This is a genomic window from Pseudomonas floridensis (genome assembly GCF_002087235.1).
GTDB lineage: Bacteria > Pseudomonadota > Gammaproteobacteria > Pseudomonadales > Pseudomonadaceae > Aquipseudomonas > Aquipseudomonas floridensis.
The window spans coordinates 1-55,930 of sequence record NZ_MUIO01000021.1; the positions used below are offsets into that span (position 1 = coordinate 1).

Consider the following 55,930-nt stretch of genomic DNA (forward strand, 5'->3'; position numbering starts at 1 on the left):
ACGGCAAGCTCAACGGGCTGGCCCGCCAGTCGGTCAAACTCGACCTGATCGCCGAGCACTGGGACGACCTGCTGCGCCTGGCCGGCTCGCTCAAACTCGGCCGGGTGCCGGCGACTGGCATCATGCGCACGCTGCAAACGGGAGATAGACCCACCCGGCTGGCCCAGGCGCTGGCCGAATTCGGGCGGATCGAAAAGACTCTGCACACGTTGACCTATATCGACGACGAGTCCAAGCGCCGCGCCACCCTGACCCAGTTGAACCGAGGCGAAGGCCGGCACAGCCTGGCCCGCGCCGTGTTCCACGGCAAACGCGGCGAGCTCCGCCAGCGCTACCGCGAAGGCCAGGAAGACCAGCTCGGTGCTCTGGGCCTGGTGGTGAACATCATCGTGCTGTGGAACACCCTCTACATGACGGCGGCCGTGGAACGGCTCAAGCAGCACGGCTATCCAGTGCTGGAAGAGGATTTGGCCCGGCTATCGCCGCTGATCTACGAGCACATCAACATGCTCGGGCGGTATTCCTTTGCGGTACCGGAAGAAGTTGCGCGCGGCGAGCTGCGGCCACTGCGTAATCCAGACGACGACCTGTGATCCCCCTAAACGCTATGAGCAACACCCAAGCTGCTGCTGGATCGGCGGGCACTTCACCGAGCCGAACGAACAGAAAACGCAGCAATCCCCTGGGTTGGGGCGCAGCAGCGCCTTGCAGTTGCTGCACTCGTAATAGAACTGGCAGGCGTCCGTGGGCATGGTTTCCGGCTTGGCGAAGCCGCAGCGCGGGCAAGTCAGCACGGACTCAAGGACAATGGCGCTCATCGTGACCTCACTTCTGCACTGTGGAGGGGTATCCCGCGTTCGCGGTCGCCTCAGTCAGTGCCTCGGGCTGGGCCTTATCGGGATCGTAGGTGACGGTCGCCGTCTTCTGGTCGAAATTGACCTGGACGTCACTCACGCCGGACACCTTCTCCAGCGACTTCTTGACCGTGATCGGACAGAGTCCGCACGTCATGTTCTGCACGTCGAGCGTGACGGTTTTCGGGGGAGCCGCCAGCGCCACGAAGGGCAAGGCGAAAAGCACGGCGATCAGCAGTTTGCGCATGGTTAATCTCCTTCAGTAGAACAGCGGGGCGAGCCACGGCACGGCCAATAGGCCGAGCAGCAGCACGCTGACGATCCAGAACACGAGTCGCTGTCGCACGAGCGTGCGCGGATCGGCGCAGGGTGTACCTGGCGTACAAACCTGTGGCACCAGGTAGAGCTTGCGGAATGCCAATCCCAGGAACAGTAGAGTCAACCCGATGAAGAGGGGGCGTAGTGGCTCCATCATGGTCAGAGCGCCCACCCACGTACCGCCGACACCGAGTGCCAACAGCACCAGTGGCCCGACACAGCACACCGACGCACCGATGGCGGTCAGCGAACTCGCGACCAGCGAGCCTTTCCCGGTGAGTTGCATCCCCATTCCCATCTCCTGAGCCTGATTGCCTAGGTGCTATTCTAAACTCCGTACCAAAGTACGGAATCAAGGAGAAAGTGATGGCCACAGAGCTGACCATTGGCAAGCTGGCAGACGCCGCCGGGGTGAACGTCGAGACGATCCGCTACTACCAGCGACGCGGGCTGCTGGATGAACCAGCCAAACCCTTGGGTGGCCATCGGCGCTATCCGGTGGACATGGTGAAGCGACTGCGTTTCATCAAGCGGGCTCAGGCGCTGGGTTTCACGCTCTCGGAAGTCGGTGGACTGCTGACGCTGGATGAGTCGTGCGCCTGTGCCGAAACGCGAGCACGGGCTGCACGCAAGCTCGCGTTGATCGAGCAGAAGATGGCCGACTTGGTCGTCATGCAGCAACTGTTAGGCGAACTGGTGCAGCAATGTGATGCGGGAGACGGCGGAACGATCTGCCCGATCATCGAGGCACTGATCAGAGAGTAATGCCTGGCGGGTGAGCTGGAGATCGGAAAGCCCCTTTACGGTGGGATTCAGAGCTTACGTTGGTTTTTGGTTCCATTGCTCCCCAAACCCCAACATCGGGAACGACCCGGCCCGCTTGCAGCAAGTTGCGGATCTGGACGCACTGATCTCCAACCTCGACAAGCGTATTGGTGACCTCACGGCGCTCCAGCAATCTGCTATGCAGAGCCTGCCGACGATTCGGATGATTCAAGCGAATAACCAGATGCTGGTGGACAAGTTCCACACAATCCGGGAAATCACTGTGCCGGCCTGGAAGCGCCAATTCATGCTGGCTTTGACACTGAACGAGCAGCGGAACGCCGTCCAGCTGGCCACCAAAATCGACGACACCACCAACGATCTCCTCAAACGCAACGCCGAGCTGCTTCACCGCAACTCCGTAGAGACGGCCAAGGCTAACCAGCGGTTGGTAATCGACGTGGACACCTTGCAGAAGGTCCAGGCCACGCTGATCCAGACCGTAGAAGACGTGATCAAAATCCAGCGCGAAGGCGTGGCTCAACGCAAGGCCGCAGAGAAAGAGATCCAGGGCATGCGCCTCGACCTTCATAAGCGCCTGGGCAGGACTGAGACAGTGAAGGAGCTTCACTGATGACAGATCAAGTCCAATTGTTCCGGCTGCGGGTCGACGGCAATGTTGCAGAGATAAACGTTCCTGCAAATGAGCTCGCGGATCGACTGAGTAAATACGGCGTCCAGCGAAAGGACACCTTAGATCGGCTGCTCGCCGGACAGACGCAGCGCGTCCTTGGCCAAAATCTGGAGCTTCTAGAAGTCCTAAGGTCGGGGGAGCAAGCTGAGCCTCTGCCTGTGGAGCCGGAGCGGGCCACATCGACGAAGGCCGAGGCTCAACCGAAGCCTCCAAAACGTGTTCAATCCCAATCCAAGCCAGCACCGCCGACGCCATTTGATGGGGCCCTGCAAGAACTGACCTCGCGGGCGAAGAAGCTGCGCAAAGGCACCCTAATCTACGGCGGTACCGCGTTGGGTTTGGCGATACTCGGAGGTGTATTTTATGCGCTGGGTCTCGCCGCCGAGCCATCCACGGCTATTGATCAGATCCTGGTTCCTGGTGCGATCGCCAAGGCTTTCCAAACAGCTGACCATGCCGGCGGCGGTATCGGCGGGCTTATGGGGGGCGAATCGGTTGTCGGCTCGATCCTCAATAGCACAGCGCTCAAAATGCTCAGCGCGGTTGCAATGATTGCGGGTGTAGGGGCTGCGATCTTTACCCAGCGCGTTTCTCACATCATTCCTGCCATGATGATCGGCACAATGCCTTATGCCATTGGCATGTTCATAGAGGTAGGTGATTCCGCGACGACAAGCAAGCCTAACGAGTTCTTCGCCGCGGTTGAATCGAAGAAAATGTCGACCCTTCAGCGCCTGCTCAGCTCCAGAGAGGATCTGGACGAGATGGCCAGGGCGTATGTGCTAGCCCAAGCATCTATCGTCGACGGCAGTTCGTCGCAATGGGTCGTGCTGACAGCGAAGAACCTACGAGAGGGCAAAATCAACGACAGCTTTGCCGTACCGGCCAGCGTTGCCTACGCCATCGAGGCAACTGCACTAGGCCCAGAAAGCCCATCGCTCTCTGATCGAGCAAAACAGCATCGCCTGAGCGCCCTGGCCGATGCAAGCGAATGGAAGCGCAACAGCTTCTGGACACTTCTCCTGGCAGGGTTTCTTTGCGCAATCGCCACGGGTCATGAATCGATCGCGCAAGTCATCTTTCGCAGAGTTCGTCGCATTGGTCAGTTGCTTACCCCAGCGCGGTAGTTAATGCGTGAAGCACACAAACCCAGGCTTTGCTTGGGTTTTTTTTAGCCCGAATAGCTGAAAACCACCTTTTAGGGAGCAACCGTGAAATCCATCCTCATGATGTGTACGGCCATGCTGATGGCCACGTCCCACTTCGCTTCTGCTTCAGCACCTTTGACCTTCGAGCAAGCGAAGGTTGAGCTGCGCCAGAAGGTCTATTACGACCGCAATACCAGCGAAACCGGCGACCTCTACTGCGGGTGCAGCTGGAAGTGGGTAGGGCAATCAGGGGGACGTGTCGACTTCGCCTCATGCGGGTACGAAGTGCGCGCTCAGGAAAACCGCGCCCAGCGTATCGAATGGGAGCACGTGTTGCCGGCATACGCCTTTGGTAGCCAACGGCAATGTTGGCAGAACGGCGGGCGCAAAAACTGCGTTGATACCGATGCGGTTTTTCGGGAAATGGAAGCTGACATGCACAACCTTGATGTGAGCGTCGGCGAGGTGAACGCTGATCGCAGCAACTTTCGCTATGGCGTTTTACCCTCAACGCCAAAGCAGTACGGCGCTTGCCCGACCAGAACAGATTTCCAGCAGCGGGTCACAGAGCCTCGCGACCAGGTAAAGGGGGCTGTTGCTCGCATCTATTTCTACATGCACGACCGTTACGGGCTGTCGATGTCCAAGGCACAGCAGCAGTTGCTGATTGCCTGGGATCGTCAATACCCGGTGACCGCGTGGGAACAGGAGCGTGACCGGCGGATTGCCCGAATAATGGGGCACAGCAATCCGTTCGTAACAGGTGAGCGTTCTTGGAGTCTCGGGATGCAAGTGACGGGAGCCGGAACTATGGCACAGACCATTCAGAGCGAGCCTGTTCAGCACCAGGTAGCTGGTGGATACGCCTCCAGCTCGATCTCGCCGGTGATTGGCAACCGCAATAGTAGTGTTTACCACCTACCAGTGGGCTGTCCGAGCTATGGAAAGGTCGGAACGCGCAACCGGGTAGAGTTTGCCAGCGCTGCGGACGCTGAAGCTGCGGGTTTTAAACGGGCCGGAAACTGCCGATAAGGGGCCGTGCGGAGCGGATACGCGGTTTTGTAGTCTGGGGCAAGCCTGAACCTTTCCCTGCCCCCAGGACGTTGTACGGCGGCTACAGCAAGCGTGAGGCGAGTATTCTGGTATCTCAGGCACGGCCGGGTGTATCAGATAGAATTCCCGGCCGACCTCAATGATCAATCAACTGTCTGGTGCTGTTTCGTATTTGCTGCCTGCTGGGGCGTTACCAGCTCAGGTTGGGCCGGCGTCGTGGCCAAGGTATGAGTAATCACCGAGCCGCTTTTGTTTGCCAGGTTCTTTGCCAGGGACTCCCGGACAACTTCCATAGTGAGTATCCGTGAGGTGGCAATCGCAGCTTTGAGGGGCTGGCCAGCTGCAACCAGTACCTCAACCATGTCCAGGGCCGTATTCACGCCGGCTTCGATTCGTTTCTCAACGCCATCAATCATCATCTCGTCCATCTCCATTTCAGGCCGCTTGCGGGATGCAGCGGACTCAGCGGAGCGTACTCGGGTCAAGAGGGGCTTGAACAGCTCAGATCAATGAAAGGGCATTCTTTGCATCCTAATTATTAGGTGGCTATTGGTTTAACATAATCCCTATTATGCGTATAACTTATTGATAAATCGGAGAAATTTATTTTCGGCCTTCGATGTCTTTGACCGACTCTCGGTACGTCGATAGCACCTCGGGTTTCTCTGGCTCGCCGGGCTCCTCAGCAACTGGGTCCGAAGTGGATGAGGCTACGAAAAAGCGCCCTCCAGGGAGCGCCGGCAACCGGTGCTTTATGTCAGTCCGTTTTGCTGATCTCGAGTCGCTATCGAAGTCCTTGAGGCCAACGACTTTTGCAGCTGGCTGCCCATCGAGTACGAAGAATGGGAGGTTGGCATGCAGCATTGCGTCATACCGGCTTCGCTCGGAAAACCAAAGCATGGCCCGTGGATGCGGAGCGATAGGCTTTGGGACATCTAAAAGGTCGGTTTCAGCCATGTTTGCGATGCTGCGTAGATCGATCCACTGGGGGCTATTCTCCACCGGCTCGCCGGTGGCCACGGATCTTTCATGTGCCTCGGCAAGCAGTACCTCCCGGACGTGGCCAACAGTGACACGCTCTTTACCTGAGGTGTGGCCGGCCCAGGTGAATGTGATCTGTCTTGGGGCCGCGTCAAAAACCTGAACTGCTCGTTTCAGCTGATTGAGAGAGAAGTTTTTCCCAAGGGCCTGGCGCATGATGTTAGAGCGGCGGCTGACGGCAACGTTGCGAAACATTCGCTCGGCCTCGATCGCATCCACAAGCTCGCTCTTGCAGCGATTCACCGCCCTACCCTCGTCAAGTATCGATCCGGAGAGGATAAAGTACCCCGGCAACCGAAGCACGGTACCCGGAGCCTGGCCAAGATCGCGCTCGAATTCGCGTAACGCTTCTACCGCGGCCAAGATCGCGTCAGTGCCTGTCAGTACCTGGACGTTGATTCGAGAAGGCGTCCTCTGTTCAGCGAGCAGCGGGATGCGCCAAATCATTCCGCCGACAACCAAGGCGGGCCACTTCTCATTGAAAGCCCCAACCGTTTCGACCAACCGTTTGTAAGCGGAGACGATTGCGTCAGTCATCTAGCATTCCTCATAATACCACCCCTTCACTACGGCTATGCCGCATGCCCTCCTCCCCCTCCGCTCCTGTTTAACATGGAGCGACGCGGAGGGTGCGAAAGCGATCTCTCGATTGAGGGGATGGTATTATCGAGTATCTCAAATTCCGCCCATAAAAAAACCCGTTGAGAACGGGCTTTTTTTTCGACGTGCCTGATCAACGACTTCGGACTGCCTCAAGAGACAGCAGATCCTCGATGTGATCCGCAGCGTCGGCTCGCAAACGGCTCTCCAACCTTTCTCGACTTATGTGTTCAGTTTCGCTCGGCTCTACGAGCAATACTACATACCCTTGATCCCGCAATTGCTGAAGCAAAGCTGACTGGTCGGTTGAAATGGGCATGAGAATATCTCCTGTGATTAGCGGGTTGGGTTCAAGAGTTGGAACAGCCTACTGAAGACGCCTTTGCGCTTCAGTTCCCATGTCTGCCAAACCCCGTTCATAGGGCCTGAAGCTGTCAAATCATCATGAAAGCGAAGTAGGAACCTGGTGATGCTCTTGCATTCTGCGCAGTAGCCACTCGCTTCTATCGTGAAACACCGCTGGGACGGCCGGGTGACAGTTCCCCTAAGATGCTCGTCAGGGATGGCTTGGTTGCAGCCGCTGCACTCACCGACTAACTCATGCCAGACTGTTTTGTTGTCAAACCGAACAGGTAGCTGGCTAGCAATGCTCGGCATCGCGAGCAGGTCCAGATCGCGCTGGGTTGGCTTTCTCCGACTCATCTTTGTTCCATCTGCACCCTAGTGATCAGATCCGATCCTAATGCGAGCCCCGGAGAACCCAAGCATATGATCGAGGAGCGCTATGCGGCATCCACCTGTTTCTTCCTGAACACCATCGGGGTATTTGGCTTGCGGCCGTCACGCCGGTCGACGAACTCTTTCATGATCGCCAACATCGTCGAGTTGACAGCCAGAACCTGCATAGCACGGGTACACGCGACGTAAAGGAGGTTCATTTCATCGATCCATGATTCCTTTTCGTTGTCCGGGTTGAAGGGGTCGAAGGTGAAGTCCTCAGCCAGTTGCACAGCATCCCATTCCAAGCCCTTCGAACGATGCGCAGTGCTGAGAGTGATGGTGGCTTCCAGCTCATCGGCGACAGCATTGCGCCGCAGTTTGGTAAACAACTCCGGGAGATCCGCGCTGTACTGCTCGATGATCTTGATCGAGCGGTTCATCTCAGGGTCTTGGCTTTCATCGGCGATCTGCTTGTAGAGATCATAATCCGGGTATTCCTGGAGGAGTTTTTTCCCCTTCACTCGGTCACGCCACCCCTTCGATAGCGCATGTAGGTCTTCAAGATCCTGCAGGTTGTAGCCCTCGATCCCCCCAACCCAGTAGATCTTTGCACCAGTCTCTACATTGGCCAGAGCCGTCTCGATCACTCCAACCACCGTCCGGCAGAGTACGGTGCGATGTTCAAGGTCAGCCCGTAGCGCTTTTGAAACACGAGTCTCGCCACCCAGTCCAGCCAGTTGGCGGGATTCACCCTTGAACGCGAGAACCATGTTGGCGACGTGCGCAACGGCAGACCCAAACCGAAACGACTGAGTGAGGTAATGGACTTCCGCTTTCTCCAGCCAGGTCGCATTGAGAGCGTCAACTGCCCCCCTGAAGCGGTAAAGCATTTGGTGGCCATCACCACAAACGACTACACCCATACCGTATGCCGCCTGCTGCGCAAGCACACCTGCAATCACTGGATTGATATCCTGTGCCTCATCCCCCAGCGCAATATCATAACGGTCCCGCAAGTTTGGCTTCGAGAGAGCCCAGAGCTTGAGATACCCATCGTGTGTCTGATTGGCAGCCTGGTTATGGATGTCGCACATTTGCAACCAAAGTTGCCTGGCACCTTCTACGATGCTGCCGGCGGCGCGCTTCATTCGGTCCGTTTTGAGCTTACTGGCGGGGCAATGACATACCTCGATGTCGTCATCAGCGCTGGCCAGATAATTGTTCAGCGTTTCTTGCACGCTGCGCACCATCTCCCAGTTCTGTGAGCCGATAACTCTCGCGATGTCGGTCAGGCGCAGATTGCTTGTGAGCTTGTGTTTGTACTTCGATCCGATCGACGCATAAGCCAAGCCGTGGGCTGTTTTGCACGTCACGTTCGGCGGAAACTTTTGCTTGGCAGCAATCTCGACGCTCTTGTTGTAGCAGAGGTAGAGCAAACGGCATTGAGGCCGGGCCTTGGCGTAGCCAACAAGCGTGGTTGTCTTCCCTGTTCCAGCAAAAGCCACCAGCTTGACGATACGGGCCAACGAGTTAATCGCCGGTTCCTGTTCGTGGGTGAATTTCATGCCTTGGATCTCCGTTCTGATATGCCTCCATGGTTGCATAGTCACGTACAAACCCAAGTGGGACTGATAGCTCTACTCTTCAGGACATTTGGGTATTCCTGGATAGCTGGCAATGTCTTCTCAAACCCGGAATCAGAGCAGCAACCATGACTTACGACGAGACCCTTTCCTCCTATCGGCATCTTCTTGAAGCCAATCCAGGGAAAGCTTTGAAAATCAGCGACGATTGCTACGCGGTTTTGATCGGCGGAACCTTGAGCGGGGCATACATCAACTTGGATGGGACTGTTGATCTCGGGACAATCTTTGAGTTTGATCGTGAAGGCTGGGATGCAGAGTGCGAGTGCTGGGAAGGTGATGTCTCTGGGGTGCAAACAGCATTTTGCATAGCCACGCCCTCCCTCGTTGAGATTCCTGTTCCTGGTGCGGGAAGTAGCACGCCCAACCAGAGGAAAAAATAATGCTAGGGTTACCCGGCAAATCGAAGCCAAACAGGGCCCTGGGAAGGCCATTTGGGATTTTAGACACTGCTGGCAGGATGAATACAGATAAAGGGAGCCGTAGCTTATGACAGCCATCCAACTTTTCCAGCAGCGCCAATCGGAGCCGGTCTGCACCGATTTGATTCAGATGATTCGCGACGGCATGATTCGACGGCTTAAGCGATTTGTTGTAGAGCCATATGATGACGGCATCACCTGGGGAATTCAGACAGTCGCAATAGCAACACCAGACGCTGATGACGGCGACCAGTTTCCTGTCGTGATTGTCGACCTTCACGAAGATGATCAGGCTGCAATGTCGTTTGCTTTAAGCGTCTTCGACGCGCTCAAAACCGCAGGCCGAGCATCAAGCGAGGATGTATGCCAATGGAGGCGAAGCCTCTTTACGCTTGTACCTAGTTACTGAGCATTTACCTGCCCAGACCAATCCAACCCGCCACCAAGGCGGGTTTTTGCTTTGGAGTCGGCACCAAAAGGACAACAAATGACGACTGGTGCGCCTGGATGATACTGAACGTCGCGGGGAACCCTGTTAGAAAAGGCACAAACGGTCGTCAGATGACGACGCATGCTATTCTGGGTGCTCTTCATCCTCAGCCGAAACAGTGAACAGCAGCCCAGCTTCCTGAGCTTCCGCCAACTCACCCAACGGCTGAGTAGCCAGCCATTCGCTATCTTCTGCGGGGTCAAACTCAGGGAGAGGGGGAAGATCTTCAGGCTCAAGTTCCAGATTAAGCGGGAGCTGTGCGACGTCACGGAAAGTGAACTTGATTGCGATTACCTTCCGCCCTTCCCTCTTCAACTCGTAGCTGACATCCAGGTTGCTCTTAGTCTTCAGCTCCGCAACCGCCGGATCTATAACTCTCTGGCGAAGGTTGTTGAATCGTTGATAGGCATCCGACAATCCGAGGGCGACCCGCAAGGATTCGACCTCAATGTAGGCCCATCCTGTCTTCCGAAACTGCATCAGCATCTCAAACAGACGGAACGAATGGCTGGAGTCCAGGCAGGCAACCCGCCGAAGATCATAGCTAGTCACTTTGCTGTACAGCATCGTGAGATAGGGCATGACATGGATGGTGAACGACAATTCAACGCGACCTTCACCATCCAAATACTTGGCCCGATCAACCCAACGCTTCCGCTCCATGCCTGACCCGTCAAAGGTCTTAATATCGCGCTCGTATAGCTCATCAGCAGCCACTTTCATCTGCTCATATGCATGCCTGAGCTGGACGCCGTAGATATCCGAATAGTCCACGGCCGAAACAGACACCTTTTTCGGCATGGGCCTTCTTGGATCGAGCTTGCTGATAGCCGCGAGGATCAACCGCTGCTCGTTGAGCGTCAGCCGGTACGACGCGGTAATTAGCGTATTGGATTTGGTAACCCGGAGCGGCTTTGGTTCCGGCTTGTCAGGTTTGGGTAAATTGGACATGTCTGGCCCCACGATTAGTAACGGAACCCTACAGATAGATTACGCTGTAGTCGATACCCAGAAGTCGGTTAGGCTCTCGGGCCTAGTAAAAATGGGCCTTACAGCCAACCACCTCATCAGATCGTAAAACAATGGATGGATCTGTAGTCGATAGACAGTAGCCGTAATCTGTAGTCGATTGGCATCCGTTAGCCATGTAGAACAGCCGTAATCTGTAGTCGAAAGAGTGGGTGACCTTCGATCCACAGCCGTAATCTGTAGTCGATACCGAAAATAAGGCTGCAAAACTACCTGGTGATCCCCTTCCACACAGAGCCGTAATCTGTAGTCGTATCGAGCTGGGGACTCTAAAAACAGCCGTAATCTGTAGTCGATAGGTCCAGGTATGGAGCTGAATGACTTTTTTTTTGGCGAATCCGCCAGGGAATAGGACAAAACATCTAAGATCGCCAAATAAACGGCGAACAAATGAAAATATCCATTAAAAACAATGGGTTACATAGGTTTATGGGTAAAAAAAGGGAACGCGGGCAAATTCAGAACACAAATTTGCTTGAAATCGAGCCATAGAAACTCAAACTCGTGCTACGTGCAGCATCCATCAGCCGGAATCTGTAGTCGTTAGACGCGTCCCAGGCCCTGCGTCAGGCCTGTGGATAACGGCCGGAATCTGTAGTCGTCATAGCCGGAATCTGTAGTCGCTTCAGCCGTAATCCATAGTCGCAAAGCCGGAATCTGTAGTCGCAATGCCGTAATTTGTAGTCGATGATCCTCTGGAGGCCACGTAATACAAGGGCTCCAGCTCTCTAAAAACAAGAGAACAACAAGAGAAAAACAGTTAAAAGGCTTTTAAAACTGAAAAGCCAATTTTTCTGAGGGTTGAAAAGCCAAAGCCAAACGCACGCTCAGAATCCGATGGCTGTTTTTCCGACGACAATTCGGTTCGAAAGCAGCACACCCACCAGGTCGGCGAGGAGAAAATGATCCCATCCGAATATGACCTGGAGGAACTCAATGAATACTGCCGCTTTCGCGGGCGTCGCAGCTTATCTGCTCAGCATGGCTGTCATAGCGCCGGAGCCGGTAAGCCTGACTGTAGGCGTCACAACGATCTTGGACGTCCAGCAGCAGTACACAATCATCGACAACATAGGTACCTCCTATACCGGTGGGCCGGTACTGAATCTTTCCGAGTGGGAGGTCAACCTCGATGGTGTCACTGACATTCAGCTGGCTTTCAACGCTGATGGGGTCTTGGATGTAGCTACGGTGAAAGCTGACAAACTCCATCTGGGCGAAGTACTGGAAGGCATGAGAAGCCAGCTTAAGATCAGCAGTGATGAATCCTCCCATGGCTTTGAAAACGTAACTTTCTTGTCCGGATCAACAGAAGTAGTTATCGAATCACACCCTATGGATGCCCAATTCACAGTCAACTACATCAGCGCGGATTTCAAACGCGCACGCAACGACGCCCAAAAACAGTACGCCTGATCGCTGACCTGGACTCTCGTTTAACCTAAAACGAGTTCGGGTTTAATCTACAAAATACCCAAGCTAAGCCGAACTGCGAGATGAGAAATGACGTTTCCAGTTCGGTTTCATAGGCCAAAATCCCACGTGTACCATGATTTTCCTTGAAAAAGCGCCTTAACGTATTATGATCCATCTGTATTCAACAATGCAGGGATCGTCATGCAGCAGCCAAGCGAGCAGTTTGAAGAGGAATCCGTCTATTTCACTGATTTCTCCACCCTCCTCTACCCCCCAAAATTTGCAGCCGATTGTTTTGGATTGACTACCCGTCGTCTTCAAGACATTGAGGATGAAAACGGGCTCGAAATTCGCCGTATTGCTCGCGGCACTGTCCCAACTCGGGCTTATACACTCAGTGATATTTTCGATATCGCAGCGATCCGCAGAGCGAAAGGTCAAGCAAAGGGGCTACCACGGCAGGTTGTGATTTCAACTTTCGTTCCCAAGGGCGGCACAGGAAAAACGACCGTAACAGTCAACCTGGCAATTTACCTTCAGATGCAAGGACTCCGGATTCTTATCATTGATAACGATCCCCAGGGCGACTCGTCGAGCGAGCTGGGGTATGACCCAGACTTGGCAAGGTCTGACCTTGAATCGATGGGAATTCCTCCAGAGCGCTATGTTGAGGGCAATCTAGGGAATCTTCTGAGCCCAGAGCTGAGAGGTCGACAATTCGAGCCATTGTCTTTTGATCAAGTCATCAAAAAACCATTCGGGGAGAACGGCCCCCATCTCATCCCAGCTGACGCGTACCTCGAGGATCTTGTTGTTGCTTTAGACGCCGAAAACAATATGGATTTCTGGTATGCAGACTGGCTGGAGCGAGCCAGAACCGGAGAGATTCCCGGTATTGATACGTCATCCTATGACGTGATCCTTTTCGACAATGCCCCTACCGCTTCTCGGCTCACAAAAAACTCCATCGTCGCTAGCGACTTTGTTATCTGCCCTGTTCGTATGGATAAATTCTCTTTCCGCGCCCTTATGCGGTTGAATGAATGGATGGTTCGATTTGCCAAGGCATACCGTCGCTCCCCTGTTGTTCTCGCAATCCCGACAATGTTCATCAGGAACCGTAAACGCATTTTGAATAACCTTGTTGTTCTGAACGATCTCTTCCCTGGTCGGGTCGCTGAAGAAAAGCTCTATTACTCAGAAGATTATGGTAAGGCGCTCGACCAGGGAATTCCTCTGATCGTATGGAAAGGCGCTACCAATAAAACGATCGACTCTATGCGCTCAGTTTTTAGTGAAGCACTCCAAAAGGTCCGGGAGTTTGCATCTCAGTGATTGGTGCTCGGAGCACCACTTGGCTGTTGAGCCTTTCTGGTGCTCGGAGCACCACTTGGCTGCTGAGCCTCACTGGTGCTCGGAGCACCACTTGAGAACATCAGCAGACCCAGAGTTTAGATGCGCTCCACGTTACAGCGGTTAATTGAAGGAGAAATCATGGCTAAGTCAGAGGATTTTCCAGGGAAGCCAAAAGATGCGCCTACCTGGATGTCAGGCGTCAAAAGGAAGCCGGCAGAATTGCCAGAACCCAATTTAAGAGTTTCGGTTAAGGAAATGCTTGCTCAACAACAGGTCAATGAGCCAGCTGCTGAACAAGCGGTAGCGGCCACCACGGTGGAGAATAATCAGGTCAAAGTGTCCGGAAATGTTCTTGAAACGGGAGCCCAGAACGGTGTCATAGCCGAGATCCGCACGACCAAAATACGGGTATCGCCATTCCAGCCACGTCTGGCATTCAGCGAGACAGCTATCGAAGACCTTGCAAATTCGATCGCTTCTGTTGGCCTGGCCAAGCCAGTCACTGTCAGGCCGATAGGTGGTGGCATTTATGAGCTGGTTGGCGGTGAGCGCAGATGGCGTGCTCACAAATTGCTGGGGCGGGAGACCATTACGTCATATGTCCGAGAAATGGACGACGCCTTGGCGCAGATCCTTGCCCTGACGGACAACGAAGGCCAAGAAGCGCTCACGGAGTACGAACGAGGTAAATCATACGCAAAGATCTTGGACTCTGGAGGAGAGCCATCGGTCAGAGCCCTGGGCCGCCGGTTAGGAGTCAATCACTCTATAGTGAGTAGATGCCTATTGCTGATGGACCTTCCAAATGAAGTGAAAGCCATTTTGGACACGAATCCAGGACTCATCGGTGGGAAACGGGCGAAGGATTTTATTGAGTTCAGCAGTAAAGAGCCCCAACTAATTCTGAAAGCCGTGACGGCTATGCGGGACGAGCAATGGACTCAGGAGCATGCTCTGAGGTGGGTTGCGAAGGAAATCGCCTCGCGCGATCAGCAGAAATCGCCGAGCAAGTTTACTGATAAAGAGATAAGTGGAATCGGCAAGGTGCGGGTAGACGGGAAAAAGGTAGAGCTCCGATGTGAGAAAACTGTCGACGCCAAGAGGTTGGCTGAGCAGTTTGAGGCCTTTTTGAAGACCATCGATCGCTCTCTGATCCTAAGCGAATGAGAATCAATAACTGTAACTAAATATTTCAGGCGCTAAACCGGTTAGAAAACGTGCACACGAAGGCGATGTGCCATGACAGAATATGGTTTTCAGACTACGAGATAAGGACATATGGCAACCGCAGTCGCGCAACCAGAACACAGAGTGGTGCAACCGCAGACACGATTCACCGCTCTCGCACAGCTGTCCAAGATTGAGCCTGAGCACCTACTCGGCCTGAGCCGTATTGAGCTGTTTTCGGTGATTTCAGAGCATTGGCTGAAGTGTTCTGCTCCCGCTCGGATTCACATGTTGAGCAGCGAAGATCGATTCATCCGCGGCGAAGCGCGGGCTCAAAACAAAGCATTAAGCGTTACGCAAATTTGCGTGGACCAAGCTCCAGGGATTATTTATGAGCAATTCAACCAAACACCGTATCTCACTGGCGTATGAGCACGAAGGTGAGGTGAGACAGGCCACAGCTGAGGTAAACCAATCGAAGGCGAGCATCACCTTCAACGGGCTTCCCAGCGTAAAGTTTCAAGTGTCACTGAGCGATCCAGAACATGTGACATTGCAGTTGCCAACTGACCGCGTTGGAAAAAAACCAACGGTTTCTTGCGACATATCCTCTATCCCTGAGTTGGAAGCGGCGATGGTCGAGGTGCGCAGGCAAGGTTGGCTCGGGCCAAAGGTGTCAGTGAGTGAGTGCGGATGAACCCGCGTCGGTGCCTTGCTCCGAGATCTGGGCGAGTGGAGTTGACCCCAAGGAATCGCACAAGTTCATCCTTTTGCACAAATCGCAATTGACCCTCAAGCTCTTTCGTTACTCTGCTGTCCTAGTGCGCGCAGAGAGTAGGCCAGGAGGCCGCAGGCCTAGCAGGGAAGCTCAAAGAAGGCTGTCCCGGAGCATCCCAGGCTCCGGTCGGGAAATGATCTACATAGATCCCCGCAGTAATCTATGCTTCCACCAGCCTGATCGCCTTTCTTCTGTAAAGGATCGAGCTTACGCCGGGCAGGAAACTCAAAGCATCAATTCAACGAAACTAATTACGCCTTAAATGGTCTGTGATGGCCTAATGTTTGCAGTAGACATGGCCCTAGCTTATGCTGTGCTATGAGACAATTTTTTATAGGATTTGCCGTTCTGCGACCAGTTTACGAGCTGAAAAATGACGAACTTTTGACGCCGTTTCTGTGTAGTTATGCGGAACTGTATATCTATACACTGATTAGCATGCAGCCTTTGCCTTGACAGAAAATACCGAGATTCAGCCATGATCACAAAGATGCCGCCCCATGTAGTCAGAAGCTTTCCCTACTGGGAAACGCCACCAGAGCCGGGCCAGGATTTGCATGAATTGAAATGGGGTGTCATGGAAGTCCTTTCAGACAAATCGCTTAGATTTGTTGACACTAAACCGGATCAAGCAGCACTCGAAGAACTAATAAGCCAACTTCAAGAGAAGATTTAATTTTGATTTAATTTGTTGTTTTGGCTTCTCTAGAACACTAACCCCTGCTTATACGGCAGGGTTTTTTTTGAGTGAACAGTGAGCCTAGAGTAGCGACAATGATCGCGAATTCAGACGTAAAAACGACCTGAAAAAGCGTCATTTGTGCACGTCTTCGACGTATCGTTCTTGGATAAACAGGAACGAGAAGATGCTCATGCAAAGCTATGATCTTGAGTTTCACGATTACGCTCAGCTATTTCCGCTAATCATCGGAGATGACTACGAAGCCCTGCTTGAGGATATTGATGTCAACGGACAGCGTGCCTCGATCGTTCTCTATGAAGGAAAGATCCTTGACGGTCGTAACCGATATCGCGTTTGCAAGGATCTGCTGATCGAGCCCCGGATAGAGGAATACACAGGGGATGATGCTCTGGGGTATGTCCTCTCTCTGAACCTCTATCGACGGCAGCTCACAGTGGCTCAACGGGCATTGATCGCTGCCGAGCTGTCCTCATTGCGTGGGAGCAGCGCTATCACGGTCGACCTGGAGAAGGCAGGCGGGCAGGAGCTTGAAGCGGCGAAGATGGCAATTGAGGAGGCAGCCAAAGTCCTGGGTATAAGTCCTCGCTCTGTGTCTTCTGCATGCAAGGTTGTCCGAGACGGCACCCCGGAGCTGCTGGATGCTGTCAAGGCCGGCGAAGTAAGCGTATCCGCGGCGGAACAGGTTGCTAAGCTGGATAAAAAAGCACAGCAAGAATTGTGCAGCCGCGGACCTAAGGCAATTCGAAAGGTCGCGAAGGACATGAGGGAGGAGGGCAGATCGAAACCTGCCAAGACCGATAAGCCACTTCCACCCTCAGATAAAAAAGATCTCCTGCCTCCGCCGGTACCGCTTGACGATGATGAAAGTGAAGATGGCGTATCAACACCTGATGCGCCAGCAAATCAAATAGCTGCGATTGAGCAAGAATCGGATGTTTTCTATACCTCTGAAAGAAAGCCCGCGGCTCAGCTCCTGTTCGAAATGGCTGATGCTGGAATGCAATTTGGCCGAGAAGCCGAGGGCGTGGCCGACGACATCATGAATGAGGTTGAGGAGGGCCTGGATCTTCAGTTCCTTGCATTTGTTGTGGACGTAGCCAAGAGGATAGAAGGTCGGGTGAAGGCGAAAATGCAGGCAAAATATGCTGATGAGACGTGAGGGTTGGGATTTTCTGGAAGGGTGATTTCATAGGTAAAAGCCCGAACAGAAAGGAGTACCCCGCATGCAAACACCTCAGAACGACACAGTAATGGATTTTGGCCCGAACCTCTTTACCGGCGAGGATGGGGATGGGGGTGCGGTTGCAGCTGCAACTGATGGTGCAGATGCTACGAACGAGGCCCAGGAGCGTGCCGGGATTGAGTCTCATCAGCTCACTGAAGGTTCTGTCAAAGAGAAGACAGCTGAAGCCGGCGGCCAGGCCGGTAGCAGCGCTCCCTCAAACAGCAATGTTGCATCTGGATTGAATACTGAACAGGCAGCCACTCAGCCCACGGCTGGGAAGTCCGAAGTAGGCACCAAAGCCTTGTCTAGTGTGAAAGCAGCCGTGAAGGTCTTTGAAAGCATAAATGGCTTCGACGAGCAAAGCGCGACACAGCGTACTGTTGTTCGTGAATTGATGTTAAAGCAGTCCGAAGCTATGGAACTCAAGCTCCAGGGCAATAAACCTCTCGAGGGTGAAGACTTTGACGCCATTGCTAAGCAGCTCCGGCGCGAGAACAACCGCCTCGACACCCTGCTTGAAGGAAAGGAGTCACTATTCGGCAAGGCTCGGAAAGCAGCCGAAATTGCGATCGAAAACATGCAGGGCGTAATTGCCGAAATCAACCGTTTGGAGGAGGAGGCCTAGCCCTCCTGGATGCTATGACCAAGAAACTGTTCACCAACCTTCAGTTTTATGCCTTCTGGCCTTCCGCCGGATTCCTTGCTGGCTATGCATTCTTTGCATCGGCAGGCATGATTTAACCAGCAGTCCTATCAAGCCTGGCGCGGGCCGCCACGGCTAAGAGCAATGAAACCCAAACCAAGGAGACAAGATGTCCCTCATCACCGAGTACCGAGCCACAGAGGCAGCCATCAAGGAGCTTCAGGAACGACTGGAGAAACTGAGCGGGAATGGAGCGCTTTTGAAGGAGATGGAGTTCGAGAAAAAGCTGCGGGCCTTGATGTCTGAGTATGGCAAGAACCTGCGTGACATGATCGCGATTCTTGACCCGGACTATCGCAAGCAGATTCCCCATCACCCTGGCAAACCTCGTGCACCACGAGCAGTGAAGATCTACCGCAACCCCAACACCGGTGACCTGGTTGAGACCAAGGGCGGCAACCACAAGACGCTCAAGGAGTGGAAGCAAGAGCATGGCGCGGATGTAGTGGAGACTTGGCGAACCCAGTGAGTTGGCGCTTCCGCTGATCTCCAAAAAAACAAGGCCGGTGATCCCGGCCTTTTTTGTCAGTTTGGTTGCCCGCCAGGAGCTTGGGTTTTTTCAATTGAGTGGGAACTTGAAATGGAGGTAAATAACTATCAACGGAGGACTAAATGGATAACACTGAAAACGCCGATGAACGCCTGTTGACCACGGTTATGGATGAAGTGCAAACAGACTTCAGCATGGCAAGCATTGCAGTTGAGAAGATCCGTCAGGGAGCTGAAAGCATTGCCGCCGGCGTGCATGGTCGAAACCATGTAAAGGCGTCATTCGAGCATCATGACGGTACGCCTATGTCGCCTGAAGAGGCCTTGGCTCATCAATGTGTTCATGCGGCAAGCATCGGAAAAGCCCTCGGCCGGGAATTTCTACTCAAGGCACCAGCTCCCCTCCTGGAGCAATTTACCACCGTGGCCGGAAACCGTAACGTTCCGGATAGTGGGGCAATGATCGCAGGCCTGCTGCATGGGTTCATGATTGCATTCGCAACAAGGGAAACGGAGGAGCGTGCTCTGAAAGCGATGCTGGAGGTGGCCCGGATCTGCGACGAGGCCAACAATATTCGAGGCACCAATTTCGGCCAAGCCAGCGAATAAATTGCATGTTACTCGGGCGCTCCTAACAGAGCGCCCATCCTCTGTGTCATCAGGCAGCGGGCAGACCCTTGGCCAGGTCTGTTCCAGCATCGGGGGATAGTCCCGACACCAGGTCCGATACTTTACCCCTCACCTGGGGACCATTGGCCGCAAGAAAGTCCCCCCAATCCTTCATCAGGGCGCGACGCTTATCCAGCAAGTCGCCTCGGTTGTAAGCCGCTTCAACCTTACTGCTGAGGGTATGCGCGAGAGCCATTTCGCAAACCTCACGCTGGTGATCGGTTTCTTCCGCGGCCCACGTCCGAAAGGTAGATCTGAAACCATGCGGTACGACGCCATCGACCTGGAGCTGATCGAGCACCCTTGCCATGGCATTGCCGGGAATAGGGCCTGTTCGCCAGGAGTTGAGAAATATCCAACTGTCATGCTTTCCGATCTGCTGCCGTAGCACCTCGAGCATTTGCTCTGTAAGGGGTACCCGGTGAGCCTTGCCCGCTTTCATGCGTTCTGCTGGGATGTACCAGATTTTTTCCTCCCAATCTATTTCCGGCCATTGGGCCCCGCTCACCTCTTGGTTACGGGTCGCAGTCAGAATTGCGAATTCAACAGCGCGAGCTGCTGCCCCATCCAGGGAATCGAGCCTGGCCAACAGCTCGGCCGTGCGTGTAGGCGTCGGAGACGGGAAGGGGACTACCGTATGTGATTGCTTGGGCAAGAGCTTGTCGAGATGACCACGCCACCGTGCGGGGTTTTCACCTTGCCGAAGCTTCAGTGCCTTGGCTGCATCGAGCACGAGCTCTATGCGATTCCGGACACGGTTCGCCGTGACGGGGATCTTGCTCCAGATCGGCGTCAGCACATCCAGGATATCGTCCGTGTCGACCTCAGCTATCCGAAATCCGCCTATGACAGGGTAGACATGCTTCGTGAGGGAATTCTGCCATTGCTGGTGGTGTTTCTTGGACCAACTCGACGAATGCGTGCGTATGTACCTTTCTGCCGACGCCCGAAATGTGTGGCTCGTTGTGGCTCGAGACGCTTTGGCAGCTTTGGCTTTCACGCGCTCAGCGACTGGATCGACGCCACGGGCGATATCGAGTCGGTACTTGTCAGCCTCCAGTCGTGCGTCTCTGAGGCTCAAGGCTGGGAATGTCCCCAGGGCAAGATCGTGCCGTTGTTTCGCCAGCATATAGCGAAAGACCCAGCTTTTCCTCAGGGTAGCTGATACACGAAGAATCAACCCTCGGCCGTCCTGGTAGGAGCCGGGCTGGTCGACATCCTTGACGAACTTAGGGGTTAGTTTGCTCATGAGGTGCCCCCGGTCTCCGGGCCGCTCTTTTCATCTGCCGGCACGTCATCCTGAAAAGCGAGAGAAATGTTCTCCGGCCGAATGAGGTCAGGGCACGCAAGCTCGTACCCACCAACTGAAACGAGGTGTAAACCGGAGCGATCGACGGCGAGAACGGAAATCGCTCCAGGCTCGTCATCGAGCGCTTCACCGAGCCAGTTACTGAGTGCGTCTTCTACTGCCAGCATCGACCCAAAGAAATAGACCATTTCCTTGGCCTCACCGAGTAGCGTGGAGCGAGGTCCAATCTGCGGCCGTAAACCTTCTCGGAAGATGGAGTCTAGATTATGGGTTGGCGTGACGTGGTAAATCTCACCTGAAATCGGAACGTTTTGAGCGTGCTCATTCGAAGCATGGTTTTGCACTACGGTGTTCCTCGCGGCTCGTTTGTTCGCAGGCGCTGATGCTGCAATCGCGCCAGATCTCGCCGGAATGTAGGAGGATAAGGTATCCCCATACAAAACGGCTACAGGCCTGAGGCTATAAGGGATTCTAGGAAACCCAAATAATACGTCCCACATCATAGCCCACAGTTACTGCCGAGCAGAAAGCCCCTTCCAGGAAGGAGAGGAGACCTACCGCCGACAGTCGCCGGCGTCGAGTGCGTGAGCAACTGGACCAGGAGAGGTTTGGGGAGGGGGAGAAGGGGGGATCGACCACCCGGCAGGAGGACTGAATTCTCGGGCTGGTCGTTGCCCGATCAGATTGAGTGGATGGCTTCCGAGCCGCCAATTTCAACCATGGTCAATAGCCCATCTTCAAAAACGCCACCAGTATCAATGTATCGAACATTCCCTAAATCAATGACGGCAGGAACTTTCGTGTGACCTACATAGATCCTGTCAATACCTGCAACAGGTATTGTTGTTTGATTTACATGGCGGGATCTACGCCACATAGCCTCCGTTGCGTGGTAGTTCCTATAAGAGTCGCCTAGCTCACCAGTCAGAGCCTCCTCGAAGCGCGACCAACTTAGGCATGTGCATTCAGCATGAACAATTCCAAACCTTTCGCCGTTGCGACCTTCAACCTGAATAGCGACGGGTAGACCATGTAAAGCAAGGCCTATGTACTTCTGCTCTTCGGAGGTAAGGGAATAGAACCATTCTCCACCGTACTTCCGGTGTCCAGCTGGTTCGGTGTCCAGTCCGCCTTCGACACACCAGTAGTCATGATTCCCCATAACGGGCTTGAACCAAGGCTTTTTTAACCAGTGATCAACCTGGCGTGACTCTGCCCCTCTATCAACCAAGTCACCTACCGAAAATAGTCTGTCCGAATTTTCGTTAAATTCTACCGAAGATAAAAGTTTCGATAGCTTGCTGAATTCACCATGAATATCACCAACGACGAAATCACGCCCAAAAATATTAGCTCCATACTTGGCGTAGTAACCATTGGCACTCACGCTGGTCGGGTCATGAATTGCAGAATGATGAGAAGCTTTGGGCATCATAATAGGCTCGCGAAACGCTGGAATACCTGGAGTACAGACCATTTTCGGAACGGATAGCGCCTAGATGGATGCTGGTTTTTTGCGCTGCTCAACGAAGGATGCAACCTCTTGAGATATGCGCTTTGTTTCAGCGTCATACTCATCGTTGATAGCAACAGCTTGTTCCGGGCCAAGTTCGCTAATCAAGCGTTGAGCTTCCAGCGAAACGGCACTTTGCTTGTTCAGGTAGTGTGGATCTATGACGTTCATATTGTAGGAACCGCCAATTCGCATAGCGACTTGAGCCCCTTGGGCCTCGCACATTACGAATCCGATCTTCTCGTACACCTCAACGAGTTTTGGGAAGCAACTAAGCGCTATATCGGAGAAGCGCGGTTTAAGGCTTGCAATCATCATTGTCATAACTCCTTGATTGCGGTAATCAGAATCGACGCAGATGTAATTGATCCCGCAAGCAGTTGGGGAGTCGATTGCGCGGGTCAGGATCATGAATCCTAAAACATTGGATGCGGTGTTCATGGCCATTACAACTTCTGAATTGATCATCAGGCTAATTGCCGGATCTAGTTGAAGTTGAATGTCAGTCAACATCCACGCACGGATTACGTCGAACATTGGGTGGGCAGCGTTCATTGGTCGGTTGACCAAATCTTGGCTATAGCTCTCAGCCATGCGCAGAATTTCTTTTTTCTGCGAATCACCAAGTGTTTTAAGATTTTTGATTGTAACAACGTCCATTACTGCTCCTTTGTGTTCGCTTCGATTACTTGTTTTCAACAATATGCCACTGACCATCCCAGTTACGGATTTTGCATTTATCAGTCATTCCGCGCCCGGTATGGATGCCTTGCACAACGCCCACTCCAGGCCCTGTGCTGGCAAAGTTCACCCGGCCACAGTCTTTGAAGGCGACCTGATTCATGAATCCTCCCCTGCTTTGCACCGCGTCCTTCCCCGCTGCCGTGTCGGTAGCTCGCTGGCCGTTCGTGATGCGAATAGCTTGAATCACCTTCGATCCGTCATCTGCTTTGCTGTAGCGCAGAGTGCGCTCGTACTCGACAGCACCGGTACCGGCTGCGGCCCCCGAATCTCGCGACGAATCGCAGCCGGCCAGCGAGAGGCCAACAAGGGCGTAGATGAACAATCTGTGCATAGATGAAGTTCCTGTGATGTTTGTCGAATAAGCATGCCAGCGCGGTAGAAAATGCCAACTCAAGTCGGTGCATTTACTGCCTTGGGCGGGAGCAGGGCGCTGTATCTTCCGCCGGTGTGTCGGAGATATTTCCGCCAGCAATCCTCATCAGAACAGTGCGATTTGTTGGCCACTGGTTGCGGGGGGCGCAGTGAGAGCGGCCAAGTCCCGGAGCAATACGGGCGTAGTATTTTCATCTGGAGGATTGGTGATCTCACTGGCCATGGCTTGGTGGCGGGTTAGCCTGGCGCTCCATAGACCCATAACGTGTGCCGGCGTGTACCACAGTTCCCGCTCTTCCAGCGCCAGCGTGTTACCGAGGATCAGAATTGCGGGAATGTGCAGAAGGCTGAGCTGGAGGTAGGTCATATGAACTGCGCGGGTGTCGACATCCTGCGCAGTCACATGGAGGCAGCGCTGGTAGTTGAAGCCTTTGTCTCCCAACGCTTCGGCGATCGCGATCACCATAGCTCCCGCACCGCATGCTGGTTCGTTGATTGTTATAAAGCCTCGCTCATCTATTCGCTTGCTCAGATCTGCACCATCCCCAAAGAGTTGTGAGGCCATGAGCTTGCAGACTGGGTAAGGGGTGAAAAACTGCCCTCTTGAGCTATTCCCCAGCTCCAGCTCGCCGAATACCTGGCCAAGCACATCGTCAGGCCCATACTCCATTGCCATGGTGAGTTCGGCGAGCATCTGGGGAAACCGATGCACCTCGCTCGGCTCATACTTCTTAATGACGCTCATGTAGCGTTTTTCACGCTCATTACGCTGGGCCAGGTCCACGCTGTTGCTCATCGCTAGCGCGCCCATTTCGCAGAAGTCCGCAAACACATCCCACAAGTGATGGCGATGGCTGTTTGCGTTGAGCAGGCGAATAAGGTTTTTGCGGTGTTCTGCCGGGCTCGCGGATTCGGTCTTTGCGTGTGCGATTTTTGATTTGGCCATGGTGCTCATCAGATGCTATCGGGAAGGTTGCAACGAACCTAACCCGTAGCGATGAGAACCCAAGAAGTCAGTCGATCACGTCTTCTCTCACTGAATCCCAGTCGCTGGGGGCCGCATCGCCAGTGGCGAAGGCAAATCGCATGCCCACGGTCGGCCTGCCTTTCTTCAAGAGATATGCCGCAGCTCCAGCGCACATCGACTCGTGCCCCGAAGGTTCATAGTTCCCCTCATCGTCCCAGTTGCCACCCCGTTTTGAATGCACGGTCTTGTGGCACTGGAAACTCAAGTGATCATCCTCGATCAGGGTAGAAATAATCCCCTCCAAGCGCCCGCGGCTTAACGGAATGGCTCCCTCCTTCAGGAAAGGGCAATTCGCACAGGGTTTTTTCAGTCGGAAATGCTGCTTGATCGGATTCACTGAACCGCTTCCTTAGCGCGAAACATCAATGGCGAAAACCTCGACTGGATCTGCACCGAAGTGTGGATGAATGATTGTCGCCAAGCGATAGCCCTTCCAGGGCAGCACATGTCTTCGTGCATCGTCTCCGCGCTTCGGATAGCCCCGTGTCAGCTCTATCTGGTCGAAGCTCTGTCCTTCCAAACGCCGTCGCCAATAGGGCGTGGCAGCCCGGAATTCTTCCGGCTTGAGCCCGGCCTTGATCGCGTCGAAATACTCGCCTTTGAGCGGCAGTACCAGGGTACGCATGGATAGGGTTCCTTTTCAGAGCGGTCGAGTGCAATCTAGGCTCCGATTACCCCATTTGCCAGGCACAACCCAAGCGCATAGCAGGTGGGATGGAATGCTGGTGGCTACCTGATAAGCGTAGGATGTGCGGTTGGAGAAAGCCGATGCTGCCTGGTTGGGATGTGACGCCCAGCGGCAACCTCTGAAGGAAGGGGAGTAGAGAAGGGGAGAGGGTATCTCAGAAAGGCAAAAGCCCGGTGATTAACCGGGCTTTGCAGGTCCCTCTAGGGGGATAAAACTCAAGTGCCTCAAGGGCTACGTGGCAAATAATAGGGACAGCTGACACTTATGTCAACTATTCAGTAAGCATTTGACCTAGGCTATTTCAGCAATCCACCAGCGTTGACGGCCTTAATCACTGCTGTCTGAATCAGGGTAACGACCTCTCGCGATAGCAACTGCTCAAGATGACCACGCATCGCCCTGGGCTTGAATAGGCGCTGTTTGCTGACCTGCTCAACGAGGTCCGCTTTGGCCCACCTGGTCTGTTGCTTGAAGTACGGTAGCTCGTCAATCAGGTCGCTCCCCAGCTCGACGTGTAGCCCGCGGCTGAGTTTGCCCATGTCCTTTGTTGTCGATAGCGGCACGACAATGCAGGCATTTGGGTCGATGCGCGCGTTGAGCACAACAACCAACCGGTTTTTTATCATTTCGGGCTTCAAGCGATAGTCATAGTTCTTGAAAACTATGACGCCGTTTTCATCGTACTGATAATCGCCGTAATTGCATTCCAAGATCTGCCCTATCTTGGGTTCAAAATTAATAGCCATCAATCGTCCTTAAAGCTGGATCGCTGCCAGACTGCATGATGCCACAGCGCCACGCATCCCGTGCGAACGAGTGCTGGGACAACCGATGCAATTTGTACTTGAGTATCAAGGCCGGGGCAGGCAGCGGGTGAGTGCCGCCAGCAGCCATCCCAGAGTGCATCAGGTGGTCAACATGAGGAAGCCTAGGAGGGCGATGCCAGCGTTGCCAAAAAGCCCGCCAAAAATCAGCAGGAAGGCCTGAGGCGCGGCTTCGAACACCCCAGACCAGATCAGCGTGGCATTGGCCACCCCGGCTAGGAACATGAGCCATGCAAGGTATTCCGGCAAATAGCTCGACTTGAGTGTAGGGGACTGCATGAGGCAACTCCTTGTTGTCAGAGGGGAGAAGCTTTCAGGCTATTTCCATTACGCGATATCCCAAGCCAACAAAAAGCCCGGCGAGCCGGGCTGGGATTTCTGTTGGTGCTAGTCCTCAAAATGCAAGCTCTTGCTGTCGGTCTGCGTATCCGCACCAGCGGGCAAAGCAGTCGGGATTACCCACTTCCATCTCTATGTTCCCGGCGTAGCCATGGGCGCGGGCGTCACGGATCAGTTCTGCGATAACTTCGGGACTGTCTCCCATCTCGAAACAGGTATCGAAAGTACGCTCGCCCAGTCCTTCAAACCCTCGATCCCACAAGTGATAGCTGGTGATCTCACGCACGAGGTTGTGGCGATAGGCTAGCTGCACGAAGCGCACACGGGCCTTAAAGCCCGAAGCTGTTGAGAGGCCTACCTTGTCGCGTAGACGAAACAGTTCGTTGATGGTGGAGGTGGTGTAAGACATAAGGCGATCCGAGCTTTCCAGGAGATGCAATCAGGTTACGGCATGAGGTGTGAATCCCAACCGGACTCAACGAGCCTTGGGAGAGCCGATGCCAAATGGCGGCATGATCAGAATTTCATAGACAGAAGGGGCAGTGGATCAATTTGCACTCTGATGCCGGTGTATTGGACTGAATGCCTCCCATCCAGAGGAAAAACTCCTCGGGGAATTTCAGGCTCGGGGCCGAGCCACATCCGGGCGCGTTCGCCGATCAGGTGAAGTCCAACCTCGATCCCCTGGCAGGGAGACACGGCCTGGCCACAAAAGACCGGATGGCCGAGTCGTGCTGCCTCGGTTTAGCACGTTCAGGGCTGGGCTTTTTCCTGTGTCAGATTTCGCTGCTGCCGATCCACTCGCCGGCGAGGTACCCATCGGCGCCGTCGCGTTTGCCTCATTCAAATTCGCCGTGGTATTGAGCCACCGGCTTGTGACAATCAACGCAAAAGGCGCGCTTACCCGGCTTCATCACCAACTTGTCGTACATGCCCGAATTGTCCACGCAGGAGTTATCGCCGGAATAACTACGGGAATAAATCCCTCGACCGCTATAGGTGTAACGCACGTAATACTCGTCTGCGCCGCAGTGTGGGCACATGGTCAATTCAGCTAGCGTCGGCAGGCTCATGCGTTTTCCCTCAACCCACCGTGGGTTTGTCGGTGCCCGTTTTCAAAGGCTGGTTGGCCTCCTTGAATTCGTATTGCTTTATAGGTCGCATAGCAGCCATAAAACCATCCATGAAAAGCCAGGCAGAGAATGTGGCCCCGATTAATACAGCTGCCCGGCCAACCCAGTCGTTCACTCCGATTGAAACAACCAGTTGCATCACCATAGCCGCGAACCAAAATGCGATTGCCTTGTTACCTGAGAACATACTGACCGTCCTGTTTGGGGAGTACGCAATGTGGCGTCCTCGTCTACGTCCTCGGCCCAGCTTTTTAGGGCTGGGCTTGGGGTGTACCTGGTCGGCAGATCCGCCGCGATTTCCGTGATCAGTAGTTGGGGGTTGATTCCAGAAGCTCGCGGACTTCATCCGCATACGCCCACCAGATGATGTCAGTCCGTTCAACGCTCCAGCCGTCACTACATGCCGTGCTCCAGTTTGGCTCGTCACCCTCATCAATACAGTTGTAGTCAGTGACCTTGAGGACGTGCAGGCCGTAGGTGGCAGTCAACGCGATGAGTTTCGGTGACTCCCCGTCAATCAAGCGAGGTACATCTGAAGGTGAGTGCCTTATCATCTTGTTTTCCCTCAAGCAGCGGCTTGATCGGCCTGAGCCATGATCGCCTTGGCCGCGTGGTTGATCACGTAGAGCTGAGCATAGAGGCTGTCGCAGGTCTTCGTTATCCGGTGCTCGTACCACTCTTCGCCGAGGCACAGGACCTCGGCATTGTCGCGCATGAACTGGTGCGCCTCTTCGGTGAAACCGATGTTCTCAGCGAGGTCAAAGAGGTCGTCCCAGTGCATCCAGCGATCATCGCCATTCTCCAGATCGCGGCGGTTGGTCACGGTCAGGGCGCGGAACTCCCCCCAATGCTCACCACGAACTAGGTCCGCATCCTGCGCCCAGGCTGGCAGGGCGTCCCAAATTTCCTCGGAGCAGTTGTCCTGCAGTTCCCGGCAGATGCTCGACACCAGTACCTGGCGGAACAGGGTTGTGCTGAATACCTGCTTTTTGTGGGACTCGTTGAGCTTGGTGTGCAGGTAGTAGGTGACGTCATTACCCGCAAGGAACGATATGCCATAGCCCAGGCCGACACTGAACGTCAGGTCGCCGATATCGCCGACAACGGCGATTCCGAACCGGGTCATCATGATATCGAAGGCATAGGCAGTGGTGCCCTCAGCCTTGCAACGCCAGACTTCAACATCGGATTGCTTCACCAGGCAAGTGTACTGGTGATCCTTGAGTTTTTCGGCAGCACGAGCCTTGCGCTCAGTTTCTGTCTGCCGGCGTTCTTCGATGTAAGCCGCTCGCGTTGTTTCAACATTCATGATCCGTTCCTTGACTGCATGTGGGAGACAAAAGATTCAGCTATGAGCGTACTGCGGCTAGCCGAAAACCCAATGGCTGGTTGAGCGACAGTGCGTTGCTCAAAGAAAAGCCCGCCGAGGGAAAGCCTGGCGGGCTCGGGTGATAAAACGAGCAGCTTCAGCGACACCACAGACGAGACAGGAGGGGGAGGAGTGCCTTGGGAGCGTAGCTTCTACCATGAAGCTGCCCAGGGCCTAATTTACCATGACTCGCTGCGGTCTTCTGCTCTCTCAGGAGAACAGCGATTTGATCGCCGAAAGAAGGCTTCGCTTTGGCGCTTCTGGTTCCACTGGGGTTCTTGCCGCACGGTAGGCTGCCATCAGGTGAACATCGTTGGCCAACATCCGGTAGACGCACTGGTTTGCGTCTGGGGTCGGCTTATGCAGCTGGTACCCATGGTGTTTGCTGATATACAGAGCAACCGCGGCACTGCGGGATCGGCCGGCCTGGCAATTGACAGCGATATTTTCCCCTTGATCTGCAATTTCCCGGATGCGCTCCCGCAGCACGTCAGCCTTGCTGCTTAGCAGGTAATCGACGTAATTCCGCTCAAAATCTGACCCATATATCTCGATGACTTCTTCGTCAAAGCCAGCATCAATGAAGTGGTGGTAGCTCACGCTCTTCCACCGTGCTTCGTCGATGCAGGCCTGATCTTCAAGGCCATCAGATATCGATATCAGGTGCCAGTCGGGGCCTGGCGCGTGTGCTTCAGCGTCGCTGCGCGATAAAAAGATGCAGCTGGGTATGGTTCGTTGCATTTGTCTCTCCGTTGCCATCGGCATGACTACTGGATTGATAGATCCCTTTTTCAATGAAAAAGCCCGCGAGCTGGTCAGGGCTGCGGGCTTCTAGTGTGGAAAGATGGATTACTTCTTGGCGTCGATGAACGGCAGGGTTCCGCCGGGAAGTACGGTGGTAGGCAGCACGCCGTTCCAGCGCTCGGCTTTGGTAAGCTCGACCAGGCCGGGGTTGCTGCCCAGGGCGCGGGCGCGGGCGTCGATGGCTTTTGCTTCCGCTTCGCCGCGCAGCTGGATGCTTTCCGCTTCGGCACGTGCGGCGGCCAGTGCCGAATCCGCAGTAGCCTGGGCCTGGGTGACGACAATCCGCGCCTGGATCTGCTCAGTGGCCAGTTGCTGCTCACGAGTCTTCACGGCAACTTCAGCGCGCATGCGTTCTTCGATCGACTTCTCGTAGGCGTCACTGAAGTCGATGTTCTCGACTTGCACACTGTCGATCACCACCGGTCCACTGATTGCGCCCTTGATTGCGGTGGCGATATCGGCAACCAGCTTGCCGCGTTGCTGTACGGCGTTGACGGCGGTGTACTGACCGAAGACGTTTTCCACCTGTGTCGGGACATGGCGGCTGATCGCCCTTGTCAGCAAGCCGTCCAGATCGGCGTAGCTCTTGTAGACATCCGCGACTTCACCTGCCGGCACGTGCCAGCTGACCGAGACCGACAGCGTTGCAGCCTGCTGGTCACGGCTGTACGCCTGCAAGCCATCCCACTTGGTGGCGTTGTTCTGTATCGAGATCGCTTTGGCGCTGTCGATGAAAGGGATTTTCCAATGCAGGCCTGGATCTGCGACCTCCATAAAGGCACCGTTGCGCAGGACTACTGCGCGCTCTTTCTCGTCGACGGTGTAAAACGAACCCAGCAGCAGACCCACGCCAATAACGGCCGAAACGGCAATCAAGCTGAGAGCCAGGGGAGATTTGGAGGAGGATGAGAAATTCTTGAATTGCATACTGATGATCCTTGGTGGTTGGTCGCCGGATAGTTTGTTGGGTATTGACTGAGGAATGTCCCGATTTCAGGCGGTTTTATCGCCTGAAAGCGGGCTAAGCTGTTTGTGGTTTGCGGTTTTTTTCTCCTCGGTTTCGGCCGCGTTGCATTGGCCACGCTACAGGCATGCCTGAAAGACCCAAGTCGCCTCGATACTGCCGGCTACCTGGCTGATTGAGTAACGGGTGCTGAGAACGCGAAAAAAAGGCGACACAAATGGTCGCCTGAGTTCTATGGGTCTCCGTTTAGAGGCTCTTCAACACACCCCAGTGAACTGGACGGCGATCCGCCTTTTCCAGTGCCTCCGCTGCTACCGAGGCTTGCTCGTGCGAACTCCACACGCTGTCGGAGCAACGCTCAACTCCGTGCTCCTGATCTCGGAAAATCAGGTCAAAAGTCGGAGCCTCGTACTGGTCAGAGATATCCCGCACCACAAAGCGCTCGTGCTCGAGGTTTTGTGTCACGGCGGATGTGGCGCTCATAGGCATAATCCTGCCTTCAGGGAGGCCTGGGACGCTGGTTTCGGGGGGGCCTCCAGCTGTTCTACCGAATGACCAGGGAGTGGCCCGCTCGATGCCGATACCTCGCCCTCTGGTTGGGAGGTGGACGTTTCGATGTTCCAGCGACCAATCTCAATTCCAAGCTCATGGCTGGCCTCTTGTGAGAGCCCTTGCAAAGCGTCCTCAACGGCTAACTCGAGCTTGGCTTTCAGCCGAGAAAGCGCTTGCGGTGAGCCGATAACTCCAATGGCCAGGTTGAGGGTAAGTCCAGCCCGATTCCGGGCTTGGGGCGTGACGACCTGCATAAATGGTTATCCGTATAAGTGATTCGCCTCCTTCTCTCACGACCGCCTAGAAACCCAAGTTCCCGTTGCCTGTTCAGGATTGCTACTCCGCAGTGTTTAATAGCCGTGTATAAATTTTCTGACGGAAGTCCCATGGATCAAAGCCTCGAAGTCTTGGAGCGAACGCTGCAAGCAAGCATCAAAGAGCAGCGTGCAGCACGTCGCTGGAAGAATTTTTTCCGTCTCGCGACTCTTGGGATCGTCGTGACTGCTTTTGTGGTCGGCGGAAGGGCAGACCTTGATGGCATTGGGGCCGATGTGCCGGTAACAGCAAAAATCAAGGTGAGGGGAGTGATTGCGGATGGGGAGGAAGCGAGCGCTGAGAACCTGAAGCGCAGCCTCGGCAAGGCCTTTGAAAATGAGAATACGAAAGCTGTGATTTTGGAAATCAACAGCCCAGGCGGAAGTCCCGTGCAGGCGGGCCATGTTTACGATGAAGTTCGTCGCTTGCGTGCACTGCATCCAGACACGAAGGTTTATGCCGTCATCACAGATCTGGGTGCCTCCGGTGGCTATTACATCGCCAGCGCAGCCGATGAGATATTTGCGGACAAGGCAAGTTTGGTCGGATCGATCGGTGTCACCGCGGCGAGCTTCGGTTACGTCGAGCTCATGCAGAAGCTTGGGGTTGAACGCCGCGCCTATACGTCCGGCGAACACAAGGCTTTCCTGGATCAATTCCAGCCTCAGAATCCAGAGGAGAGGAAGTTCTGGGAAGGGGTCCTCAAAACAACCCACAACCAATTCATTCGCTCGGTAGAGGCCGGTCGGGGAGATCGTCTGAAAGCCAAGGAGAATCCCGACCTGTACTCGGGGCTGATATGGACGGGCGAGCAAGCGGTGGGACTGGGGCTGGTTGATCGCCTTGGTGATTCTGACTACGTGGCTCGTGAAGTCGTAGGTGTGAGCAAGATCGTTGATTTCACCCGCAAACAGAATCCCTTGGATCGCTTTGCCAGCAAGATCGGTGCTTCGGTTGCCGAACAGCTCTCATTGCGGCTTGGATTCGACGGCTTGAGCTTGCGCTAAAGCCCGGTAGGAACCCAGCCAGGCTAAGCAGGATATGCCCCGTCCAGAAATGGACGGGGCTTTTTTTAGCCGCGTTTGAGTTGATCACGCAACTGAGTGGGCAGATTGCGAATAGTAAGCGTGCCGGCATTCTCGTCGTAGTCGATCTTGGAGCCCAGCAGGTGGGCCTCGAAGCTGATCGACAGACCTTCGGCGCGGCCTGTGAAGCGGCGGAATTGGTTGAGGGTGCGTTTATCCGCTGGGATCTCAGGCGACAGTCCGTAGTCGCGATTGCGGATGTGGTCGTAGAACGCCTTTGGTCGATCTTCATCGATCAGCCCGGACAGCTCCTCCAGCGTCATCGGCTCGCCCAGCTTCGCCTGGCTGGTGGCATAGCCAACCAGAGTATTGGTCTTCTCCCGCGCCTGCTCCTCGGGCAGATCCTCGCTCTCGACGAAATCGCTGAATGCCTTGAGCAGGGTGCGGGTTTCGCCGGGGGCGTCTACACCCTCCTGGCAACCGATGAAATCACGGAAGTAGTCCGAGACCTTGCGACCGTTCTTGCCCTTGATGAACGAAATGTACTGCTTGGACTGCTTGTTGTTCTGCCATTCGCTGATGTTGATGCGTGCTGCCAGGTGAAGCTGGCCGAGATCCAGATGCTTGGCTGGGGTCACGTCCAGAGTGTCGTTCACCGCCACGCCTTCGCTGTGGTGCAAAAGAGCGACGATGAGGTAGTCGGTCATGCCTTGCTGATAGTGGGCGAACAGGACGTGGCCGCCGGTTGAGAGGTTCGATTCTTCCATCAGTGTCTGCAAATACTCCACGGCCGCGCGGCTGAAGCTAGTGAAATCCTGGCTGTCATCGAGGTAATCCTTCAACCAGCGGCTGAAGGGATAAGCGCCTGACTCCGCGTGGAAGAGCCCCCAGGCCTTGCCCTGCTTGGCGTTGTAGCTGTCGTTGAGGTCTGCGAGCATGTTCTCGATGGCCTGCGAAGCTCTCAGCTCTGTATCGCGGGCATGCAGCACCGCGGGGGTGCCATCGGGTTTTTTGTCGATCTGATGAACGATGATGTGACGGATTGGCATGAGCAAAGTCCCTGTAGTTCTGGGGTTAGTATGGCGTTTCGTTGGGGTGTTTCGACAAATGGGCGGCTAGCACTTGCTGACTGATTACAGCCAAGGTGTCAGGGTCTAGTACCGGGGCATTCATCGCCGCTGCTGGACGGAAAACTCTAGTGCCGGAGCTCGTAAGCCAGTCGAACACCATGAAGTGCTGCATTGCTCCGGTTTTGAGCGGCGGTAGGCTCTGCCAAGTCAACGTTGAACTTGCATAAGTTGAGAGAGCGGATAACACCCTTTCTGATTGCTCTGCGTTACGAGCGTTTTTTGGTAGGTCGTCATAAGCAGCAAGCGTCGCTCCGAGAGCGTCAGCCGGCGTATGCACGCCGAGCTCTTTCAGATCATCTCCGCTCTGAATCGCTCTGTAACCTTCCAAGGTCAGCTGCCCTACGAGTCGGGGGCCAGTAACCATGTTGTATGAGTACAACCAGAACCCGACCGCTTCACTTCCTCCTGCTTCGCTGTCGTCGATTTTCCAACTGGCTTCGCGCAGCGACTCAGCAAATCTTCGATGGCGTGCATTTCCGATTTCATCCATCAACGGCTCCTATCTCTTCGTCTTCATCGGTACCTGTGCAAAAGCTCAGGCAGTGATGTGAACGTTCACACGCCGGCCGGAAAACCCAAGTCGAGATGTGAGCGTCAGGAAGAGCCTGTATCGACGTGCATTGGCAGGAAAAATATCCCCCTCAATCAGGCTGCGCTCTGTTGCCGTCTCCCTCACACGGATCGAGCACCTGGCTTGGGTTATTTCGAAGCGATGGTTTCCTACCTGTAGTTCGTACAGCGAGAAACCTCGATGCAGCTTCGACCCTACCAACAACAGCAGGATTTTGAACTCCGCAAAGGCATAAGCCTTGGCGCGATCATTCAGATGCTGATGAGTCCCACGGGCTCCGGTAAGACAGAGGTGGCCAAGCACATCATTGCCGGTGCGCAGGCGAAGAACCGCAGGGCCTGGTTCATCGTCGACAGCGTGAAGCTGCTCGATCAGACGCTTGAGCGGTTCTACAAAGATGGATTGGTCGCCGGTGCAATTCAGTCAGACCATCCCTGCACTGACTATCGAAAGCCCATCCAGGTCGCAACGATCCAGAGCTTGCGTCCGCGCCTCGATTACATGCTCAACCATCACAAACCTCACCTTGTTCTCATTGACGAGGCACATGTCATCCATGAAGCCCATATCGAGCTGATCACGTGGTGCCGCCGGAACAAGGTGCCTGTGATAGGGCTGAGTGCAACCCCATGGCGGCGGGGCCTTGGGCGCATCTTTGACAGGCTAATCAATTGCATCTCCCTTTCTGAGCTGACAGACCAAGGCTTCCTTGTACCTACACAGTGCTACGCGCCCTCCGTGCCTTCTCTGAAGGGGGTGAGCACGAAGCCGAATGGTGACTGGATCGAGGACGAGCTTGCCACGGTCATGGGTGACGCCAAGCTGCTTGGTGACGTGGTAACGCACTGGAAAGAACTGGGTGAAAACCGCAAAACAATGGTTTTCGCCTGCAACGTCCAGCACTCCAAGAAGCTCGCTGCTGAGTTTCAAAAAGCTGGGGTGGCCGCAGCCCATATCGATGGTTATATGCTACCGCATGAGACCGAAGAGATCTTGCGCCAGTACAAAGCGGGCAAGATAAGGGTCTTGGTCTCAGTGGCTATGCTGATCAAGGGGTTTGATGACCCCTCGACCAGTTGCCTCGTGATAGCGCGGCCTACGAAGTCCCTGATGCTTCACTACCAGATGATTGGCCGCGGGCTGCGACTCTCGCCTGAAACTGGAAAAATCGACTGCATTATCATTGACCACTCCGGGAACCTCTTGCTTAACGGGAAGCCAACGGACGAGGTGCCCGACGCCATGGACAATGGGGAAGGGGAGCGTCTTGACCGCCGCCCGCAGGACAAAGGCGATCAGGAGAAAAAAACCAAGCCATGTCCGAAGTGCAGCTTTGTTTTCAGCGGATTGCTCTGTCCGAAGTGTGGCAATGAAATCGTGATACCGGATGGGGTGGCGGTGGCCACCGGCAAACTGGTGAAGCTAGACGATCGACGCAAAGTGCTCGGGCCGACCAGTAAACAGCACACTTTCTGTGAGCTGCTTGGGTACGCCCGTGAGACCGGCAAAAAAGACGGGTGGGCTCAGTACGCATACCAGGCATACATGAAAGAGCTGCCAGATCGCGCATGGATCGGTACCGTGCAACCCAAACCACCGAGCGAAGACATGAAAAGCTGGGTGAAGGGCTATAACGTCCGTCGCGCCAAAAGCAAACGCCGATTCGGGTGAGCCGGTGGCTTGGGATTATCCAGAGCCATGTTTCAATGCTTTCAGCTGGGACTCAACACCCATGCGACTTTTCAACAACCAAGGAGTAAAAGCGAATGAATCGTCAAGAACTCGTCAAAGCGATTGCCGACGAAAGCGGGCACAGTCAGTCAACCGTGGGAGAGGTGCTGAATAGCCTTATCTCGACGGTTCAAAATGTCGTTGCCGGCGGCGACAAGGTTAGCCTCGTGGGCTTTGGTACTTTCGAGTCAACCAAGCAGGCCGAGCGTCAGGGCCGTAATCCGTCTACCGGGGCTCCGATCACCATCGCTGCCTCGATCAAGCCAAAGTTCACCCCTGGCAAGTCCTTCAAGGAACGCGTCAACCAGTAAACCCCCTCCAGCCGCCCCGATCTGGGGCGGCGTCTGCGTAATTCAGACCAAAAAACCGCCAGAAACCAGACCTTTCCCCACGACCTGCATGAAACGATCTTCTCACCTAAGGAGACTCACATGCCCAGCGAAAAACATCCTCCGGCAAAACGCCGATCACCACTCATCGACTATCTGGCAGGCATCAGCTCGCACGCGGCCATGATCCTGACGTTCAGGCACAGCGGCGAAGAGCTGCGATCGATATCCAGTCGTCACGCTGCCGGATTGATGGCAGTAGCGGTTGGCATGATCGTCGTCTGTACCCACTTCGCCCCAAGCTCCAGCTCCACGCATAGCTTGGTGTCTTGCGCACTATTTGCCCTTCTCATCGCAGCGGCCTTACGCACCTTCGGAATCCATGCCGTTGCAGGGTATGCGACGTTCCTGGTGGTGACAGAGCCAGTAGCCTTGGTTGTTCGCCATCTCCCAATGGGCGACCTGATTGATGCCGTGTTTTCGTTCTGGTGCTTAGCAGCGCTGTCTGTCTACGGCGGCAAATGTGCAAAAAACAGAATGGAGTCGCCTCAATGAAGTCGACCGCAGAACAGCTCCCCATCATCGAATACCAAGGGGACCATCTGGTGGTGAAGGCCTATGCCGGGTGCGGCAAGACGACAACGCTTGTTGCCTATGCCAAACATCACAGCCACTTGCGCATGCTCTATCTTGCGTACAACCGCGCTATCCGGGATGAAGGCGCGGAAAAGTTTCCGAAAAACGTAGTGTGCAAGACATCCCACCAGTTGGCCTGGCCTCAGTTTGGCCGACACTATCAGCACAAACTCGGGAATATCCGTCTGACGGATGCTGCCGGGCTCCTCAAAACACGGAAGTGGGGAGATGTTCGAGACGCTATCGCTGTGCTCAATGCCTACCTTTCGAGCGCTGACGAAAACATCAGTGAGGCGCATTATTTTGCTGCGCTCAGCGAGGAAGAGGTCGCGGAGCACGGAGCAGACCACTTAGATCGGACGATCGCTTCTGCCCAGACACTCTGGGAGGAGATGATCGATACCGAGAGTAAATTTCCCTGTCAGCATGACGCGTACTTGAAGCTCTACCAGCTCAGTAATCCCCGACTGCCGTATGACGTGATCCTTTTCGATGAGGCTCAGGACAGTAACCCCGTGACCGCCTCCCTGGTTGCTGGTCAGAAGGCGAGGAAGATATTTGTCGGCGACAAATGGCAGCAGATCTACCGTTGGCGAGGAGCTGAGAACGCGCTTGATACGCAGATTGTGCAGGGCGCGGCGTCGATGTTCTTGACCAACTCTTTCAGGTTCGGGCCGATGATTGCCGGCGTAGCCAATGCGATCCTCAAACAGCAAGGGGAAACACGTCCCCTGGTTGGGTATGGTGCCCGCGACAAAGTGACGACATCGCTGCCCTCAGGATGCAACCACTACACCGTGCTCAACCGCACGGTGATTGGCGTGATCATGACGGCCATTGATGCTGTATCTGACGGCCAGGTTGTCTACTGGAACGGGGGGATTGAGGCATACCAAATCTCCGACCTCGAGGATGTTTACCATCTGAAGGTTGGCCGCAAGGATGAAATCCGCAACAAGCGCCTTTTCGGGCAGTTCAGCGACTTCGGAGGGTTTGCGGAAGCGGCAGAAGAGTCGAAGGATGCCGAGATGAATCGGATGCTCAGGATACTCAAGGAGCACAACGACATCCCGAAGTTGATCGCTGCTCTTCGCCGAAACTCAACAGATGATCCTCTTGATGCCGATGTGATTGTGAGCACCTGCCACCGCTCAAAGGGGCTGGAATGGGATGTGGTGGTCTTGGAAGAAGATTTCCCAGACATCTTCGACGAAGAGAAAATCACCCCAGATCAGCGGATTGATGAGCTGAATCTGCTCTATGTTGCAGCCACAAGGGCAAAGAAGGTGCTGGTGATCAACAGCATCACCCAGGTCGTGATCCAAAAAAGTCATGCCGAGGCTAAGCGGGAGATGGAAGCGGCAGCGGGGCAGCGCGCATGATCTACCTCTACCTTGCGCTTTTGCTTGTGCCGACCGGCGCGATTTTTGTTTGGGGTAAGCTGGTCTCACAGTTTTCGGTAAAGACGTGGATCGTCTATCGGAACACTGGAATCATCGGCGGGCCTGTACATGAGATGGCGCACGCGATTGCATGCCTGCTCTTCGGCCTGCGAATCAGGAAGCTTGCCCTATTCGCACCGGATGCAATCACTGGGCAGCTGGGCTACGTCGAGTTTTCCTACAGCCCGTTTTCTCTGCGCCACTCGATTGGTCTACTTGTTCAGGGCATAGCGCCCTTGTTGGCCGGGGGCGCAATCGCCGTTCTCTCCCTCGGAACATCACACGAACAGGGCCTTCCCGACCAAGGATTGGTGCCGTTGGTTGTCTGGATCGGCGCTGTAGCCACCGGTTCTGTTACCGCGATCGTCGACTTGGGTACTGGCTCATTGCAGGGGTTTGCTCTGGCATTGCTCGTCCTGGTTATCTCGATGCACGCGATTCCAAGTACAGCCGATATCGCCCTGGGTCTCAAGGGCTTTGCCATCATCGCGGTCGCTTTCGGAGGCTTGGTCTTCTTGCTTCAGATGATCCCATTCCAGGGAGAAGGCGTTGCAATGGCGTTTATCATCAAGGCTGCGGATTTTGTGGCGGGTTATCTCGAGATCGGTATGTGGCATGTGCTCAACGGTGCAGTAACGGTGGTGACGTTATCTGTAGTTGCTAGTGTAGTGCTGATCCTTCTCCCAGCATTTTATTTCCACCTCAAGTCCTTTTGGGATGGAGCCCGTGGCCATGTATAGAAACCCAAAGTGGGCTAAGGTTTCGTACCCTTACGGGGCGGAATTTAGGGGTTCCAAGCTGCTGGAGTGTGGGAAAATGTCGGGACTGAGTTGGGATTTCGACCATCGCCGTTATCCTCCGAACATATTTTCATGAGTGGCCTGCTGGCACGCTGATTAAAGCACCATCATGGCCTTGCGTTTCCGGCAACCCGTGAGACGCTGGCTCCTTAACGAACACCAAGGAAAACGCTCGGCAGCACCCCAAGCCCCGGCCCTCAAAAGCCGGGGCCGAGGCAGTAGAAGGACGCCCATTTGGCGTCTGCTCAGACGAGGGATAACCAGATGATGGTTTTCAACAATAAAGATTGACACAAAACAATAAAGTTTGACACGCATGAACATAGATTGACACAAGGCTCAAACCCCCGTATCTACGGGGGTTTTCCTTTCCAGGCTTTCCCTTTGGTCTGGATTCATCGCTTCAACTTTCAGCGGGTGTAGTCTGGAAAATGTTTTGAATGCGGCCGCTTTGGCGGTCGTGTCCTTCTACGACTTTTTCTCGACGCGAGGTGAAGCGGTCCGCATCGACTGAGGAGGCGTGGGTTGCGAGGTCGTAAATTTGCATCACAGCAGGACATTGAACGGCACATTGCAAATGGATTTGGCGAAGGCGCCGGGGCAAGCTACGTGCCTTGGCTGCGGGTACAAGATGTCCCGTCGATAGGTCGTTCGCACAAGATTCAAGGTGTGAAGATCGAGAGGATTCATCACCTCCTGTCAGATCTCGAGCGTTCCTACTTCCTTGTGTGTGAATTTTCTGAAGACGTCGTGGATATCCGGGAGCAATACCCTTTACTACCCACAGAGCGTGCGCAAGCGATAGCGTCGGCGATCGATGTACGCTATCCAAGATACCCTAGAACAACACTGCCTTATGTGATGACAACAGACTTCCTGTTAACTGTTAAGGACCCGAGCGGAAACTTCAAATCGGTAGCTAGGACGGTGAAATATCGTTCCGATTTAATTGGCAACGGAAGTAAAAGAACGCTTGAAAAACTTGAAATTGAAAAGCGTTTTTGGGAAAGCCAAGGTGTTGATTGGAAAATCGTAACAGACGAGTTTTTTACACGAGATTTGATTAAAAATCTTGGACTAATCAGGAGGTACTCGAAGCTCTCTCGTGATTTAATGAAAGCGCCGTTGCATTCGAATTTTATCGAGTGCCTTGTAAACAGCCGGGAATATTCGTGGACCTTGGCCACCTGTCTAAGAAAAACAGCATCACTTCTGTCCATTTCCTATATAGACGCTCAAGCAATTTTCTTTCATCTGGTTTGGAACAAGATACTGAAAATCGATTTGGTTAACACTCCTCTCCACCTTACTGGTCTAGTTCCTGGCTTCGAAGTTTCACCGAGCCCTGTCCAAGTATCGTTGAAGGAGAAAATGTCATGACTGTTCTCGTTAATGACGTTTTCGAGCCTGTAACCGATCTGTCGGTCATTGCTACGATAGCCAGGCTCCTTTACCAGGATGAAACGCATGACTTAGCAGTTTTGATGGATCTAGCTGACCCACCCCGGCAGCCCTACGCGGTTGGTCTGGAGGAGCTGCGTCGCTCGATAGCGTCTGGTCACACCAACCCAGCAGCCATCACCACGCCCGAGTTTATGCTTGTGCTTGAGGAACAGTTGGATGAGAGAGCCAAGCAAGGCCGGGACGAAAAGTGGGCCGTCATCGCCCCTCTATTAGATCCTGAATACCCGGGACAAATATTTGTACGAGGTGAGTTAGGCCGGCTTGTTAGCAGACGGGCGTCAGAGCTCGGAATCCAGCGGAAAACGATCTATCGGCTTCTTTACCGATATTGGTTTTATGGTCAAGTTCGCAACTCATTGCTTAATAATTATACGGCGGTAGGTGTTGCCGATAGAAAATATGATCCGAGCAGGCCACCAGGGCGAAAGCCTAAATTTCAAGGCGTTCTTACTTCGCCTTCCAAGATGCTCAGTGCGGTTGATAAACGATGCATCCGTGTTGGATATGCTCTTTATGTAAGAGATAAAAAATCTTCCATTTCGAGCGCATATGACGAAATGTTGAGACGATTTTACTCAGTCCGAGACATCTCTAAAAACAGTGAAGAAGAGCTTCGTTTGTTGCCTGGTTCAGAACTCCCCAGCTTGAGGCAGTTCCAATATTGGGGACAGATTTTTTTCGACGAGATTGCAACCGAGCGTGGCCGTAAAGGATTGAGGAGATGGTTAAAGGACTGCCGTCCGCTTTCAGGTACCGTTCGCGATTGGCTGCGTGGACCCTGTCATCAGTTCGAGATCGACGCGACTATTGCCGATATTTATTTGGTCAACAGCTACTCCAGGCGGATGCTCATTGGCCGGCCCGTAGTGTATATCGTTGTGGATAGCTTCTCCGGAATGATTGCTGGTCTCTATGTAGGATTGGAGGGCCCTAGTTGGAATGGGGCCAGGCAAGCGCTGTTCAACGCGTTTACCTCCAAAGTCGAGTTCTGCGCTCAGAACGGCGTCGAAATCAATGCAGATGATTGGAATTGTCACCACCTGCCCCACCAGATTTACGCCGACAGAGGAGAGATGCTGTCACTCGCAGCAGAGGGGCTATCGTCAGGATTGGGAATTGAGATGGGCACTGCTCCGCCTTATCGGCCGGATTGGAAGCCTATGGTGGAAAGTCGGTTTGGCATTTTGAATGATTTGACGGGTATCAGATGGCTACCTGGCGGGGTAGCAGCGCGAGACAAAGAGCGAGGCGAGCGAGATTACCGGCTCGATGCCACGCTGAATCTCAAAGAGTTCACCCAAATCCTCATCAAGTGCGTACTCCACTATAACGGGCACCATCGACAGCCTGAACGACTGACGCAGGCGATGATGAATGACGGCGTTGAACCTACACCCAACGGGATATGGAATTGGGCCTGCGACAACGACCTGATCGAATCCAACAAACGTCCTGACGAGCTGGTTTACCTCCATCTCTTGCCTCGCGAGCGCGCGACCGTTCAAAAGGGTGGGGTTATGTTTCGCGGCATGCACTACGTGTGTGATATGGCCATAGAAAAAGATTGGTTTGCCAAGGCTCGCAAAGGGGGCGTTTGGTCAATAGAGTGTTGGTTCGATCCGAACTCGGCGGCACACATTTGGATTCAGGGAGAGGCCAAGCAGTTTATCCGTTGTGATCTTCGACGATCGGATGCCGGTTACGCGAATTACCGCTCGGACGAGATTTTTGATCTGCTCGAAGCCTATCGCCAAAAACCGCCTACTCGCCGGCGAGCCGAGCTGGAAAGCCGTGTGCAGCTTAGCGATCAGGTCCACCAGATCATCAGTCATGCACTCGCAGAACGAAAACTGGAACCTGCTCCGCCCACCAAGGCAGAGGCCACTGGAAACATCCGCGAGAACCGCGCAGAAGAACGTCTCCGTGAGCGTGAAAATGCGGTTGTTCCTGAAGGCGTTAGGGCGGAGCCAGCTTCACTTCAATCTGAATTGACACCGAAAGCGCATGATTCATATGCCGGCGAGCGGACTGCGCAGGTTATCGATTTGCTCAAAAGAATTCGGCCAGGACAGGCAAAATGAAAGGTGCACAGACGTTTGCCAATTACGTCAGACAGGACATTAGTGAGTATGCGGGTAACCCGCTTATCGAAGCTTTGCCTCCGATATTGTCGGAGGCCGCGGCTGTTGAGCTGATCTCGAATTTTCCTCAGCCGGTGGATCCGAAAGAGCTGACGCTCGAAGGAGCCACTCGAATTCACTGTATCGACCGGCTAAGAACCGTGGTACAGCCGTTTTTGCTACATCTGGAACTGGAGGCCCTGTTCTCACTGCTCATTCGTCGAGGGTATGTTGGGCGTAACCCGATGTCGCCCGCTACCGTCCGGCATTTGCATTCTTTATCGGGAGCTCAGCGTTACCACGATGCGTTCAAGTCCACTGCAGAAACGTTTACCGTCGTCGGCCTGAGCGGCATTGGCAAGTCGACGGCGCTCCACGCCATCTTGAGCCTTTATCCACAGACAATCCGTCATGAGCGCTATGAGGGAAAGCAGTTTGTTCATACCCAAATCACATGGCTGAAGCTTGACTGCCCTCGGGATGGATCGCTGGCTGGGTTTTGCCAGCAGTTTTTTTATGCGGTTGGTGACGCTCTAGGAGATAAGGACTACCACAAGCGCTACAGGCATCGAAACATCAATGATGCGCTGCAACAGATGGAGCAGGTGGCCAGCACGTTTTTCATCGGCGCCTTGTTGATCGACGAGCTGCAAAACCTCCACCTGGCGAAAACCGGTGGTAAAGAGAGCATGCTGAATTTTTTCCTGCACTTGGTAAACAACATCGGTATCCCGGTGGTTTTCAGTGGCACGAACTCGACGATCAGCCTGTTCTCAGAAGCCATGCGGACTGCTCGCCGAGTCTGTGGTGCCGGTACGCTCGAATTCAAACGATTCGAAAAGGATGATGAGGAGTGGCGGTTGTTAGTCGAAAATCTCTGGAGCTATCAGTGGTGCAAGCAGACGGCTGAGCTGACCGACGAGATTTTTGACTCGCTGTATGAGCACACTCAAGGCGTCACGGATTTCCTAGTCAAGCTGCTGGTATTGAGTCAGCGTTATGCGGTCCAGAGTGGCTCGGAGTGTTTGACTGCCGAGATCCTGGTGAAGGTAAGCAACTCAAAAATGCAGATTCTAAAGCCAGCCCTTTCAGCTCTGCGTAGCCGTGATCCGAAGCGAATGCGACAGTTTGACGATTTGCTGCCGATTGAGGATCAGCTGAGCGAAATGATGGTTTTCGATGGATTGGCACGAGAGGATCGCCTCACCTTGCTTCGAAGCGTTGTATCCCGTGAGAAGCCGGCAGACCCATCTCCGACCATTTTTGCGAAAGATCACCCATCGCCGATTGCTACTGCTGTGGAAAACTCAGAGGCTAAAGCGCTTAGCGAACATGACTCTCCCCTCGACGCTCTGCGCGCTGCGGGCTGGCTCAACGAGGACCTGTTTGAGTTCTCACCGATGTATCACAAAGCGTGAGTAGGAGGGGGGTGAAGTGCACGTTAAACTCCATTTCTTCCCCGCCGCGTTTCCCGACGAGACGCTGCACAGCGTGATTTCTCGTTATGCCCGTCTTTGCGGTGTTCGTAATTGCCAAGCAGCATTTGCCGGACTGAAATCGGCGGCAGCTTTTTCGCAAAATGTGGCATTCCCGAGTCACTTAGGGGATTTTGTCGACGCGCTACCCAGCGGTACCGAGCTATCGGTAGCCGAGGTCCTGATGCGCCACACATTACTACCCTATTACGCGCCGTTTTTGAGGGTGAGCCAGGTTGAACACGCTCGGACGCTGATGACCGCTGATGGTAAAGGCTTGATGTTAAAGCTGGGCGTCAACGCGAGCCGTATTGGATTCGCCTCCCGAGTGCGGTTATGCCCAGAATGTATCGCCCAAGATCAGGCTCAACGGGGAGTCGCTTACTGGCACAGGGTCCACATGCTTCCAGGCGTGCTTGTATGTCCGCATCACGGCACGTCACTCAGGATCCTTGATCCTCGCTGGTCCAGCCGCAGCTCTCGACAACTCAATCTGCCCAGTGATGAGAATGTGCAAGCACACACAGTACTTCTCGACACCCCGTTGCGGTGCATGCCACCGCTTCACGAAATAGCGTTGTGCTCACTTCAGGTCCTCGAGTCTGAAGTCACTGCTTTGTCGGCCGAGGCGGTGCGCTTCATGCTTTTACACAGGGCAACGCAGCTCAACCTTGCTTCTGATAACCATCGCCTGCACCTGCATATGCTGGCGCAGCACATGGCCGATTTTTTTGCCGCACTCCCGCGAGAATGGGAATTTTCTATACTCGGAGATGTTCGTGCAGGTACACCCGCCTCATGGGTCACGAAGCTGCTTCGTACGCCTATAACCTCTCACCATCCGCTCAAATACATTTTATTGGCCGGTGCTCTGGGCGTTGAAATGGTGAGCTTGCTGCATGGTCAATGCCCAGTGAAACAGGCGGTGGCATGTGATCCGAAAGCTCACATTCGGCTTCACGCGCGCCTTTCTCCGGTGATGCCTGGTGAAGGCCTGGACTGTTCGTCAGCCGCTGTGTGGGAACATGCTCTTGAAGGAGCTGATGCCAAAAAGATCGCCACCGTTCTAGGCGTTTCATCAGCGTATGTCTATCGTCACATCCGAAATGTACCCGGCGGGCAAGATGCTTGGAGGGAGGCACGATTTCACATTGAGCTATGCGCAAGACGCGCGGCTTTCGAGGCTGATTATCGATTCTACAAAGCACATGCATGCAGGGGGTATGCGTGGCTGTATCGCCACGATAAGCAGTGGCTTTCGGAGTCAACTGCAAACCCAAGCCCCCATCGTACGCCTCGTCTAAATAGCACCGAAATGTTCGCTGCCCTCGATGCGAGACTGGCCGGCGAAGTCCGTCAGTGTGCCGACGCGCTTTATGCTCTTGCGGGTAAGCCTGTCCGCATTTCGCGTACCAGGATAGGTCGGGAGCTTCATGTTCTTTCTCGCTTCGAAAAGCAGCTCTGCAAGCTTCCTCTATGTGCAGCAATGCTCGAAAAAGTATGTGAACCAATCGAAGGCTTTCACGATAGGCGTCTGCGATGGGCTAGATGCCAATTGCTCTCGGAGGGCAAGCCTGTATCACGTTCTTCGCTCTACCGGGTCGCGAGCATTCGACCCATGCTGTAATCCAGCTGGACATTCCCCCTCCATCTAAAAAAGTTCTAAATCAATTCACCATAAACCCATTATTTTGCTGTTAATGAAAAAATTCACCTCCAGAAAAGGTCCGGCATACCATCACGATCAGCATGTAAACGTACTAACCCGCGATCAACCGAAATAGTTTTGCAACCGGCATGGGCTGACCTACGCGGGTTTATCGATACGTGTTTTGTATTCGAGGAATACGGGCGCGGCAGGATTTAGATGAATTCACTACGATTCAAAGTTGAGCGGCTGTGTCATTTTCAAATCCAGACCGGATACAGAATTTTAGGGGTTGCATATATACTGCCCCCGGATGCACATTCTCTTCGAGCCCTACCTTTAATCGGTAAATGATGTCTGATCTATTATTTTTCCCCGTTTCGATGCCGGATGAAATGCTTTACTCTCGTGTCACCCGATATCACTATCTGTCAGGTAACAGAACCGCGACGGAAACCTATCGCGATTTGTTCGCATCGAAACCCTTTTGCATCGGTGGCATCGTACCCAAGCAGATCGAGAGGCTCGCGCACAGGCTGCCGGGGCAATCGGAGAGCAATCTCGCAGAGTTGATCAGTAGCAATACTACTTTTCCTGCTTACCGGCCGTTTCTTGGCGTTAAGCAGGGGCCGGAGAACGACGTAGGGCCACTGGGTTATGACGGGGTGGTACGGGTGCCCCGCAGAGAAGAGTCCACCCATGGCAAGGCTAAGCTTTGTCCTACCTGCGTTCAGGAAGATTTGATTGAGCGGGGTTCTGCCTACTGGCATCGATCTCACCAGATACCCGGTGTTGCCGTCTGTTGGCGTCATGGCGACGCATTGATCCATGCCTGCCCCGAGTGCTCTCGCCCGTTCTACCGTAAATTGAAGCTGCTTCCCAATCTGACTGAGCCATGTGCATGCGGCTGGAGCCCGTTAAACAGCGCAGCAATACACAAGGGGTCAAAGATGGAACAGAAAGTCGCTCTGTTCGCACACGATATCCTGCAACGCAATATCCCTCCGATAGGCAGTACGGTATTGAGTTCGTGCTACGTCCGCCAATGCAAGAAGCGCGGATTCATTTTCGGAAAAAATGCGGGTATTGCAAAACTGTTCGACAGCATCCAAAGCGCTTACGGCGACGAGCTTTTGGCGCAAATTGATCCGGCCTATAACACCGGGAAGCATGAGCAATGGATCCGGCTCAAATCAGACAAAGGTCAGCTAAATATGCCGCTCGCGCGGCATTTGATCATTGCTCTTCACTTGTTTTCCAGTGCAGATGGCTTTGAAGAGGCTCTGAAAAATGAGTCTATCCTGCTGAGTGCCGCTGTTTCTCCGCGAGCGCCCAAAGTCGAAGAATCGCGTCTAAGCCAAAAAACTAGATATCGCCAAAAAATCGAGTTGCTTTTAGCGCTACGTACCGATGCCGATATCGAGTACCTCTGGAAGAAGGCGTACAAACCTACGCAATGGATTCTAGAAAATGATAACGCATGGTTAATGGCAAAACTCCATGCACCTAAAAAAGCTACAGTTAAGGTCGAAAAGTCCATCGACTCAAGAGACGACGCCTATGCAGCCCTTATCGAAGCGGGCGTAGATGAGCTGTATAAAGTTACGAAAGATCCGAAGAGAGTGAACATTCGGAATTTACAATCGCTGCTCCCAGGTTCGTTACCTCATGAGCTGGATCTACGCAAGCAGAGGTTCCCTCTTACTTATCAACAGATCAAGATTCATCAGGAGTCAGTATGGCATTTCCGTCTAAGAACTTTAGTGTGGACTGTCTCTGAACTCATCAGGATGAAGCTCCCCGTGAATTACTCGACGGTAAGATTGACCTCAGCGGTATCAAGCAAGGTTTTCCTGGCTTTTTGCAGTTTCTTCGAGTGGGATCTGGAAAGCCTGGCAAGAACCGGGGTCGACGCGGAGGTCCTGCTCAGGTCTACCGGCGTATCGAGGAATTGGGAGGGACCACCGGTTCAAATAAGCTTTTGAGGGCATCTTTGTTCCGTCACCGTCTGCCAACCTTGGGTGTTAACAAAAATCCTATCTGGCTTGAAAGCGTAAATGCGGGGTAGCGTCCACCTTTCACATTAGTAACCTTCGCGGCAGCTTTCTGAAAGCTTTCACTTGTTACTCTTTAACTCAGTAAATTGAGCTTTAGGAGAAAATCATGAAAGCAATGACAGCAGTGAAAGCGTTTTGCGCCGCTTCGATTTTGACCTTATCTTCATTAGCCATGGCTGAAGGAGGCGGTGACCGCGTGTATGGTCGAATGATGCAAGAGAACCAACAAGCAATGGAGCAATATGCCTCAAGGAACGGCAAGACTCCTCCTGAAGTTGTTCATTATGAATATGGTATGAACCTCGATATCCAGAAGGTCGTCAGTGTCACGCAAGCCAATAAAACCTGTGGGGTTGCTCCTTCACGCATGACCTATGAAGACTCTACGGGCAAGCTTAACACCGTGGAATATAAGGTCATGGCCGACAACTGCCCCCATGGAAGCTAGACAATGAAAATTATTTAAGAACTGCATAATTTTCCTTTGTCCGAAACTAGCTTACTGCTCGCTGACGTAGAAGTAATTTTCAGGAAAGCCTGAAGTTATCCACTTTATGAAATCATGTCCGTCAGTCGAGGGGTTTCTAACGTGCAGTAAACAATTGCTCGACCACCTGATACATCCCGCCTCCTTGTTTTTCCTTTGGTTTGGGAGGTGGCTTAGGCGCCCTAGTGGCGCCTTTTTTACGTTCGAAATGAGCTATGTCCTCTGCACGGCCATGACCTTCACCATGCAGGAGCGAGATTAGAAGATCAGTTTTCGGGGTATTCAGCGACGACGTGGTCTGTGCCTGCCTTTGACAAGCCGATTACCTTATACGCGTCATGTTTCCCGTCCACTTCCATTCCTGGGGAGCCGGCCGGCATGCCTGGAACGGCAATCCCGAGCAGGTCATCACGTTTGCTCATCGCAATGATTTGCTCGGCGGGCACGTGACCTTCAACAAACTTTCCGTTGATGGTTGCTGTGTGACAGGACGAGAGCTCAGGAGAAATTCCGAGACCGCGCTTGATCGCGCTCATGTTGGTTTCCACGTGATCAACGACGGTAAAGCCGCTGGCTTCAAGGTGCTGGACCCATTTCTTGCAGCACCCGCAATTAGCGTCGCGATGTACATCGATCGTCAATGGCTCTGCTGCGTGACTGGCTGAACTGATGAACAGAGCCACGAAAGCAGCGAGACGAAGTGCCCGTCTGCGACGAAGAGAATTATTTCGCATGGGTATGTTCCTTCCCATCAGTATGTGTATGTGATTTGGGCTGTACGGTTGGAGTCGGGGCCGCGTCATCTGAAGCTTCCCTACCCTTATGATCGGCGTGGTCAGCAGGCTCCTTTGCAGATGGCGCTGCGGAGGGGCCATGGGCATGTGCCGTGTTTTTCTCGTCATCATGAGCGCGGACTTCCGCCCTTTGGTCGGCAGCACCTGCGCCACTTTGCCCCTGGATCGTTCCATGCTGACCCTCATGGTTGTGCATCACGCTTTCGCCACCACCGTGTTGATGGCCACTGCTACTCGTGATCAGAGCTTTGTATTGCTCTGCATCCAGTGACGGAAGCTGCTGGAGAAATGCAACCATCCCCCATACGTAGGGATCGGCCATGCTTTTGCCCCACGCGGGCATGCCGGTGGATTTGATTCCGTGTTTGATGATCCAAAAAGCTGCAGCTGGGTGCCCGTCGACGCCCAGTTTCGAAAGATTCGGAGGTGCAGGGTAAAGGCTGTTACTCAGTTCGGTGCCTGCAAGCCCCGGAGCCAAATGGCAACCGACACACATCGAGTTGTAGTTGCCAGCACCTTCACGGATGAGAGCTTCTTGGCTCAGGTCGGGGACCTGAATGTCGCGCGAGCGCACGTGTATCGAGCGATCCCGAGCAATAGAAAGTAGCGCGTAGACGGGGGCAGAGTGGGGATCATCCGCCCCGACATTGATCACGCCGAAATACACCACGCCGGCAGCCGCTGCTACGGTGGCCAGACCAGCAGCTATTAGTGCCTTCAGTGTAATCTTCATGCCCGGTTCTCAGAACCACATCCGTATACCGGCGACAAAGCGTGCCTCGCTGGCATCTTCACCTTCCTCACGTGCAAAGTCTGCCGTATTGCCATAGGAACGGCTCCAACTCACCCCGATATAAGGGGCAAATTGGCGGACAATCTCATAACGCAATCGGAGCCCCACTTCGGTGTTGGCTAATCCGGACCCGATGCCGCGCTGAGGGTCATTCTTCTCATAAAAATTGACCTCGGCCGTCGGCTGCAAGATCAATCGATTCGTCAGCAGAATGTCGTAATCGCCTTCCAGTCGAGCAGCCGATTGACCGTTCTCACCGATGTAGGCAGTTGCTTCGGCCTCGAAGTTGTAGAGGGCCATGCCCTGAATGCCGAGTGCGGCCCAGGTTTGAGGGGACCCTGGTTTGAAATCCTGTCGTACACCGGTGACGACGTCCCACCACGGTCCGATGGAGTGCCCCCAGAGCGCGGATAATTCAGCGCTTTCCGTCACGCCATTGGTACGTTCGCCTTCCGAGCGCAACCACAGTCGATCAATGTCACCGCCGATCCATCCTTTCGCATCCCAGGCCAACGCACTACCGTTGTCAGCATCCTGGTATTCAAACTTATCCAGCAGCATGAAAGAGTTGATTGTTTTGTCGTGGACACCATGACCAGCGACATCTGGGAAGGCGGCTGCACGGTCAGCATCGGTAAGAACGGGGATAGGGGTTCGACTGGTTGTCGTCGTCCCTTCATCCATACTTTCCATGCCGGTCATTTGACCGTCGTCCATTTTCATCTTGCTGTGCTCCATAGCCCCCATGTTGCTATGGTCCATCGCTCCCATGGAGCCATGGTTCATCTTGGAGTGATCCATCTCTTCAGCGGCGTGAGCCACGGCAAAGAAGACAGGACTCGTAGAAACTGCCAATACCATCAACGTTGGGCGTAAAAAATTCCTGGTCATGATCTCAATCCGCCTTCTTGTTTTCTTGGTCATGATCCATCGACTCATGGCGCATCTTGGTATGAGGCATCGTCGCGTGATTCGGCGTTGCCTCGTTTGACGTGGTCGCAGTCTTGTTCGGCGCATCCGCAGAAGTAGCAGGTGAAGGATCACCACGTTCTTCGACTGCCAATGCTACGCAGGAGAATCCACCCATCAGGCCAAAGGCAAAGAGGCAACCGACCAGCGATTTACGATTTAGGTGTGTGCTCACAGATCGTCTCCTTTACTCATCAACCCGTACTTCACGGAACATGCCCATTTCCATATGGAAAAGCAGGTGGCAGTGATAGGCCCAGCGACCTAAAGCATCGGCGGTGACTCGATAGCTGCGCTTGGTACCCGGTGGCATGTCGATTGTGTGCTTACGTACCATGAACTTGCCGTTTTCATCTTCAAGGTCGCTCCACATTCCATGAAGGTGGATGGGGTGCGTCATCATGGTGTCGTTTACCAAGGTGATGCGAAGACGCTCCCCGTACTTGAGGCGAAGGGGCTCAGCATCAGAAAATTTGATGCCGTTGAAGGACCAGGAAAACTTTTCCATGTGACCGGTCAGATGCAGCTCAATGGTGCGATTGGGCTCTCGGCCATCAGGGTCCTGGAAAGTGCTCTTCAGATCTGAGTAAGTGAGCACGCGTCGACCGTTGTTCCGCAAACCGATACCTGGATCGTTCAGTTTTGGCGTTGGGTTCATGGCCTGCATGTCAACCAACGGGTTGTTGGTTTCGGACGCTGGGTGAGATTGCATCTCGCCTCCCATGCCCCCCATGCCTCCCATCTGGCTGTGATCCATGCCGGCCATGTTGGGCATGTCACCTTTGTCCATCCCCGCCATCTTGCTGTGGTCCATGCCGGCCATGTTGGACATGTCACCTTTGTCCATACCTGCCATCTTGCTATGGTCCATGCCGGCCATATTAGTCATGTCACCACTGTCCATGCCGGTCATCCCGGTCATGCCACCTTCGTCCATTCCCTGCATCTTGCTGTGATCCATGCCAGCCATACCTGACATGTCACCCGGTTTCATATCGCCGCCGCCCATGCCAGCCATGCTGCCATGGTCCATGCCAGCCATACCGCCCATGCCCATGTCATCCATGGTCAACAGCGGACGCGGATCGATCGCCGGTACCGGTGCTTTCAGTCCTTCACGAACTGCCAAGGTCCCCCGCGCATAGCCGGTTCTATCCATGGACTGGGCGAAGATTGTGTAAGCCTCCTCGGTGGCAGGCTCAACAATCACATCATAGGTTTCTGCCACGGCGATGCGGAATTCATCGACACTGACTGGTTGGACATATTGGCCGTCGGCCGCCACCACGGTCATTTTCAAACCAGGAATGCGAACATCGAAATAGCTCATCGCTGAGCCATTGATAAAGCGCAGGCGCAGCTTCTCGCCAGGCTTAAAAATACCGGTCCAGTTGCCGTTCGGCGCTTGGCCATTCATGAGGTAGGTGTAGGTATCCCCGCTGACGTCTGCCAGATCAGTGGGGTTCATTTTCATTTCGGCCCACATTTTCCGGTCGGCGACGGCAGCAGACCAACCTTGCTTGCTGACGTCGTCGATGAAGTCGCCCACGGTACGTTTGTGGTGGTTGTAGTAGTCCGATTGTTTCTTGAGTTTGGCCATGACGCGACCAGGATCCTCATCGGTCCAGTCAGTCAGCATCACCACATAGTCGCGATTGTATTGAAACGGCTCAGGCTCTTTCGAATCGATGACTATTGGCCCGTAAACACCGGCCTGCTCTTGCAACCCAGAATGGCTGTGGTACCAGTACGTGCCGTTTTGATGCACCTTGAACTTGTACTCGTACATGCCGTCGGGCGCGATGCCATGGAAGCTCAAACCCGGTACACCGTCCATGTTGGCAGGCAAAATGATGCCGTGCCAGTGAATGGAGGTATCTTGCTCCAGACGGTTTTTCACGCGCAGAGTGACCGTCTCGCCTTCGCGCCAACGCAGCAAAGGCCCCGGCAACGAGCCATTGATGGTCATGGCTGTGCGCGGCGAGCCAGTGATGTTTACCGGCGTTTCACCAATAAACAGATCAAATTCGTTGCCGGTGAGGACGCTCGGCAGGCCGGGACTGGTCACTGCCCATACAGGAGTGCGCCACAGACCAAGGCCACCAAGGATGCCGCCGGCGGCCAGGCCTTTAACGAATGTCCGTCTAGAGGTTTTGGAATGCATGCCGTTTATTTCCAATCAGTCAAAAGGGAGCCGTTCAAATCAACCCGTGAGTTGGCAAGATGAGCTTCGCGTACCGAAAAAAAGACGAATTTTTCATTGCAAGCGAGCTCAGAAATTGCCACATCTAAACCACCTTCGTGATTACATTTCTGTCAGCTTGGCCGCGTGCCTGATCGTTCAGCAGTTTTTATGGTCCATCGCTTTGGCTTTGCTTTCAGCGACAGGCGGTTGAGCGCTCTGCGTTTGAGCTACCTGGTACGATTCCATCGAATTCGTCCTGGCCACTTCCATACGTGCGAAAGTCCGGTCACCACCGCCTTCAGCCATGGCCAGAGTGGAAACAGTCAGCGCTGCGACGACGAACAAGGTTTTGATGGTGTTCATATGGGCTACCTCAGATGTGTGAAAATATCCCCTCTGAATCACATCATGGATTGGACTCTTTGGGGGTGAGCAAAAGACTCAGTTGGACTATAAGAGACACCCCCTGTCAGGAAGCTTAGGCCAATATTACAGTTGTGTCAGTTTGGAATATTTTTCTTGAAGTACACGCTATTTAATACGTATGGTCTCCATCTTTTCGCATTGCGCGACTTTTATTGAATATAAGATTGAAGTGTAATCATTGCTTTGGGTTCCATTAATTCTCACGGAGGCGATGTTCTAGGTCTCTGCATTAAAATTAATAGGAGACTTGAATGCTCTGCTGCAACAGCTGGGTGTTCAATGATCAAAGAAGATAGTAATGCCACCGAGGGTGATTGATTGTGAGTATTAATTTTGAGAAAGCATTAGGCTCCGCAGAAAGAGCGTTAGTTTATCGTGGCCAAAGAGCTGAGATCTTAAGTAACAATATCGCGAACGCTGACACTCCGAACTTCAAAGCCCAAGACTTGGATTTTTCTACTGTGCTCGCCAGCCAAACCAAAGAACCTGCTACCACTGCGTTTTCTTTGAAAACAACAAACGCAAAGCATTTTCTTAAGAAAGAATCGGCGGTGGCTATATACGGGCGCGACTTGCTTTACAGCACGCCGGCTCAGCCTGCCTTGGACCAAAATACTGTCGATCAGCAGGTCGAGGTCGCGAAATACACGGAAAACGCGATACGTTTCGATGCCGCTTTTACTCGGCTAAATGGAGCATTCAAGGGTTTGCTCAAAGCTCTGCGCGGTGACTTGAATCGCCCCTAGTTTCGTAGACACCTCCAAGCCTTAAAATGAGGCCCATTAGGAGGTGCCATGAGCAACCAGCGTTATCCCGAAGAATTCAAAATCCAGGCGGTCAAGCAAGTGACCGAAAAGCAGCTTCCTGTCTCGGAGGTGGCCGCACGATTAGGTGTGTCCGTGCACAGCCTCTATGCCTGGGTTAAGCGCTACACCAAGCCCCAGGAACAGCGCGTCGAGGAGGATGATCAGAGCGCTGAGGTTCGTCGTCTACGTGCCGAGCTGAAACGGGTGACGGAGGAGCGAGACATCTTAAAAAAGGCCGCCGCGTACTTTGCCAAGGAGTGCGGCTGAAGTACGCCTTTATTAAGCAGCAAGCGGGTCACTACGCGATTCGACGGCTTTGCCTGACGCTCAAGGTTCATCCCAGCGGCTACTACGCGTGGCTATCAGAACCAAAATCTGCGCGAGCCAAGGACGATCAGCGACTGCTTGGATTGATCAAACACTCCTGGCTGGAAAGCGGTGGCGTTTATGGCTATCGCAAGATCCATGATGACCTGCGAGAGGTCGGTGAGAGCTGTGGCCGTCACCGGGTGGCTAGGTTGATGCGCCTTGAAGGTTTACGTTCTCAGACTGGGTATCGACGGAGGCCGGGAAAATATGGCGGTAAACCAGCCGTTGCCTCACCGAACTTACTGAAGCGCCAATTCGATGTCAGAGAGCCCAACAAAGTTTGGGTCACAGACATTACCTACATCCGAACATATGAAGGCTGGCTGTATTTGGCCGTGGTGCTCGATCTGTTTTCACGCCAGATCATTGGTTGGTCAATGAAGGCGCAGATGACCAGCGACGTAGCCATTGATGCACTGCTGATGGCGGTTTGGAGACGTAAGCCGAAGCAAGAGGTGATGATCCACTCGGATCAAGGCAGTCAGTACAGCAGCTCAGACTGGCGAAGCTTCTTGAAAGCTAACAACCTGATAGCCAGCATGAGTCGTCGAGGTAACTGCCACGACAACGCTGTGGCGGAGAGCTTTTTCCAGTTGCTAAAGCGGGAACGGATCAAGCGTAAAATCTACACTACACGCCAGGATGCTCGGGATGATGTGTTCGATTACATCGAGATGTTTTACAACCCAAAACGACGTCACAGTTTCAACAATCAGCTGTCACCGGTAGAGTTTGAAAAGCGTTACACAGCGAGCCTGGAGAGTGTCTAGAAAACCCGGGGCGATTCACTAGCAGCATAGGCGCATGCGAGCCAACTTTGGCCGATACAGCGGCTCAGGTACTTTCGGATTCAAAGGTATTCACCATCAGACGACGCTCTACTCAGGAGCAGGCGTCTCCATTCAATGGCTGATCTTGGAAGGAAAACCAACAGCCTCCACAGCTTTACGGAGCTGTTCAGCGTTTTCGCTACTTTCAACACTCACCTTACCGGTTGATCGATCGACGGAGACCGTAGCGTTGTCGTCCAGTGCCTGGATCGCTCTGGTGATTTTGCCGACGCAGCTGCCGCAACCAATGCCTGATACATCTAAGACGACCATGTGAATTACCCTCGTGCTGAGCGGTGTCTTTTCCCCGCAGCGACAGCATCGACGTTGACACCATGGCAAGGTCAACGATTATCTAATCAAAGCCGTGAGCGCAGATTTCGAGAAGTTTTACGGGACTTGACCACTCGGCTGCTAATTAGCTCGCTACCATTTGAACGGTTTCCAGGAGTGCGCCCTATTGTTCTCGTCGGTAAAGGTCGGCTAACGGCAACATTGCGGCTCTCTCGCTTGATCCAACGATTTTGTATGCCTCTCGTTTCGTCAACGGCTTTGATCTGTCCTCCCGCGAACCTTGCATAGGTATAGGGGGAGGCCTATCATGCGA

Annotated in this window: 62 protein-coding genes; 29 read left to right on the top strand and 33 right to left on the bottom strand. The window is 53.9% G+C overall.

Features of this window, described 5'->3' with window-relative positions; all coding sequences use genetic code 11:
- The coding region (locus BZK31_RS07155) for a Tn3 family transposase (protein ID WP_157900709.1) at positions 1-593 on the top strand (593 nt) is incomplete at its 5' end.
- A 12-nt stretch (positions 594-605) separates the two neighbouring features.
- Here the strand turns inward: BZK31_RS07155 and BZK31_RS07160 are convergent.
- The 3 genes from BZK31_RS07160 to BZK31_RS07170 are packed head-to-tail and all read right to left on the bottom strand — an operon-like array spanning position 606 to position 1,464.
- Positions 606-818, bottom strand: a complete 213-nt coding sequence (locus BZK31_RS07160; protein WP_003089113.1) for a GDCCVxC domain-containing (seleno)protein — start codon at positions 816-818, stop codon at positions 606-608.
- Positions 819-825: 7 nt separating this feature from the next.
- On the bottom strand, positions 826-1,101 hold the full coding sequence (gene merP / locus BZK31_RS07165; protein ID WP_003150552.1) for a mercury resistance system periplasmic binding protein MerP: 276 nt from the start codon (positions 1,099-1,101) through the stop codon (positions 826-828).
- Between the two features lie 12 nt (positions 1,102-1,113).
- Positions 1,114-1,464 (bottom strand): mercuric transporter MerT family protein, encoded by a 351-nt coding sequence (locus tag BZK31_RS07170; protein WP_003089115.1) that lies wholly within the window; start codon positions 1,462-1,464, stop codon positions 1,114-1,116.
- 74 nt (positions 1,465-1,538) lie between these two features.
- Here BZK31_RS07170 and merR point away from each other — a divergent pair, with 74 nt between their 5' ends.
- The 4 genes from merR to BZK31_RS07190 all read left to right on the top strand — a co-directional run bounded on the left by merR (position 1,539) and on the right by BZK31_RS07190 (position 4,811).
- Positions 1,539-1,937, top strand: a complete 399-nt coding sequence (gene merR / locus BZK31_RS07175; RefSeq protein ID WP_003089120.1) for an Hg(II)-responsive transcriptional regulator — start codon at positions 1,539-1,541, stop codon at positions 1,935-1,937.
- Positions 1,938-1,977: 40 nt separating this feature from the next.
- Complete coding sequence (locus tag BZK31_RS07180) at positions 1,978-2,571, top strand: toxic anion resistance protein (RefSeq protein ID WP_279628787.1); 594 nt, start codon at positions 1,978-1,980, stop codon at positions 2,569-2,571.
- A complete protein-coding gene (locus BZK31_RS07185; protein WP_083182092.1) occupies positions 2,571-3,758 on the top strand; it encodes a tellurite resistance protein in 1,188 nt (395 codons plus the stop codon). The genes BZK31_RS07180 and BZK31_RS07185 overlap by 1 nt, the downstream gene beginning before the upstream one ends.
- An 84-nt stretch (positions 3,759-3,842) precedes the next feature.
- A complete protein-coding gene (locus BZK31_RS07190) occupies positions 3,843-4,811 on the top strand; it encodes an endonuclease (RefSeq protein ID WP_083182093.1) in 969 nt (322 codons plus the stop codon).
- Between the two features lie 164 nt (positions 4,812-4,975).
- Here BZK31_RS07190 and BZK31_RS07195 read toward each other — a convergent pair whose 3' ends face one another.
- The 3 genes from BZK31_RS07195 to BZK31_RS07215 form a co-directional block, all read right to left on the bottom strand.
- Positions 4,976-5,260, bottom strand: a complete 285-nt coding sequence (locus BZK31_RS07195; RefSeq protein ID WP_208617181.1) for a hypothetical protein — start codon at positions 5,258-5,260, stop codon at positions 4,976-4,978.
- 175 nt (positions 5,261-5,435) lie between these two features.
- Positions 5,436-6,410, bottom strand: a complete 975-nt coding sequence (locus BZK31_RS07200; RefSeq protein ID WP_083182094.1) for a DNA replication terminus site-binding protein — start codon at positions 6,408-6,410, stop codon at positions 5,436-5,438.
- 845 nt (positions 6,411-7,255) lie between these two features.
- Positions 7,256-8,758, bottom strand: coding sequence for a 3'-5' exonuclease (locus BZK31_RS07215; protein WP_083182097.1), 1,503 nt, complete (start codon positions 8,756-8,758; stop codon positions 7,256-7,258).
- Positions 8,759-8,904: 146 nt separating this feature from the next.
- Here BZK31_RS07215 and BZK31_RS07220 point away from each other — a divergent pair, with 146 nt between their 5' ends.
- Together BZK31_RS07220 and BZK31_RS07225 are read left to right on the top strand one after the other, a co-directional pair.
- Positions 8,905-9,219, top strand: coding sequence for a hypothetical protein (locus tag BZK31_RS07220; protein ID WP_083182098.1), 315 nt, complete (start codon positions 8,905-8,907; stop codon positions 9,217-9,219).
- A 106-nt stretch (positions 9,220-9,325) separates the two neighbouring features.
- Positions 9,326-9,667: a hypothetical protein gene (locus tag BZK31_RS07225; protein WP_083182099.1), complete on the top strand. Its 342-nt coding sequence runs from the start codon at positions 9,326-9,328 to the stop codon at positions 9,665-9,667.
- 165 nt (positions 9,668-9,832) lie between these two features.
- Here BZK31_RS07225 and BZK31_RS07230 read toward each other — a convergent pair whose 3' ends face one another.
- Positions 9,833-10,699, bottom strand: a complete 867-nt coding sequence (locus BZK31_RS07230; RefSeq protein ID WP_083182100.1) for a replication initiation protein — start codon at positions 10,697-10,699, stop codon at positions 9,833-9,835.
- A 1,014-nt stretch (positions 10,700-11,713) separates the two neighbouring features.
- Here BZK31_RS07230 and BZK31_RS07235 point away from each other — a divergent pair.
- The 8 genes from BZK31_RS07235 (at position 11,714) to BZK31_RS07280 (ending at position 19,223) form a co-directional block, all read left to right on the top strand.
- Positions 11,714-12,193 carry a partitioning protein gene (locus BZK31_RS07235; protein ID WP_083182101.1) on the top strand — a complete coding sequence of 160 codons (480 nt, stop codon included), beginning with the start codon at positions 11,714-11,716 and terminating at the stop codon, positions 12,191-12,193.
- 201 nt (positions 12,194-12,394) lie between these two features.
- Positions 12,395-13,528 carry a ParA family protein gene (locus BZK31_RS07240; protein ID WP_083182102.1) on the top strand — a complete coding sequence of 378 codons (1,134 nt, stop codon included), beginning with the start codon at positions 12,395-12,397 and terminating at the stop codon, positions 13,526-13,528.
- Positions 13,529-13,687: 159 nt separating this feature from the next.
- Positions 13,688-14,716 carry a ParB/RepB/Spo0J family partition protein gene (locus BZK31_RS07245; RefSeq protein WP_083182103.1) on the top strand — a complete coding sequence of 343 codons (1,029 nt, stop codon included), beginning with the start codon at positions 13,688-13,690 and terminating at the stop codon, positions 14,714-14,716.
- Positions 14,717-15,107: 391 nt separating this feature from the next.
- Positions 15,108-15,413 (top strand): hypothetical protein, encoded by a 306-nt coding sequence (locus BZK31_RS07255; protein ID WP_083182105.1) that lies wholly within the window; start codon positions 15,108-15,110, stop codon positions 15,411-15,413.
- 947 nt (positions 15,414-16,360) lie between these two features.
- Positions 16,361-17,356: a ParB N-terminal domain-containing protein gene (locus BZK31_RS07265; RefSeq protein WP_208617182.1), complete on the top strand. Its 996-nt coding sequence runs from the start codon at positions 16,361-16,363 to the stop codon at positions 17,354-17,356.
- 64 nt (positions 17,357-17,420) lie between these two features.
- A complete protein-coding gene (locus tag BZK31_RS07270; RefSeq protein ID WP_083182106.1) occupies positions 17,421-18,047 on the top strand; it encodes a hypothetical protein in 627 nt (208 codons plus the stop codon).
- 187 nt (positions 18,048-18,234) lie between these two features.
- Entirely contained in the window at positions 18,235-18,594 is a 360-nt protein-coding gene (locus BZK31_RS07275; RefSeq protein WP_083182107.1) for a histone-like nucleoid-structuring protein, MvaT/MvaU family, read from the top strand.
- Between the two features lie 143 nt (positions 18,595-18,737).
- The gene (locus BZK31_RS07280; RefSeq protein ID WP_083182108.1) at positions 18,738-19,223 is read left to right on the top strand and encodes a hypothetical protein; all 486 of its coding nucleotides are present in this window, start codon (positions 18,738-18,740) and stop codon (positions 19,221-19,223) included.
- 49 nt (positions 19,224-19,272) lie between these two features.
- On the opposite strand, the gene BZK31_RS07285 is transcribed toward BZK31_RS07280, so the two are convergent.
- The 17 genes from BZK31_RS07285 to BZK31_RS07370 all read right to left on the bottom strand — a co-directional run bounded on the left by BZK31_RS07285 (position 19,273) and on the right by BZK31_RS07370 (position 30,852).
- Positions 19,273-20,532 (bottom strand): tyrosine-type recombinase/integrase, encoded by a 1,260-nt coding sequence (locus BZK31_RS07285; RefSeq protein ID WP_083182109.1) that lies wholly within the window; start codon positions 20,530-20,532, stop codon positions 19,273-19,275.
- Positions 20,529-20,936, bottom strand: coding sequence for a hypothetical protein (locus BZK31_RS07290; RefSeq protein WP_083182240.1), 408 nt, complete (start codon positions 20,934-20,936; stop codon positions 20,529-20,531). Before BZK31_RS07290 ends, BZK31_RS07285 begins: the two co-directional genes overlap by 4 nt.
- A gap of 335 nt (positions 20,937-21,271) precedes the next feature.
- Positions 21,272-22,027 (bottom strand): metallophosphoesterase, encoded by a 756-nt coding sequence (locus BZK31_RS07295; protein ID WP_208617183.1) that lies wholly within the window; start codon positions 22,025-22,027, stop codon positions 21,272-21,274.
- Positions 22,028-22,087: 60 nt separating this feature from the next.
- Positions 22,088-22,765, bottom strand: a complete 678-nt coding sequence (locus tag BZK31_RS07300) for a GNAT family N-acetyltransferase (RefSeq protein WP_083182111.1) — start codon at positions 22,763-22,765, stop codon at positions 22,088-22,090.
- A 25-nt stretch (positions 22,766-22,790) separates the two neighbouring features.
- Positions 22,791-23,180, bottom strand: coding sequence for a hypothetical protein (locus BZK31_RS07305; RefSeq protein WP_083182112.1), 390 nt, complete (start codon positions 23,178-23,180; stop codon positions 22,791-22,793).
- A 147-nt stretch (positions 23,181-23,327) separates the two neighbouring features.
- Positions 23,328-24,176 (bottom strand): N-6 DNA methylase, encoded by an 849-nt coding sequence (locus BZK31_RS07310; RefSeq protein WP_225231720.1) that lies wholly within the window; start codon positions 24,174-24,176, stop codon positions 23,328-23,330.
- 58 nt (positions 24,177-24,234) lie between these two features.
- A complete protein-coding gene (locus BZK31_RS07315) occupies positions 24,235-24,585 on the bottom strand; it encodes a hypothetical protein (RefSeq protein ID WP_083182114.1) in 351 nt (116 codons plus the stop codon).
- Positions 24,586-24,597: 12 nt separating this feature from the next.
- On the bottom strand, positions 24,598-24,873 hold the full coding sequence (locus tag BZK31_RS07320; RefSeq protein WP_083182115.1) for an RNA-binding protein: 276 nt from the start codon (positions 24,871-24,873) through the stop codon (positions 24,598-24,600).
- 359 nt (positions 24,874-25,232) lie between these two features.
- Positions 25,233-25,682 carry a type II toxin-antitoxin system PemK/MazF family toxin gene (locus tag BZK31_RS07325; RefSeq protein ID WP_083182116.1) on the bottom strand — a complete coding sequence of 150 codons (450 nt, stop codon included), beginning with the start codon at positions 25,680-25,682 and terminating at the stop codon, positions 25,233-25,235.
- Positions 25,683-25,841: 159 nt separating this feature from the next.
- Positions 25,842-26,039 (bottom strand): hypothetical protein, encoded by a 198-nt coding sequence (locus BZK31_RS29405; RefSeq protein WP_157900710.1) that lies wholly within the window; start codon positions 26,037-26,039, stop codon positions 25,842-25,844.
- A gap of 115 nt (positions 26,040-26,154) precedes the next feature.
- Positions 26,155-26,508: a hypothetical protein gene (locus BZK31_RS07335; protein ID WP_011077937.1), complete on the bottom strand. Its 354-nt coding sequence runs from the start codon at positions 26,506-26,508 to the stop codon at positions 26,155-26,157.
- Positions 26,509-26,938: 430 nt separating this feature from the next.
- Positions 26,939-27,172 (bottom strand): hypothetical protein, encoded by a 234-nt coding sequence (locus BZK31_RS07340; protein WP_083182118.1) that lies wholly within the window; start codon positions 27,170-27,172, stop codon positions 26,939-26,941.
- A gap of 10 nt (positions 27,173-27,182) precedes the next feature.
- Complete coding sequence (locus BZK31_RS07345) at positions 27,183-27,419, bottom strand: hypothetical protein (protein WP_083182119.1); 237 nt, start codon at positions 27,417-27,419, stop codon at positions 27,183-27,185.
- A gap of 378 nt (positions 27,420-27,797) precedes the next feature.
- Positions 27,798-28,541: a hypothetical protein gene (locus BZK31_RS07355; protein WP_083182121.1), complete on the bottom strand. Its 744-nt coding sequence runs from the start codon at positions 28,539-28,541 to the stop codon at positions 27,798-27,800.
- Between the two features lie 270 nt (positions 28,542-28,811).
- Positions 28,812-29,342, bottom strand: a complete 531-nt coding sequence (locus BZK31_RS07360) for a protein-tyrosine phosphatase family protein (RefSeq protein WP_083182122.1) — start codon at positions 29,340-29,342, stop codon at positions 28,812-28,814.
- A 108-nt stretch (positions 29,343-29,450) separates the two neighbouring features.
- Entirely contained in the window at positions 29,451-30,332 is an 882-nt protein-coding gene (locus BZK31_RS07365) for a prohibitin family protein (protein WP_083182123.1), read from the bottom strand.
- Positions 30,333-30,615: 283 nt separating this feature from the next.
- Complete coding sequence (locus BZK31_RS07370; RefSeq protein ID WP_020190244.1) at positions 30,616-30,852, bottom strand: hypothetical protein; 237 nt, start codon at positions 30,850-30,852, stop codon at positions 30,616-30,618.
- A gap of 455 nt (positions 30,853-31,307) precedes the next feature.
- Between BZK31_RS07370 and sppA the strand changes: the two genes are divergently transcribed.
- Positions 31,308-32,243 carry a signal peptide peptidase SppA gene (gene sppA, locus BZK31_RS07380; protein WP_083182125.1) on the top strand — a complete coding sequence of 312 codons (936 nt, stop codon included), beginning with the start codon at positions 31,308-31,310 and terminating at the stop codon, positions 32,241-32,243.
- A gap of 65 nt (positions 32,244-32,308) precedes the next feature.
- On the opposite strand, the gene yejK is transcribed toward sppA, so the two are convergent.
- The gene (gene yejK / locus BZK31_RS07385; RefSeq protein WP_083182126.1) at positions 32,309-33,310 is read right to left on the bottom strand and encodes a nucleoid-associated protein YejK; all 1,002 of its coding nucleotides are present in this window, start codon (positions 33,308-33,310) and stop codon (positions 32,309-32,311) included.
- A 25-nt stretch (positions 33,311-33,335) separates the two neighbouring features.
- Entirely contained in the window at positions 33,336-33,881 is a 546-nt protein-coding gene (locus tag BZK31_RS07390) for a hypothetical protein (protein WP_083182127.1), read from the bottom strand.
- 261 nt (positions 33,882-34,142) lie between these two features.
- Here BZK31_RS07390 and BZK31_RS07395 point away from each other — a divergent pair, with 261 nt between their 5' ends.
- The 11 genes from BZK31_RS07395 to BZK31_RS07445 all read left to right on the top strand — a co-directional run bounded on the left by BZK31_RS07395 (position 34,143) and on the right by BZK31_RS07445 (position 48,112).
- Positions 34,143-35,633, top strand: a complete 1,491-nt coding sequence (locus tag BZK31_RS07395) for a DEAD/DEAH box helicase (protein ID WP_011077949.1) — start codon at positions 34,143-34,145, stop codon at positions 35,631-35,633.
- A gap of 95 nt (positions 35,634-35,728) precedes the next feature.
- Positions 35,729-36,004, top strand: coding sequence for an HU family DNA-binding protein (locus BZK31_RS07400; protein ID WP_011077950.1), 276 nt, complete (start codon positions 35,729-35,731; stop codon positions 36,002-36,004).
- Positions 36,005-36,124: 120 nt separating this feature from the next.
- Entirely contained in the window at positions 36,125-36,577 is a 453-nt protein-coding gene (locus BZK31_RS07405) for a hypothetical protein (protein ID WP_083182128.1), read from the top strand.
- The gene (locus BZK31_RS07410; protein ID WP_083182129.1) at positions 36,574-38,040 is read left to right on the top strand and encodes a 3'-5' exonuclease; all 1,467 of its coding nucleotides are present in this window, start codon (positions 36,574-36,576) and stop codon (positions 38,038-38,040) included. The genes BZK31_RS07405 and BZK31_RS07410 overlap by 4 nt, the downstream gene beginning before the upstream one ends.
- Complete coding sequence (locus tag BZK31_RS07415) at positions 38,037-38,840, top strand: hypothetical protein (RefSeq protein WP_083182130.1); 804 nt, start codon at positions 38,037-38,039, stop codon at positions 38,838-38,840. The genes BZK31_RS07410 and BZK31_RS07415 overlap by 4 nt, the downstream gene beginning before the upstream one ends.
- 585 nt (positions 38,841-39,425) lie before the next feature.
- Positions 39,426-40,280: a TnsA endonuclease N-terminal domain-containing protein gene (locus tag BZK31_RS07420; RefSeq protein ID WP_054068352.1), complete on the top strand. Its 855-nt coding sequence runs from the start codon at positions 39,426-39,428 to the stop codon at positions 40,278-40,280.
- Positions 40,277-42,445: a Mu transposase C-terminal domain-containing protein gene (locus tag BZK31_RS07425; RefSeq protein ID WP_083182131.1), complete on the top strand. Its 2,169-nt coding sequence runs from the start codon at positions 40,277-40,279 to the stop codon at positions 42,443-42,445. Before BZK31_RS07420 ends, BZK31_RS07425 begins: the two co-directional genes overlap by 4 nt.
- Positions 42,442-43,902, top strand: a complete 1,461-nt coding sequence (locus BZK31_RS07430; protein ID WP_083182132.1) for an ATP-binding protein — start codon at positions 42,442-42,444, stop codon at positions 43,900-43,902. The genes BZK31_RS07425 and BZK31_RS07430 overlap by 4 nt, the downstream gene beginning before the upstream one ends.
- A 16-nt stretch (positions 43,903-43,918) precedes the next feature.
- A complete protein-coding gene (locus tag BZK31_RS07435; protein ID WP_058402488.1) occupies positions 43,919-45,586 on the top strand; it encodes a TnsD family Tn7-like transposition protein in 1,668 nt (555 codons plus the stop codon).
- Positions 45,587-45,960: 374 nt separating this feature from the next.
- A complete protein-coding gene (locus BZK31_RS07440) occupies positions 45,961-47,592 on the top strand; it encodes a TniQ family protein (protein ID WP_230082024.1) in 1,632 nt (543 codons plus the stop codon).
- Between the two features lie 187 nt (positions 47,593-47,779).
- On the top strand, positions 47,780-48,112 hold the full coding sequence (locus tag BZK31_RS07445) for a DUF2790 domain-containing protein (protein WP_039593249.1): 333 nt from the start codon (positions 47,780-47,782) through the stop codon (positions 48,110-48,112).
- 305 nt (positions 48,113-48,417) lie between these two features.
- Here the strand turns inward: BZK31_RS07445 and BZK31_RS07455 are convergent, their stop codons facing one another.
- The 6 genes from BZK31_RS07455 to BZK31_RS07475 all read right to left on the bottom strand — a co-directional run bounded on the left by BZK31_RS07455 (position 48,418) and on the right by BZK31_RS07475 (position 53,255).
- Positions 48,418-48,885 carry a DUF411 domain-containing protein gene (locus BZK31_RS07455; RefSeq protein WP_054068356.1) on the bottom strand — a complete coding sequence of 156 codons (468 nt, stop codon included), beginning with the start codon at positions 48,883-48,885 and terminating at the stop codon, positions 48,418-48,420.
- Positions 48,875-49,678 (bottom strand): c-type cytochrome, encoded by an 804-nt coding sequence (locus BZK31_RS07460; RefSeq protein WP_039593194.1) that lies wholly within the window; start codon positions 49,676-49,678, stop codon positions 48,875-48,877. The genes BZK31_RS07455 and BZK31_RS07460 overlap by 11 nt, the downstream gene beginning before the upstream one ends.
- Positions 49,679-49,687: 9 nt before the next feature.
- Positions 49,688-50,662 carry a copper resistance protein B gene (locus tag BZK31_RS07465; RefSeq protein WP_208617184.1) on the bottom strand — a complete coding sequence of 325 codons (975 nt, stop codon included), beginning with the start codon at positions 50,660-50,662 and terminating at the stop codon, positions 49,688-49,690.
- Positions 50,634-50,882: a hypothetical protein gene (locus tag BZK31_RS29410; RefSeq protein ID WP_143170045.1), complete on the bottom strand. Its 249-nt coding sequence runs from the start codon at positions 50,880-50,882 to the stop codon at positions 50,634-50,636. Before BZK31_RS29410 ends, BZK31_RS07465 begins: the two co-directional genes overlap by 29 nt.
- Positions 50,883-50,894: 12 nt before the next feature.
- Complete coding sequence (locus BZK31_RS07470; protein ID WP_024014918.1) at positions 50,895-52,871, bottom strand: copper resistance system multicopper oxidase; 1,977 nt, start codon at positions 52,869-52,871, stop codon at positions 50,895-50,897.
- A gap of 177 nt (positions 52,872-53,048) precedes the next feature.
- Positions 53,049-53,255 (bottom strand): co-regulatory protein PtrA N-terminal domain-containing protein, encoded by a 207-nt coding sequence (locus BZK31_RS07475; RefSeq protein WP_019816895.1) that lies wholly within the window; start codon positions 53,253-53,255, stop codon positions 53,049-53,051.
- 383 nt (positions 53,256-53,638) lie between these two features.
- On the opposite strand from BZK31_RS07475, the gene flgB reads away from it, so the two are divergent.
- Together flgB and BZK31_RS07485 are read left to right on the top strand one after the other, a co-directional pair.
- A complete protein-coding gene (gene flgB, locus BZK31_RS07480; protein ID WP_083182242.1) occupies positions 53,639-54,064 on the top strand; it encodes a flagellar basal body rod protein FlgB in 426 nt (141 codons plus the stop codon).
- 48 nt (positions 54,065-54,112) lie between these two features.
- Positions 54,113-55,263, top strand: a protein-coding gene (locus tag BZK31_RS07485; RefSeq protein ID WP_087881647.1) for an IS3 family transposase whose coding sequence is annotated in 2 segments (ribosomal slippage) — positions 54,113-54,347 and positions 54,347-55,263 — 1,152 coding nt in all. Because the reading frame shifts where the segments join, the coding sequence is not laid out codon by codon here.
- A 132-nt stretch (positions 55,264-55,395) separates the two neighbouring features.
- Here BZK31_RS07485 and BZK31_RS07490 read toward each other — a convergent pair.
- A complete protein-coding gene (locus BZK31_RS07490) occupies positions 55,396-55,596 on the bottom strand; it encodes a heavy-metal-associated domain-containing protein (RefSeq protein WP_019816893.1) in 201 nt (66 codons plus the stop codon).
- Between the last annotated feature and the right edge of the window lie 334 nt (positions 55,597-55,930).

Excerpts from the sequence above, each read along its gene's own strand:
- merP (WP_003150552.1), bottom strand. The coding sequence starts at position 1,101 with ATGCGCAAACTGCTGATCGCCGTGCTTTTCGCCTTGCCCTTCGTGGCG.
- BZK31_RS07285 (WP_083182109.1), bottom strand. The coding sequence starts at position 20,532 with ATGAGCAAACTAACCCCTAAGTTCGTCAAGGATGTCGACCAGCCCGGC.
- BZK31_RS07245 (WP_083182103.1), top strand. The coding sequence starts at position 13,688 with ATGGCTAAGTCAGAGGATTTTCCAGGGAAGCCAAAAGATGCGCCTACC.
- BZK31_RS07355 (WP_083182121.1), bottom strand. The coding sequence starts at position 28,541 with ATGAATGTTGAAACAACGCGAGCGGCTTACATCGAAGAACGCCGGCAG.
- BZK31_RS07465 (WP_208617184.1), bottom strand. The coding sequence starts at position 50,662 with ATGACCAAGAAAACAAGAAGGCGGATTGAGATCATGACCAGGAATTTT.
- BZK31_RS07255 (WP_083182105.1), top strand. The coding sequence starts at position 15,108 with ATGAGCAATTCAACCAAACACCGTATCTCACTGGCGTATGAGCACGAA.
- BZK31_RS07340 (WP_083182118.1), bottom strand. The coding sequence starts at position 27,172 with ATGAGCCTGCCGACGCTAGCTGAATTGACCATGTGCCCACACTGCGGC.
- BZK31_RS07460 (WP_039593194.1), bottom strand. The coding sequence starts at position 49,678 with ATGAAGATTACACTGAAGGCACTAATAGCTGCTGGTCTGGCCACCGTA.
- BZK31_RS07275 (WP_083182107.1), top strand. The coding sequence starts at position 18,235 with ATGTCCCTCATCACCGAGTACCGAGCCACAGAGGCAGCCATCAAGGAG.
- BZK31_RS07160 (WP_003089113.1), bottom strand. The coding sequence starts at position 818 with ATGAGCGCCATTGTCCTTGAGTCCGTGCTGACTTGCCCGCGCTGCGGC.
- BZK31_RS07430 (WP_083182132.1), top strand. The coding sequence starts at position 42,442 with ATGAAAGGTGCACAGACGTTTGCCAATTACGTCAGACAGGACATTAGT.
- BZK31_RS07265 (WP_208617182.1), top strand. The coding sequence starts at position 16,361 with ATGCTCATGCAAAGCTATGATCTTGAGTTTCACGATTACGCTCAGCTA.
- BZK31_RS07345 (WP_083182119.1), bottom strand. The coding sequence starts at position 27,419 with ATGTTCTCAGGTAACAAGGCAATCGCATTTTGGTTCGCGGCTATGGTG.
- BZK31_RS07300 (WP_083182111.1), bottom strand. The coding sequence starts at position 22,765 with ATGGACGTTGTTACAATCAAAAATCTTAAAACACTTGGTGATTCGCAG.
- yejK (WP_083182126.1), bottom strand. The coding sequence starts at position 33,310 with ATGCCAATCCGTCACATCATCGTTCATCAGATCGACAAAAAACCCGAT.
- BZK31_RS07335 (WP_011077937.1), bottom strand. The coding sequence starts at position 26,508 with ATGTCTTACACCACCTCCACCATCAACGAACTGTTTCGTCTACGCGAC.
- BZK31_RS07185 (WP_083182092.1), top strand. The coding sequence starts at position 2,571 with ATGACAGATCAAGTCCAATTGTTCCGGCTGCGGGTCGACGGCAATGTT.
- BZK31_RS07220 (WP_083182098.1), top strand. The coding sequence starts at position 8,905 with ATGACTTACGACGAGACCCTTTCCTCCTATCGGCATCTTCTTGAAGCC.
- BZK31_RS07395 (WP_011077949.1), top strand. The coding sequence starts at position 34,143 with ATGCAGCTTCGACCCTACCAACAACAGCAGGATTTTGAACTCCGCAAA.
- BZK31_RS07200 (WP_083182094.1), bottom strand. The coding sequence starts at position 6,410 with ATGACTGACGCAATCGTCTCCGCTTACAAACGGTTGGTCGAAACGGTT.
- BZK31_RS07365 (WP_083182123.1), bottom strand. The coding sequence starts at position 30,332 with ATGCAATTCAAGAATTTCTCATCCTCCTCCAAATCTCCCCTGGCTCTC.
- BZK31_RS07415 (WP_083182130.1), top strand. The coding sequence starts at position 38,037 with ATGATCTACCTCTACCTTGCGCTTTTGCTTGTGCCGACCGGCGCGATT.
- BZK31_RS07195 (WP_208617181.1), bottom strand. The coding sequence starts at position 5,260 with ATGGACGAGATGATGATTGATGGCGTTGAGAAACGAATCGAAGCCGGC.
- BZK31_RS07170 (WP_003089115.1), bottom strand. The coding sequence starts at position 1,464 with ATGGGGATGCAACTCACCGGGAAAGGCTCGCTGGTCGCGAGTTCGCTG.
- BZK31_RS07325 (WP_083182116.1), bottom strand. The coding sequence starts at position 25,682 with ATGGCTATTAATTTTGAACCCAAGATAGGGCAGATCTTGGAATGCAAT.
- BZK31_RS07235 (WP_083182101.1), top strand. The coding sequence starts at position 11,714 with ATGAATACTGCCGCTTTCGCGGGCGTCGCAGCTTATCTGCTCAGCATG.
- BZK31_RS07440 (WP_230082024.1), top strand. The coding sequence starts at position 45,961 with ATGTCTGATCTATTATTTTTCCCCGTTTCGATGCCGGATGAAATGCTT.
- BZK31_RS07310 (WP_225231720.1), bottom strand. The coding sequence starts at position 24,176 with ATGAGCACCATGGCCAAATCAAAAATCGCACACGCAAAGACCGAATCC.
- BZK31_RS07400 (WP_011077950.1), top strand. The coding sequence starts at position 35,729 with ATGAATCGTCAAGAACTCGTCAAAGCGATTGCCGACGAAAGCGGGCAC.
- BZK31_RS07455 (WP_054068356.1), bottom strand. The coding sequence starts at position 48,885 with ATGCGAAATAATTCTCTTCGTCGCAGACGGGCACTTCGTCTCGCTGCT.
- BZK31_RS29405 (WP_157900710.1), bottom strand. The coding sequence starts at position 26,039 with ATGCAGTCCCCTACACTCAAGTCGAGCTATTTGCCGGAATACCTTGCA.
- BZK31_RS07280 (WP_083182108.1), top strand. The coding sequence starts at position 18,738 with ATGGATAACACTGAAAACGCCGATGAACGCCTGTTGACCACGGTTATG.
- BZK31_RS07240 (WP_083182102.1), top strand. The coding sequence starts at position 12,395 with ATGCAGCAGCCAAGCGAGCAGTTTGAAGAGGAATCCGTCTATTTCACT.
- BZK31_RS07405 (WP_083182128.1), top strand. The coding sequence starts at position 36,125 with ATGCCCAGCGAAAAACATCCTCCGGCAAAACGCCGATCACCACTCATC.
- BZK31_RS07410 (WP_083182129.1), top strand. The coding sequence starts at position 36,574 with ATGAAGTCGACCGCAGAACAGCTCCCCATCATCGAATACCAAGGGGAC.
- sppA (WP_083182125.1), top strand. The coding sequence starts at position 31,308 with ATGGATCAAAGCCTCGAAGTCTTGGAGCGAACGCTGCAAGCAAGCATC.
- BZK31_RS07445 (WP_039593249.1), top strand. The coding sequence starts at position 47,780 with ATGACAGCAGTGAAAGCGTTTTGCGCCGCTTCGATTTTGACCTTATCT.
- BZK31_RS07370 (WP_020190244.1), bottom strand. The coding sequence starts at position 30,852 with ATGAGCGCCACATCCGCCGTGACACAAAACCTCGAGCACGAGCGCTTT.
- BZK31_RS07360 (WP_083182122.1), bottom strand. The coding sequence starts at position 29,342 with ATGCAACGAACCATACCCAGCTGCATCTTTTTATCGCGCAGCGACGCT.
- BZK31_RS07470 (WP_024014918.1), bottom strand. The coding sequence starts at position 52,871 with ATGCATTCCAAAACCTCTAGACGGACATTCGTTAAAGGCCTGGCCGCC.
- BZK31_RS07475 (WP_019816895.1), bottom strand. The coding sequence starts at position 53,255 with ATGAACACCATCAAAACCTTGTTCGTCGTCGCAGCGCTGACTGTTTCC.
- BZK31_RS07490 (WP_019816893.1), bottom strand. The coding sequence starts at position 55,596 with ATGGTCGTCTTAGATGTATCAGGCATTGGTTGCGGCAGCTGCGTCGGC.
- BZK31_RS07390 (WP_083182127.1), bottom strand. The coding sequence starts at position 33,881 with ATGGATGAAATCGGAAATGCACGCCATCGAAGATTTGCTGAGTCGCTG.
- BZK31_RS07225 (WP_083182099.1), top strand. The coding sequence starts at position 9,326 with ATGACAGCCATCCAACTTTTCCAGCAGCGCCAATCGGAGCCGGTCTGC.
- BZK31_RS07425 (WP_083182131.1), top strand. The coding sequence starts at position 40,277 with ATGACTGTTCTCGTTAATGACGTTTTCGAGCCTGTAACCGATCTGTCG.
- BZK31_RS07320 (WP_083182115.1), bottom strand. The coding sequence starts at position 24,873 with ATGCGTACCCTGGTACTGCCGCTCAAAGGCGAGTATTTCGACGCGATC.
- BZK31_RS07305 (WP_083182112.1), bottom strand. The coding sequence starts at position 23,180 with ATGCACAGATTGTTCATCTACGCCCTTGTTGGCCTCTCGCTGGCCGGC.
- BZK31_RS07215 (WP_083182097.1), bottom strand. The coding sequence starts at position 8,758 with ATGAAATTCACCCACGAACAGGAACCGGCGATTAACTCGTTGGCCCGT.
- merR (WP_003089120.1), top strand. The coding sequence starts at position 1,539 with ATGGCCACAGAGCTGACCATTGGCAAGCTGGCAGACGCCGCCGGGGTG.
- BZK31_RS07295 (WP_208617183.1), bottom strand. The coding sequence starts at position 22,027 with ATGATGCCCAAAGCTTCTCATCATTCTGCAATTCATGACCCGACCAGC.
- BZK31_RS07270 (WP_083182106.1), top strand. The coding sequence starts at position 17,421 with ATGCAAACACCTCAGAACGACACAGTAATGGATTTTGGCCCGAACCTC.
- BZK31_RS07230 (WP_083182100.1), bottom strand. The coding sequence starts at position 10,699 with ATGTCCAATTTACCCAAACCTGACAAGCCGGAACCAAAGCCGCTCCGG.